The 50,654-nt window shown below is 72.3% G+C and carries 40 protein-coding genes, 1 pseudogene and 1 riboswitch; of the genes and pseudogenes, 24 read left to right on the plus strand and 17 right to left on the minus strand.

Translation table 11 applies throughout. The features are described 5' to 3' along the window. Nucleotides 1–127 precede the first annotated feature (127 nt). A complete protein-coding gene (locus ABT004_RS20215) occupies nt 128–268 on the minus strand; it encodes a hypothetical protein (RefSeq protein WP_351338597.1) in 141 nt (46 codons plus the stop codon). A gap of 182 nt (nt 269–450) precedes the next feature. Here ABT004_RS20215 and ABT004_RS20220 point away from each other — a divergent pair, with 182 nt between their 5' ends. Beyond that, complete coding sequence (locus ABT004_RS20220) at nt 451–2,928, plus strand: polysaccharide lyase family 8 super-sandwich domain-containing protein (RefSeq protein ID WP_351338599.1); 2,478 nt, start codon at nt 451–453, stop codon at nt 2,926–2,928. A gap of 9 nt (nt 2,929–2,937) precedes the next feature. On the opposite strand, the gene cobN is transcribed toward ABT004_RS20220, so the two are convergent. Further along, nucleotides 2,938–6,768, minus strand: coding sequence for a cobaltochelatase subunit CobN (cobN, locus tag ABT004_RS20225; protein ID WP_351338601.1), 3,831 nt, complete (start codon nt 6,766–6,768; stop codon nt 2,938–2,940). Nucleotides 6,769–6,860: 92 nt separating this feature from the next. Continuing rightward, a riboswitch (cobalamin riboswitch) is annotated at nt 6,861–6,957 on the minus strand. Between the two features lie 242 nt (nt 6,958–7,199). Here cobN and ABT004_RS20230 point away from each other — a divergent pair. From ABT004_RS20230 to ABT004_RS20240, 3 genes are read left to right on the plus strand one after another with little or no spacing between them, the layout of a single operon-like run. After that, entirely contained in the window at nt 7,200–8,414 is a 1,215-nt protein-coding gene (locus ABT004_RS20230) for a ferredoxin-like domain-containing protein (RefSeq protein WP_351338603.1), read from the plus strand. Between the two features lie 8 nt (nt 8,415–8,422). Then, on the plus strand, nt 8,423–9,073 hold the full coding sequence (locus ABT004_RS20235; RefSeq protein ID WP_351338606.1) for a precorrin-8X methylmutase: 651 nt from the start codon (nt 8,423–8,425) through the stop codon (nt 9,071–9,073). After that, entirely contained in the window at nt 9,070–10,587 is a 1,518-nt protein-coding gene (locus ABT004_RS20240; protein ID WP_351338609.1) for a precorrin-2 C(20)-methyltransferase, read from the plus strand. The genes ABT004_RS20235 and ABT004_RS20240 overlap by 4 nt, the downstream gene beginning before the upstream one ends. Before the next feature lie 109 nt (nt 10,588–10,696). On the opposite strand, the gene ABT004_RS20245 is transcribed toward ABT004_RS20240, so the two are convergent. Then, the gene (locus ABT004_RS20245) at nt 10,697–11,431 is read right to left on the minus strand and encodes a cobalt-precorrin-6A reductase (protein ID WP_351338611.1); all 735 of its coding nucleotides are present in this window, start codon (nt 11,429–11,431) and stop codon (nt 10,697–10,699) included. Between the two features lie 11 nt (nt 11,432–11,442). Here ABT004_RS20245 and ABT004_RS20250 point away from each other — a divergent pair, with 11 nt between their 5' ends. Continuing rightward, on the plus strand, nt 11,443–12,579 hold the full coding sequence (locus ABT004_RS20250; RefSeq protein WP_351338613.1) for a cobalt-precorrin-5B (C(1))-methyltransferase: 1,137 nt from the start codon (nt 11,443–11,445) through the stop codon (nt 12,577–12,579). A gap of 30 nt (nt 12,580–12,609) precedes the next feature. On the opposite strand, the gene cobM is transcribed toward ABT004_RS20250, so the two are convergent. Both cobM and cbiE read right to left on the minus strand, forming a co-directional pair. Continuing rightward, entirely contained in the window at nt 12,610–13,353 is a 744-nt protein-coding gene (cobM, locus tag ABT004_RS20255) for a precorrin-4 C(11)-methyltransferase (RefSeq protein WP_351338616.1), read from the minus strand. A 13-nt stretch (nt 13,354–13,366) separates the two neighbouring features. Beyond that, nucleotides 13,367–14,605, minus strand: a complete 1,239-nt coding sequence (cbiE, locus tag ABT004_RS20260) for a precorrin-6y C5,15-methyltransferase (decarboxylating) subunit CbiE (protein WP_351338619.1) — start codon at nt 14,603–14,605, stop codon at nt 13,367–13,369. 384 nt (nt 14,606–14,989) lie between these two features. Between cbiE and ABT004_RS20265 the strand changes: the two genes are divergently transcribed. Continuing rightward, entirely contained in the window at nt 14,990–16,789 is a 1,800-nt protein-coding gene (locus ABT004_RS20265; protein ID WP_351338622.1) for a DUF6049 family protein, read from the plus strand. Nucleotides 16,790–16,829: 40 nt separating this feature from the next. On the opposite strand, the gene ABT004_RS20270 is transcribed toward ABT004_RS20265, so the two are convergent. Further along, entirely contained in the window at nt 16,830–17,780 is a 951-nt protein-coding gene (locus ABT004_RS20270) for a LysR family transcriptional regulator (RefSeq protein ID WP_351338625.1), read from the minus strand. 118 nt (nt 17,781–17,898) lie between these two features. Between ABT004_RS20270 and ABT004_RS20275 the strand changes: the two genes are divergently transcribed. The 5 genes from ABT004_RS20275 to ABT004_RS20295 all read left to right on the plus strand — a co-directional run bounded on the left by ABT004_RS20275 (nt 17,899) and on the right by ABT004_RS20295 (nt 23,686). Continuing rightward, a complete protein-coding gene (locus ABT004_RS20275; RefSeq protein ID WP_351338628.1) occupies nt 17,899–19,137 on the plus strand; it encodes an MFS transporter in 1,239 nt (412 codons plus the stop codon). A 60-nt stretch (nt 19,138–19,197) separates the two neighbouring features. Then, a complete protein-coding gene (locus tag ABT004_RS20280) occupies nt 19,198–20,004 on the plus strand; it encodes a nucleotide-binding protein (protein ID WP_351338631.1) in 807 nt (268 codons plus the stop codon). Further along, a complete protein-coding gene (locus ABT004_RS20285) occupies nt 20,004–20,828 on the plus strand; it encodes a ParB/RepB/Spo0J family partition protein (RefSeq protein ID WP_351338633.1) in 825 nt (274 codons plus the stop codon). Before ABT004_RS20280 ends, ABT004_RS20285 begins: the two co-directional genes overlap by 1 nt. 119 nt (nt 20,829–20,947) lie before the next feature. Beyond that, a complete protein-coding gene (locus ABT004_RS20290; RefSeq protein WP_451188162.1) occupies nt 20,948–22,276 on the plus strand; it encodes an IclR family transcriptional regulator domain-containing protein in 1,329 nt (442 codons plus the stop codon). A gap of 72 nt (nt 22,277–22,348) precedes the next feature. Continuing rightward, nucleotides 22,349–23,686 carry a PP2C family protein-serine/threonine phosphatase gene (locus ABT004_RS20295; RefSeq protein WP_351338638.1) on the plus strand — a complete coding sequence of 446 codons (1,338 nt, stop codon included), beginning with the start codon at nt 22,349–22,351 and terminating at the stop codon, nt 23,684–23,686. On the opposite strand, the gene ABT004_RS20300 is transcribed toward ABT004_RS20295, so the two are convergent. Continuing rightward, on the minus strand, nt 23,614–24,249 hold the full coding sequence (locus ABT004_RS20300; protein ID WP_351338641.1) for an NAD(P)-dependent oxidoreductase: 636 nt from the start codon (nt 24,247–24,249) through the stop codon (nt 23,614–23,616). The two genes, ABT004_RS20295 and ABT004_RS20300, sit on opposite strands and share 73 nt — an antisense overlap. Nucleotides 24,250–24,386: 137 nt before the next feature. Between ABT004_RS20300 and ABT004_RS20305 the strand changes: the two genes are divergently transcribed. Next, nucleotides 24,387–24,809 (plus strand): hypothetical protein, encoded by a 423-nt coding sequence (locus tag ABT004_RS20305; RefSeq protein ID WP_351338643.1) that lies wholly within the window; start codon nt 24,387–24,389, stop codon nt 24,807–24,809. A gap of 33 nt (nt 24,810–24,842) precedes the next feature. Here the strand turns inward: ABT004_RS20305 and ABT004_RS20310 are convergent, their stop codons facing one another. Next, nucleotides 24,843–25,286: an SH3 domain-containing protein gene (locus ABT004_RS20310; RefSeq protein ID WP_351338646.1), complete on the minus strand. Its 444-nt coding sequence runs from the start codon at nt 25,284–25,286 to the stop codon at nt 24,843–24,845. 129 nt (nt 25,287–25,415) lie between these two features. Here ABT004_RS20310 and ABT004_RS20315 point away from each other — a divergent pair, with 129 nt between their 5' ends. Continuing rightward, entirely contained in the window at nt 25,416–26,348 is a 933-nt protein-coding gene (locus ABT004_RS20315) for a hypothetical protein (protein ID WP_351338649.1), read from the plus strand. Between the two features lie 39 nt (nt 26,349–26,387). Beyond that, on the plus strand, nt 26,388–27,407 hold the full coding sequence (locus tag ABT004_RS20320) for an endonuclease/exonuclease/phosphatase family protein (RefSeq protein WP_351338651.1): 1,020 nt from the start codon (nt 26,388–26,390) through the stop codon (nt 27,405–27,407). Between the two features lie 136 nt (nt 27,408–27,543). Here the strand turns inward: ABT004_RS20320 and snpA are convergent, their stop codons facing one another. Beyond that, on the minus strand, nt 27,544–28,212 hold the full coding sequence (gene snpA / locus ABT004_RS20325) for a snapalysin (RefSeq protein WP_451187821.1): 669 nt from the start codon (nt 28,210–28,212) through the stop codon (nt 27,544–27,546). 128 nt (nt 28,213–28,340) lie between these two features. On the opposite strand from snpA, the gene ABT004_RS20330 reads away from it, so the two are divergent. The 3 genes from ABT004_RS20330 to metG all read left to right on the plus strand — a co-directional run bounded on the left by ABT004_RS20330 (nt 28,341) and on the right by metG (nt 32,991). Further along, the gene (locus tag ABT004_RS20330; RefSeq protein WP_351338653.1) at nt 28,341–29,273 is read left to right on the plus strand and encodes a LysR family transcriptional regulator; all 933 of its coding nucleotides are present in this window, start codon (nt 28,341–28,343) and stop codon (nt 29,271–29,273) included. A 147-nt stretch (nt 29,274–29,420) separates the two neighbouring features. Beyond that, a complete protein-coding gene (locus tag ABT004_RS20335) occupies nt 29,421–31,109 on the plus strand; it encodes a VWA domain-containing protein (protein WP_351338656.1) in 1,689 nt (562 codons plus the stop codon). Between the two features lie 151 nt (nt 31,110–31,260). Beyond that, entirely contained in the window at nt 31,261–32,991 is a 1,731-nt protein-coding gene (metG, locus tag ABT004_RS20340; protein WP_351338658.1) for a methionine--tRNA ligase, read from the plus strand. Between the two features lie 12 nt (nt 32,992–33,003). Here metG and ABT004_RS20345 read toward each other — a convergent pair whose 3' ends face one another. Genes ABT004_RS20345 through ABT004_RS20355 form a run of 3 tightly spaced genes read right to left on the minus strand, consistent with a single transcriptional unit; the run spans nt 33,004 to nt 36,130 of the window. Beyond that, nucleotides 33,004–33,777, minus strand: coding sequence for a hypothetical protein (locus ABT004_RS20345; protein ID WP_351338660.1), 774 nt, complete (start codon nt 33,775–33,777; stop codon nt 33,004–33,006). Further along, nucleotides 33,774–35,210 carry an ABC-2 membrane transporter-related protein gene (locus tag ABT004_RS20350; protein WP_351338663.1) on the minus strand — a complete coding sequence of 479 codons (1,437 nt, stop codon included), beginning with the start codon at nt 35,208–35,210 and terminating at the stop codon, nt 33,774–33,776. The genes ABT004_RS20345 and ABT004_RS20350 overlap by 4 nt, the downstream gene beginning before the upstream one ends. Beyond that, nucleotides 35,207–36,130 (minus strand): ABC transporter ATP-binding protein, encoded by a 924-nt coding sequence (locus tag ABT004_RS20355; protein WP_351338665.1) that lies wholly within the window; start codon nt 36,128–36,130, stop codon nt 35,207–35,209. The genes ABT004_RS20350 and ABT004_RS20355 overlap by 4 nt, the downstream gene beginning before the upstream one ends. A 121-nt stretch (nt 36,131–36,251) precedes the next feature. On the opposite strand from ABT004_RS20355, the gene ABT004_RS20360 reads away from it, so the two are divergent. Next, a complete protein-coding gene (locus ABT004_RS20360; RefSeq protein WP_351338667.1) occupies nt 36,252–37,412 on the plus strand; it encodes a sensor histidine kinase in 1,161 nt (386 codons plus the stop codon). Next, a complete protein-coding gene (locus tag ABT004_RS20365) occupies nt 37,409–38,077 on the plus strand; it encodes a response regulator (RefSeq protein WP_351338669.1) in 669 nt (222 codons plus the stop codon). Before ABT004_RS20360 ends, ABT004_RS20365 begins: the two co-directional genes overlap by 4 nt. 74 nt (nt 38,078–38,151) lie before the next feature. Here ABT004_RS20365 and aspS read toward each other — a convergent pair whose 3' ends face one another. Next, entirely contained in the window at nt 38,152–39,918 is a 1,767-nt protein-coding gene (aspS, locus tag ABT004_RS20370) for an aspartate--tRNA ligase (protein WP_351338672.1), read from the minus strand. 245 nt (nt 39,919–40,163) lie between these two features. Between aspS and ABT004_RS20375 the strand changes: the two genes are divergently transcribed. Next, nucleotides 40,164–42,338 (plus strand): ATP-binding SpoIIE family protein phosphatase, encoded by a 2,175-nt coding sequence (locus ABT004_RS20375; RefSeq protein ID WP_351338673.1) that lies wholly within the window; start codon nt 40,164–40,166, stop codon nt 42,336–42,338. Here the strand turns inward: ABT004_RS20375 and ABT004_RS20380 are convergent. From ABT004_RS20380 to ABT004_RS20390, 3 genes are all read right to left on the minus strand, one after another. Further along, the gene (locus ABT004_RS20380; protein ID WP_351338676.1) at nt 42,266–43,366 is read right to left on the minus strand and encodes an AI-2E family transporter; all 1,101 of its coding nucleotides are present in this window, start codon (nt 43,364–43,366) and stop codon (nt 42,266–42,268) included. The genes ABT004_RS20375 and ABT004_RS20380 overlap by 73 nt on opposite strands. A gap of 82 nt (nt 43,367–43,448) precedes the next feature. Further along, on the minus strand, nt 43,449–44,414 hold the full coding sequence (locus tag ABT004_RS20385; protein WP_351338678.1) for a pirin family protein: 966 nt from the start codon (nt 44,412–44,414) through the stop codon (nt 43,449–43,451). Between the two features lie 157 nt (nt 44,415–44,571). After that, complete coding sequence (locus ABT004_RS20390) at nt 44,572–45,030, minus strand: SseB family protein (protein ID WP_351338681.1); 459 nt, start codon at nt 45,028–45,030, stop codon at nt 44,572–44,574. Nucleotides 45,031–45,229: 199 nt separating this feature from the next. On the opposite strand from ABT004_RS20390, the gene ABT004_RS20395 reads away from it, so the two are divergent. The 3 genes from ABT004_RS20395 (at nt 45,230) to ABT004_RS20405 (ending at nt 49,011) form a co-directional block, all read left to right on the plus strand. Then, a complete protein-coding gene (locus ABT004_RS20395) occupies nt 45,230–47,068 on the plus strand; it encodes an acyl-CoA dehydrogenase (protein ID WP_351338683.1) in 1,839 nt (612 codons plus the stop codon). A 325-nt stretch (nt 47,069–47,393) separates the two neighbouring features. Further along, nucleotides 47,394–48,692 carry a M18 family aminopeptidase gene (locus ABT004_RS20400; RefSeq protein WP_351338685.1) on the plus strand — a complete coding sequence of 433 codons (1,299 nt, stop codon included), beginning with the start codon at nt 47,394–47,396 and terminating at the stop codon, nt 48,690–48,692. A gap of 94 nt (nt 48,693–48,786) precedes the next feature. After that, the gene (locus ABT004_RS20405; RefSeq protein ID WP_351338687.1) at nt 48,787–49,011 is read left to right on the plus strand and encodes a DUF6458 family protein; all 225 of its coding nucleotides are present in this window, start codon (nt 48,787–48,789) and stop codon (nt 49,009–49,011) included. Between the two features lie 12 nt (nt 49,012–49,023). Here ABT004_RS20405 and ABT004_RS20410 read toward each other — a convergent pair whose 3' ends face one another. After that, the gene (locus ABT004_RS20410) at nt 49,024–49,422 is read right to left on the minus strand and encodes a cupin domain-containing protein (RefSeq protein ID WP_351338690.1); all 399 of its coding nucleotides are present in this window, start codon (nt 49,420–49,422) and stop codon (nt 49,024–49,026) included. A gap of 52 nt (nt 49,423–49,474) precedes the next feature. Between ABT004_RS20410 and ABT004_RS20415 the strand changes: the two are divergent. After that, a pseudogene (locus ABT004_RS20415) lies at nt 49,475–50,576 on the plus strand (DJ-1/PfpI family protein). Nucleotides 50,577–50,654 lie beyond the last annotated feature (78 nt).

Genomic DNA, 50,654 nt, shown 5'->3' on the forward strand with positions numbered 1-50,654 from the left:
TAACGCCTCCGTTATGTCTGGTGTGCCGCGCATGCACTGGTACAACACCCGAGCCGTAACCGCACTGGCAACAGCCGCGGGGGGGCCGCGGGAGGGGCCGCCCCCGCCTCTCGGTGAGGGGAACGGGTCAGCGCTTGCCGCCGACCGGACGACGCTTCGCGTGCGCCTTCGGGGCGCCCTTCTTCGGCTGCGCGTGCCGCTTGGCCGGGGCGGCCGGGGTGGCGCCCTTGCGGTTCTTGGCGACGGGGGCAATCTTGTGGAAGCTCATGGCGTTCTCCTAGAATTTCTGGGTCAATTCACTGTTTTTCTTTTCCGCCGGCGTTGTTCGTCGGCGACATGGAAAACACTACCGGGCCGAAAAGAGTGACCGGAACCAATTTCGTTTAGAGGTTGGTTAATTGCGAATGAGTCGGTTTCTCATAAGGAAAAACCGGCCGGAGGGACGGATCAATGGAGATCACCCGTAGACGTCTGCTGAGCGTGCTGGCCGCGAGTGGGGTGCTGGCCGCCGTGCCCGTACGGTGGGCGAGTGCCGATGAACTCGCCGTGGGCGCAGAGCAGTTGCTCGCCAATACGGTGGCCATGTTCGCGGGCACCGCCGAGTCCAACTCCCGTAAGGAGACCGCAGCCAAGCTCGCCGCGATCGAGAAGACGGCGCGCGCGAATCTCGCGGCGATGGACGCGGCGAGCGGTGACGGTGAGCTGTTCAAGGGGCTGCCGCTCGGAAGCAGCGATCCGAACCTCAACACCACGTATCAGAAGGTCTACGAGATCGCGCTGGCCACGCGGACGTCGGACGCCTCGGACATCCCCCGTGCCCGCGTCGTCGACGCGTTGACGTGGCTGCACGAGAAGTACTACGGCGACCAGTCCACCGGCTATTACGGCAACTGGTTCACCTGGGAGATAGGCGTCTCGCAGCACGTCAGCCGGACGCTGGTGCTGCTCGGGGACGCCGCCCCCGCCGAGCTGACCAGCACCTACATCGCCTCCATGGACGCGTATCTGCGCAGCGGCAAGGACGGCGACGTCGACCTCGACTCGCGGTTCCACACCGGTGCCAACCTCGCCGACATCACCACCAACCGCATCCTCCAGGGCGCGCTGACGGGCGACGAGGCCCGTATCCGCAAGGCGCTCACCGATCAGCTGACCGTCTTCGCGACGGTCGATCCGTACCGGCTCCAGCACGGCGTCACCGACGGGCACTACGCCGACGGCTCCTTCATTCAGCACTCCTCCGTCGCGTACACGGGCTCGTACGGGAAGGGGCTGCTCACGCGCGTGATCCAGACGCTGAAGCTGCTGGACGGGACGGGCTTCGCGTACGGCGAGGAACTCGTGCCCACCGTGCACAAGTGGGTGCGCGACGGGTTCGCTCCGCTGATCTTCGAGGGCTGGATGATGGAGGCGGTGAAGGGGCGGGCCGTGTCGCGCACGGGCAGCGGCTACGCCGATTCCGCCACGATCGTCGAGGGCGTCGTCGACCTCGCGTCGCTGTCGACGGGGGAGGAGGCAGGGGCCCTCAAGGCGTACGTGAAGCACATCCGGGCCACGTCGAAGGCGAGCCTGGACCCGGCGACGTTCGTCTCGCCGCTCAGCATCGTCCGGTACGCCGACATCCTCGCGGACCCCGACGTCCGCCCGGCCGACCTCAACCCGCCTGCCCGCTCCGTGGCCTTCAACGCGATGGACCGGACCGTTCACCGCCGTCCCGGTTACGCGTTCACGCTCTCCCGCAGTTCGCGGCGCATCAGCAAGTACGAGTACATGAGCGGCGAGAACCTGATGCCGTGGTTCCAGGGGGACGGGGCTCATTATCTGTACCTGGCGGGGCAGGATCAGGCGACGTCCTTCGGCGTCGACTACTTCACCGCCGTCTCCCCGTACGGGCTCGCGGGCGTGACCGCTCCCGTCGAACACCGGGGAACGGTACCGGAGTTGTACGAAGGCAAGCTGTTCTACGACAACCCGGACCACCCCCTGAACTTCACTGCGTCCAGCGAATCGCAGAACAAGTACGTGTACTTCCCGACGGCCACGCAGGCGTACTCGGGCGGCGCGGTGCTGGACGGTGTGTACGGCGCGGTCGGGTGGGTCGCCTCCGACGATGTGCCGTGGCGGGACAAGCGGGCGGGGGTGCTGCCGGACGACTTCGTGGCGTATCGCGGGGCGCGGGCCACGAAGTCGTGGTTCCTGCTGGATGACGAGATCGTGGTGCTCGCGGCGGGGGTCGGGGACGCTCCCGGTGGCGGGCGGGCCGTGACGACGACCGTCGACGCGCGCGTGGCGCCCGCGGGCGACGCGGTGACCGTGGCCGAGGGCGACGGATGGGTGCGCTGGGCGGACGGTTCGCGGGACGCGGCGGTCGGCTACGTCCGGCTCGCCGGGCCCGTCGCGAAGGCGCGGCTCGACACGGTGACGCGCAGCCGTCGCGTCGTACGCACCTCGAACCCGGACACGGCGGTGACGAAGCGGGTGTTCTCGCTGACGGTCGAGCAGGCGGCCGGGGCCAAGCCCGCCTCCTTCGCCTACGCGTTGCTGCCGAACGCCTCGGAGGCGGCGGTGCGCGCGTACAAGGGTGCGCGCGTGCTCGCGAACACCTCGCGGATGCAGGCCGTGGGCCACGACGGGCTCGGGCTCACGGGGGTGAACACCTTCGCCGGCGGCGCGCACCGGGTCGCGGGGCTCGACGTCGAGGGTCCGGCGTCCGTGCTCGTGCGCCGGCGGGACGGCGGGGTCACCGTCGCGGTGTCCGACCCCACCACCGAACGGGACACCGTCACGCTCGTGTTGCGCGGCCGCCGCCTGCGCAAGGCCGACGGCGACGACGTGGTGCGCGTCAGCACCGTGCCGGGCGGCACCCGGCTCGACGTCGACACGCACCACGCGTACGGACGGAGCTTCGCCGTGACGCTGCGGCGGTGAGGGTGGGGCCTACTCGTCCGCCTCCAGGTCGCCCTCCGACTCCAGGTACACCTGGCGGAGGGCCTCCAGCGTCTGCGGGTCCGGCTTCTCCCACATGCCGCGCGACTCGGCTTCGAGCAGGCGCTCCGCGATGCCGTGCAGGGCCCACGGGTTGTTCTCCGTGAGGAACTGGCGGTTCGTCTCGTCGAGGACGTACGTCTCGGTCAACTTGTCGTACATCCAGTCGGCGATGACGCCGGTCGTGGCGTCGTAGCCGAACAAGTAGTCCACCGTCGCGGCGAGTTCGAAGGCGCCCTTGTAGCCGTGGCGGCGCATCGCCTCGATCCACTTGGGGTTCACGACGCGGGCCCGGAAGACGCGGGAGGTCTCCTCGACGAGCGTGCGGGTCTTGACCGTCTCCGGGCGGGTGGAGTCGCCGATGTACGCCTCGGGGGCGGTTCCGCGCAGCGCGCGCACGGTGGCGACCATGCCGCCGTGGTACTGGAAGTAGTCGTCCGAGTCGGCGATGTCGTGCTCGCGGGTGTCGGTGTTCTTGGCGGCGACCGCGATGCGCTTGTAGGCGGTCTCCATCTCCGTACGGGCGGACCTTCCGTCGAGTCCGCGGCCGTACGCGTATCCGCCCCACACCGTGTAGACCTCGGCGAGGTCGGCGTCCGTGCGCCAGTCCTTGGAGTCGATCAGCTGGAGGAGACCGGCGCCGTACGTACCCGGGCGCGAGCCGAAGATACGGGTCGTGGCGCGGCGTTCGTCGCCGTGCTCGGCGAGGTCGGCCTGGGCGTGGGCCCGTACGTAGTTGTGCTCGGCGGGCTCGTCGAGGGACGCGGCGAGGCGGACCGCGTCGTCGAGGAGGCCGATGGTGTGCGGGAACGCGTCGCGGAAGAAGCCGGAGATCCGGAGGGTGACGTCGATGCGGGGTCGGTTCAGCTCCTCGTACGGGATCGGCTCCAGGCCGGTGACGCGGCGCGAGGCGTCGTCCCAGACGGGGCGGATGCCGAGGAGGGCGAGGGCCTCCGCGATGTCGTCGCCGGCGGTGCGCATGGCGCTTGTGCCCCACAGGGACAGGCCCACGGAGGTGGGGTATTCGCCGTTGTCGTCCTTGTACCGGGTGAGGAGGCTCTCGGCGAGGGCCTGCCCCGTCTCCCAGGCGAGCCGACTCGGCACGGCCTTCGGGTCGACGGAGTAGAAGTTCCGCCCGGTCGGCAGCACGTTCACGAGCCCTCGGAGCGGCGACCCACTCGGCCCTGCGGGTACGAAGCGGCCGTTCAGCGCGCGGACGGCGTGATCCAACTCGTCCGTCGTGGCACCCAGCCGGGGCACAACCTCGCGGGCGGCGAAGTCCAGGATCGCGGAAACGGGGTCGGGCCCGTCGTTATCGGTGCGCGGCACCGTGGTCCGCCTTGCCCACCCTGCCGCCCCAGGCGGCAGATTGCCCAAGGCGGGGGCGGCGGCATCGCCCCCTTCGGCGTCGGCGGGGTCGGGCAAATCAAGCCCCTGCGGCGATTGAGCAGGCTCTTCAAGCCCCGCCGGCGTTTGAGGCGCGGGGTCCGGGGCGGAGCCCCGAGACGTGGGGGCAGCTGTGGCGATTGCTTGCGGTACCGCGTCCGGGGACCAGTCGGCCGCCTCCATGGCTTCCACCAAGGACCGGGCCATGGCCTCCACCTCGTCCGCCGCGACGCGGGTCGCAGCCGACTCGTCCAGGCCGAGCGCCTCCCGCAACCCCGGCAGGGCCTGGTTGCCGCCCCAGATCTGGCGGGCCCGCAGAATCGCGAGGACCAGGTTGACGCGGTCGGCGCCGGCCGGCGCCTGGCCCAGGACGTGCAGACCGTCGCGGATCTGGACGTCCTTGATCTCACAGAGCCAGCCGTCGAGATGCATGATGAACTCGTCGAAGCCCTCGTCCTCGGGCCGGTCCGCGACCCCCAGGTCGTGGTCGAGCTTCGCGGCCTGGATGAGGGTCCAGATCTGGGCGCGGATCGCGGGCAGCTTCGCCGGGTCCATGGCGGCGATCTGGGCGTGCTCGTCGAGGAGTTGCTCGAGCCGGGCGATGTCGCCGTAGGAGTCCGCGCGGGCCATCGGCGGCACCAGGTGGTCGATGAGCGTGGCGTGCACACGGCGCTTGGCCTGCGTGCCCTCGCCGGGGTCGTTGACCAGGAACGGGTAGATGAGGGGCAGATCGCCGAGCGCCGCGTCCGGCCCGCACGCCGCCGAAAGCCCCGCGTTCTTGCCAGGCAGCCACTCCAGGTTGCCGTGCTTGCCGAGGTGGATCATCGCGTCCGCACCGAAACCACCGTCACCGGCCGACGCCGCGATCCAGCGGTACGCCGCCAAGTAGTGGTGGGACGGCGGGAGATCGGGGTCGTGGTAGATCGCGATCGGGTTCTCGCCGAAGCCGCGCGGCGGCTGGATGAGGATGAGCAGATTGCCGCGGCGCAGGGCGGCGAGCACGATGTCGCCCTCGGGGTTGCGGGACCGGTCCACGAACATCTCGCCGGGCGGCGGCCCCCAGTGCCGCTCGACGCCGTCCCGCAGCTCCTGCGGCAGCGTCGCGTACCAGCGCTTGTAGTCGGCGGCCGGGATGCGGACCGGGTTCTTCGCGAGCTGCTCCTCGGTCAGCCACTCCTGGTCGTGGCCGCCCGCGTCGATGAGCGCGCGGATCAGCTCGTCGCCGTCGCCGGAGGCGAGGCCGGGGATCTCGGCCGTGTCCCCGAAGTCGTAGCCCTCTTCGAGGAGTCGGCGCAGGATCGCCACCGCGGAGGCCGGGGTGTCCAGGCCCACCGCGTTGCCGATGCGCGAGTGCTTCGTCGGGTACGCGGACAGGACGAGCGCGAGCTTCTTGTCCGCCGCCGGGATGTGCCTGAGGCGCGCGTGGCGCACCGCGATCCCGGCCACCCGGGCCGCCCGCTCGGGGTCGGCGACGTAGGCCGGGAGCCCGTCCTCGTCGATCTCCTTGAAGGAGAACGGGACGGTGATGAGGCGGCCGTCGAACTCCGGCACCGCGATCTGGCTCGCGGCGTCCAGCGGCGAGACGCCCTCGTCGTTCGCCTCCCAGTCGGCGCGGGAGGAGGTCAGGCACAGGGCCTGGAGGATCGGGACGTCGAGCTGCGTGAGCGCGCCCGCGTCCCAGGACTCGTCGTCGCCTCCGGCGCTCGCCTGAGCGGGCTTCGTGCCGCCGGCCGCGAGGACCGTCGTGACGATCGCGCCGACCGGGCGCAGGGCGTCGATCAACTCCGGTTCGGGGGCGCGGAGGGACGCGACGTACAGCGGCAGGGGGCGGGCGCCCGCGCGCTCGATCTCGTCGCAGAGGCCGTGCACGAACGCCGTGTTGCCGCTCATGTGGTGGGCGCGGTAGTAGAGCACCGCGACCGTCGGGCCTTCGGCGGTCGAGGGCTCGCGCTCCAACTCGCCCCAGGTCGGCGCGGCGACCGGCGGCTCGAAGCCGTGGCCGGTCAGCAGCACCGTGTCCGAGAGGAAGCGGGCCAGCTGGCCCAGGTTCTCGGGACCGCCGTGCGCCAGGTACTTGTGGGCCTCGGCCGCGATGCCGACCGGCACCGTGGACGTCGCCATCAGCTGGGCGTCGGGGGCCTGTTCACCGGTGAGGACGACCAGCGGGATCCCGGCGGCGGTCAGCCGGTCGATGCCGTCCTGCCAGGCGCGGACGCCGCCGAGGAGGCGTACGACCACCAGGTCCACGCCGTCGAGGAGACCCGGCAGGTCCGTCTCGACGTCGATACGGGAAGGGTTGTCGAAGCGGAAACCGACCGGGGCGTCGGCGGCGTTGGCCGCACGGGCGCTGAGCAGGTCGGTGTCCGACGTCGACAGGAGCAGGAGCTGCTGAGGCATGCGTCGTCTGGCCTTCCTCGGGGTGTCCGCGCCCCGGGTGGTCTTGGGATGGGGTCTCCCCTGCTCGAGGTTGTTCGAGAGCTTGGGGAAAGGAGTTCCTGGCTCACTCCGGCCTGGGGCCGGGGCTCACAGTGGCGGGACCGCGCCGGGTTCGCACCGGGCTTCCTCCTGTGTCGCCGTCGCTGGCGATGTGCGGCGGGCCGGACGGGCCCACCGCGCCTCATCGTACGGGGGCGGGTGCCGGACTCGGTACGGGACGCCGTCGGCGCCCGCTCCGGGGCGGGGGCGTCTCGGAAAGGTGTGACGGTTTCCCGAGATGTGTCACGCTTTTCCGTCGCGGGTCCCCGCGCCTTCCGTCGCGGGTCCCCGGCACCTGTGCCGTGGTCGGCGTCACGGAGGCGACGCGGGGACCGGTGGGTATGCTCCCCGGCATGCCCGCCTCCCCCATACCCGTCGGCCGCGGTACGTCCGGTGCGCCCGGTTCGTCCGGCGACGACGCCTGTCCGGGGGCGTTGCGCCTGCACGCGGCCGATGACGGTGGGCTCGCCCGGATCCGGATACCCGGCGGGCTGCTTCCGCGGCACCGGGCGCGGGCGCTCGGCGACGCGGCGCGCGAGTTCGGGGACGGTGTCGTACGAATCACGTCGCGCGGCAACGCGGAGGTGCGCGGTGTCGACGCCAAGCGCGGCGCCGAGTTCGGGGCGGCCCTGCGAGCCGCAGGCCTGCTCCCCTCGGCCGCGCACGAACGCGTCCGCAACATCCTCGCCTCGCCGCTCTCGGGCCTCGACGACCGGAGCCCCGCCGACGTACGCGAGTGGCTCCTCGACCTCGACCAGCTGCTGTGCGCGAGCACGGTGACGCCCACGCTGAGCGGCAAGTTCCTGTTCGCCCTGGACGACGGCCGCGGCGACGTCGCCGCACTCGCACCCGACATCCTGCTGCGGGCGACGCCCGGGGGCCGCGCCGTGCTCCGCCTCGCCGCCGAACCGTACGAACTGCGCCTGGCGTACGAGGATGCGGCGCGGGCCGCGGTGGCGGCGGCGGAGGAGTTCGTCGCGGCGGCCCGGGACGATCCGGGGCGGGGCTGGCGGGTCGCCGAACTCACCCTCGTACCAGGGGAGTTGACGGAGCGTGTAGCGCGGAGGACCGGGGCCGAGGTCGCCGCGGCGCCGGAGCGGCCGGTCGCACGGCCGCCGAAACCCGGGCCGGTCCTCGACGCCGCCGGCGCCGTACGGGCGTGGTCCGTGCAGGCCCCCTTCGGTGCCGTCACACCCGACGCCTGGTCGGCGCTGCTCGACTCGGCCGACGGCGAGGTGCGGCTCACCCCGTGGCGCGGGATCGTCGTGCCCGGCGCAGACTCCGAACCGCTCGCCCGCGCGGGCTTCGTCACCGCACCGGACTCACCGTGGACGCGGGTGAGCGCCTGCGTCGGCCGACCCGGCTGCGCCAAGTCCCACGCGGACGTGCGCGCGGAGGCCGCCGCGCACCTCGCCGACATGGACTCGTACGGCGGCCTGCCCGTGTACTGGTCCGGCTGCGAGCGGCGCTGCGGGCACCCCACCGGCCCGTACGTGGACGTCGTGGCGCAGCCCGGCGGCGGCCACACCCTCACCGTTCCCTCCGTCCCCCATCACACCGAGAGCTGAGAGCAACCGTGTTCGACTACGAGAAGGACGGCGCGGCGATCTACCGCGAGTCCTTTGCCACGATCCGCGCGGAAGCCGCGGACGGACTCGCGGCGCTGCCCGCCGACCTCGCCCAGGTGGCGGTCCGCATGATCCACGCCTGCGGCCAGGTGGATCTCGTACAGGACATCGGCCACTCGACCGGCGTCGTGGCGAACGCGCGGGCCGCGCTGCGCGCCGGGGCGCCCATCCTGTGCGACGCCCACATGGTCGCCAGCGGCGTCACCCGCAAGCGGCTGCCCGCCGAGAACGAGGTGATCTGCACGCTGAGGGACCCTCAAGTACCGGACCTCGCTGCCAAGTTGGGGACCACGCGCAGTGCCGCCGCGCTCGAACTGTGGCGTGACCGGCTCGACGGCGCCGTCGTCGCGATCGGCAACGCGCCCACCGCGCTCTTCCACCTCATGGAGATGATCGCGAAGGGCGCGCCGAAGCCCGCCGCGATCATCGGCATACCCGTCGGCTTCGTCGGCGCCGCCGAGTCGAAGGACGCGCTCGCCGCGAACGAACTGGGCCTCGAACACCTCGTCGTACGAGGACGCAGGGGCGGCAGCGCCATCACCGCCGCCGCGCTGAACGCGATCGCGACCGAGGCGGAGATCATGGAGGACCGGGCATGAGCGGGAAGCTGTATGGCGTCGGGCTCGGGCCCGGTGACCCGGAGTTGATGACCGTCGCGGCCGTGAAGGTGATCGCCTCCGCCGACGTCATCGCGTACCACTGCGCGCGCCACGGGCGTTCCATCGCCCGCTCGATCGCCGCGGAGCACATCCGCGAGACCCAGATCGAGGAGCGGCTGATGTATCCGCTCACGGTCGAGACGACGGATCATCCCCGCGGATACCGGGGCGCGCTCGACGACTTCTACGAGGAGGCGGCCGCCACCCTTGCCGCGCACCTCGACGCCGGGCGCACGGTCGCCGTGCTCGCCGAGGGCGACCCGATGTTCTACGGCTCGTACCAGCACATGCACAAGCGGCTCGCCGACCGGTACGAGGCGACCGTGATCCCGGGTGTCACGTCCATCAGCGCCGCCGCCGCACGGCTCGGGCAGCCGCTGTGCGAGGACAAGGAGACGCTGACCGTCATCCCCGGCACGCTGCCGGAGGACGAGCTGTCCGCGCGGATCGCCGCCGCGGACTCCGCTGTCGTCATGAAGCTGGGGCGTACGTTCACCAAGGTGCGGGCGGCGATCGAGAGTTCGGGGCGGCTCGACGACGCGCGTTATGTCGAGCGGGCGTTCATGGACGGCGAGCGGACGGGGGCGCTGGCCGACATCGACCCGGAGTCCGTGCCGTACTTCTCCGTCGCCGTGCTGCCCTCCCGGGTCGACGCGGTGCCGGTGGCGGACCTGGACGCGGAGCTGGATCCGGCTCGGGGCGAGGTCGTGGTCGTGGGTACCGGGCCCGCGGGTGCGCCCTGGCTGACGCCGGAGTCGCGCGGCGCGCTGGCCAACGCCGACGACCTGGTCGGGTACACCACGTACCTCGCGCGTGTGCCCGGACGGCCGGGGCAGGTGCGGCACGGGTCGGACAACAAAGTCGAGTCCGAGCGTGCCGAGTTCGCCCTCGATCTGGCGCGGCGCGGGCATCGTGTCGCGGTCGTCTCCGGGGGTGACCCCGGTGTCTTCGCGATGGCGACGGCGGTGCTCGAAGTCGCCTCGGAGGAGCGGTACTCGGGGATTCCGGTGCGGGTCCTGCCGGGGGTTACGGCGGCGAACGCGGCGGCGGCGAAGGCGGGGGCGCCGCTCGGGCACGACTACGCGACGATCTCCCTTTCCGACCGGCTGAAGCCGTGGGAGGTCATCGCGGAGCGGTTGCGGACGGCTGCGGCGGCGGATCTGGTGCTGGCCCTTTACAACCCGGGGTCGCGGAGCCGGACGTGGCAGGTGGGCAAGGCGCGGGAGTTGTTGCTTGAGCTGCGGCTGCCGGATACGCCGGTGGTTCTTGCGCGGGATGTCGGCGGGGCCGAGGAGAGCGTACGGGTCGTCCGGCTCGCCGATCTTGACCCCGAGGTCGTCGACATGCGTACGTTGCTGATCGTCGGGTCGTCGCAGACCCAGGCGGTGGTCCGTGCGGACGGCCGAACGGTGACATGGACCCCGCGCCGCTATCCAGAACCCGGCACCGCGTAACGGCCACGGGGCTCCGCCCCGGACCCCGCGCCTCAATCGCCGGCGGGGCTTGAGCTATCAAGCCCCTGCGGCGATTGAGCAGCGGGGTATGGGGCAGAGCCCCAGTCTTTCAGGGCCGGGGGGCGTTGAGCCAGTGTGTGGCTTCCTCCACGGTGGTGGCGACGGGGACACCGGTCGGCACCGGGGGGCGGCGGACCACCACCACCGGGATGCCCGCCTCCCGCGCAGCGGTCAACTTCGGGGAGGTCGCGGCGCCGCCGCTGTCCTTGGTCACGAGGACGTCGATGGCGTGGTCGGAGAGGACCGCGCGTTCGCCGGACAACGTGAACGGGCCCCGGTCCAGCAGCACCTCCATCCGCGGCGGCACCGGCGCCTCAGGCGCATCCACGGACCGCACGAGGAACTCCGCGTCATCGACGTGGGCGAACGCGGCAAGCCCCATCCGCCCCGTGGTGAGGAAGACCCGCCCCGCCCCCCGCACCGCCTCGGCCGCCTCCGCCAGGGAGCCGACCTCCCGCCAGTCGTCCCCCGGACCCGGCACCCAGCCGGGCCGCCGCAGCGCGAGCAGGGGAACATGGGCGGTGGCGGCGGCCCGCGCCGCGTTGAAACTGATCGTCTCGGCGAAGGGATGGGTGGCATCGATGACCGCGGACACGGCCTGCTCGAGGATCCACTCCGCCATGCCGTCCGCCCCGCCGAACCCGCCGATCCGCACCTCACCGGCCGGCAGCCGGGGCGCCGCGACGCGGCCCGCGAGCGAGCTGGTCACGCGGACCCGCGGGTGCAGGGCCTCGGCCAGGTGCCGGGCCTCGGTCGTCCCGCCGAGAATCAACACGTGCGGCATCGGGGAACTCCATGAACGAATCGACTGAGCCGAAAGGCGGGCGCAGCGCCCAACTCAAGCACACCGGTCTGCGGCCCGGCTGGACGACCGGCGCCTGCGCGACCGCCGCGACCACGGCCGCGTACACGGCGCTGCTGACCGGCGAGTTCCCCGACCCGGTGACGATCACGCTGCCGAAGGGCCAGACACCGGCCTTCGCGCTCGCGGTGGAGTCCCGCGACGCGGAATCGGCGACGGCCGGTGTCGTCAAGGACGCCGGCGACGACCCGGACGTCACGCACGGCGCCCTCGTACGGTCCACGGTGCGGCGCCTCCCGCCCGGCTCGGGAGTGGTGTTCAAGGCGGGGCCGGGCGTCGGCACGGTCACCCGGCCCGGACTTCCGCTGCCGGTCGGCGAACCCGCCATCAACCCGGTGCCGCGCGAGATGATCCGCACGCACCTCGACCGGGTGGCAGCGGAACAGGGCGACCCCGGCAACGTAGACGTAGAGGTCACGATCTCCATCGACCACGGCGAGGAGATCGCCCGCTCGACCTGGAACCCGCGGCTCGGGATCCTCGGCGGTCTGTCGGTGCTCGGCACGACGGGGATCGTCGTGCCCTACTCGTGCTCGGCGTGGATCGACTCGATCCGGCGGGGCGTCGACGTGGCGCGCGCCGCGGGCCGTACGCATGTCGCGGGCTGCACCGGCTCGACGTCCGAGAAGACGGTCGTCCGTGAACACGCCCTGCCCGACGACGCGTTGCTCGACATGGGCGACTTCGCGGGCGCGGTCCTGAAGTACATCCGCCGCCACCCGGTCGACCGTCTGACCATCTGCGGCGGCTTCGCCAAGCTGTCGAAACTGGCGGCGGGCCATCTGGATCTGCACTCGGGCCGTTCCCAGGTCGACAAGGGTTTCCTGGCCGAACTGGCGCGCGGCGGCGGGGCGTCGGAGTCCCTCGCCCAGGAGGTCGCCGAGGCCAACACAGGACTCGCCGCCCTCCAACTGTGCACGGCGGCGGGTGTCCCGCTCGGTGACCTGGTGGCGAGGGCGGCCCGCGACGAGGCTCTCGCGGTCCTCCGCGGCGCCCCGGTGGCCGTGGACGTCATCTGCATCGACCGAGCAGGGAACGTAGTAGGCAAATCAAGCCCCTGCGGCGATTGAGCAGCGGGGCCCGGGGCAGAGCCCGGCAACCTAGGCCCGTTCCCGCCCCACGGAGTACAGGTGGCTGTCCCGGAACTGGGAGGCGCCCAACGTGCGGCCCACGATGATCACGGCGGTCCGCAGCACACCCGACGCCTTCACCTGGTCCGCGATGTCGGCGAGGGTGCCGCGCAGGACCAGTTCGTTCTCGCGGCTGGCGTAGGCGACGACCGCGGTGGGGCAGTCCGCGCCGTAGTGCGGAAGCAGTTCGGAGACGATCCGGTCCACGTAGCGCGCGCCGAGGTGCAGGACGAGGAGCGCGCCGCTCGCGCCGAGTGTCGCGAGGTCCTCGCCGGGCGGCATCGGTGTGGCCTGCTGGGCGATACGGGTCAGGATCACCGTCTGGCCGACCGTCGGCACCGTCAGTTCGCGCTTCAGCGCCGCTGCCGCCGCCGCGAACGCCGGGACTCCGGGGACCATCTCGTACGGGATGCCGAGCGCGTCCAGGCGGCGCATCTGCTCGGCCACCGCGGAGAACACGGACGGGTCGCCGGAGTGCAGGCGGGCCACGTCGTGTCCTGCCTCGTGCGCCGCCGCGAACTCCCGCTCGATGGCGTCGAGATCGAGGTTCGCCGTGTCGATCAGCTTCGCGTCCTGCGGGCATTCGGCGAGGAGTTCGGCCGGGACCAGCGAACCCGCGTACAGGCACACCTGGCAGTTCGCGAGCGTGCGCGCGCCGCGGACCGTGATCAGGTCGGCGGCGCCGGGGCCCGCCCCGATGAAGTAGACGGTCATGGCTGTCCCACCTTTAGAGTTCCGCTGTTTTCGTTACCGACCATTGCGTGACCGGCATCGCCTGCCGCCACCCCGTGAAGCCGCCGACCGGCACCGCGTGCGCGACGGACAGCTTCACCAGGTCGCCACCGTGGCGCCGGTACCAGGTGGCGAGCAGCGCCTCGGATTCGAGGGTGACGGTGTTGGCCACCAGGCGGCCGCCCGGTGCGAGCGCTGCCCAGCAGGCGTCGAGGAGGTCGGGGGCGGTGAGGCCGCCGCCGATGAACACGGCGTCGGGGGGCGGGAGTTCGGCCAGCGCCTTCGGTGCGGGGCCGGTGACGGCGGTCAGGCCCGGCACGCCGAGCCGCGCCGCGTTCCGCTCGATGCGGGCCGCGCGCTCCGGGTCCCGCTCCACGGCGTACGCGCGGCAGGACGGGTGCGTGCGCATCCACTCGATGCCGATGGAGCCCGAGCCGCCGCCGATGTCCCACAGCAGTTCGCCGGGGGCGGGGGCGAGCGCGGCGAGGGTCGCGGCGCGGACGTGGCGCTTGGTGAGCTGGCCGTCGTTCTCGTACGCGGTGTCGGGCAGGCCGGGGGCGGCGCCGAGGCGCAGGGTGTCGGGGGCGCGGCGGCAGTCGACGGCGATCACGTTCAGCGGGTCGCCGGGCGCGTGCGTCCAGGCCTCGGCCACGCCCTCGTACGACGTCTCCTCCTCGGCGCCGAGGCGTTCCAGGACGGTGAGGCGGCTCGGTCCGAAGCCGCGCTCCGTGAGCAGCTTCGCGACCTCGGCGGGGGTGGCCGCGCCGGCGGAGAGGACGAGTACGTGGCGGCCGTGGTGCAGTGCGGCGGCGAGCCGGTCGGCCGGGCGGCCCACCAGCGTGACCACCTCGGTCTCCTCCACGGGCCAGCCGAGGCGGGCGCAGGCGTAGGAGGTGGAGGACGGGTGCGGCAGCACGTGCAGTGCGTCGGGGCCGACGATTTCGGTCAGCGCCCGGCCGATGCCGTAGAACATCGGGTCGCCGCTGGCCAGGACGGCGAGGCGGTGGCCCGCGTAGCGGGCGAGGAGGGTCGGGACGGCGGGGCGCAGGGGGGTGGGCCAGGGGACGCGGTCGCCCTCGCACTCCGGGGGGAGCAGGGCGAGTTGGCGGGGCCCGCCGATGACTGCGGTCGCGGTGCGGAGGGCCTCGCGGGAGGTCTCCGGGAGGCCCGGCCAGCCGTCCGCGCCGATTCCGACGACGGTGGCCATCGGTGGGGCCGGGTTCGCGGGGGTCACTGCCAGGTACCTCGGGTCGTCAAGAGCGCCAACGTCGAAGCCGCACTCTATCGGGCGACACCAGCCCCGCCCCGACCCCGGCCCCCCGCGCCTCAATCGCCGGCGGGGCTGAAAAGACCCGGGGCTCCGCCCCGGAACCCGCGCCTCAATCGCCGCAGGGGCTTGAAAGAACCAATCGCCGCGGCGACGGGGGCGGAGCCCCAAATCAAGCCCCGCCGGCGATTGAGGCGCGGGTTCCGGGGCGGAGCCCCGAGGCGCGGGGTCCGGGGTCCGGGGCGGAGCCCCGAGGCGTGGGCGACGCGCCGCGCACACCCCCGGTCCCCCGTACCGTCGCGGCCACCGTGTTACCTCAGAGCGAATCGCATCGGCGGGAGGCAGGACGACATGGCGGGTTACGGGATGGCACGGGCGTGGGCCGTGACCGCCATGGTGGTCGGGGCCTCCGCCCTGCCCGCCACCACGCCGGAGGCGAACGCCGCGGAGGAGCCCGCACCCACCACCGTCGTCTGGCCGGTGACCGCCACCCCGCACATGACGGCGGCAGCCCTCGGCTCGGGTTCGGACGCGAAGCCCGTCTTCGACGACGACTCGCTCGCCGGCCTGTTCGCCCCCGGCGGCCGCCTGCGCGAGGTCGTCGACGCGGGCAAGGGCCGCGACGTCAGCTGGGTGCTCGACCCGGACGTGGTGATCGCCGCGCAGGAGATGTCCACCGGCTACCGCGTCGCGAAGAACGCCGCCTCCGTCTCTCCGCAGGACACCACCGAGGGCACGGGCCAGGGCGCGGCCCGCAGCTGGCTCACCGCGCTGCGGGAGGCCGTGAAGGGCCGCGAGGTCTGGCTCCTCCCGTACGCCGACACGGACCTCGCCTCGCTGGCCCACCACCCCGGCACCGACACCGAGGACCTCACGGAGGTCGTGTCCGGGCTCGCGGCCGACGCGAAGAAGCGCGTCGACCGGGCCCTCGACACCTCCGCCCGCCCGGGGCTCGGCTGGCCCGCCGACGGCGCGCTCGACTCCGACGTGACCGCGCTCGGCGCCAAGCTCGGCGTGACCCGCGTCCTCGCCTCGGGCCAGGGGCTCACGCCCGCGGACACCGCCCCCGTGACCGTGGGCAGCGGCGACGACGCGATGACGGCGCTGCCCTACGAGGCCGACGTGACGGCCGCGCTCGGCCGCGTCAAGGACCAGGCGCCCTCCCCCACTCCGACCGCGTCGGCGTCGGCGTCGGCGTCACCCAGTGACTCCGGCTCCTCCCCCGGCCCGGAGGCCTCCGCGAGCCCCGACACCGCAGGCAAGGCCACCGTCGGCCGCATCACCGCGCTCCTCAAGGCGAACACCCGCCCGGTCCTCGTACCGCCCCGCAACCTGTCGGGCACGGCGGCGGACGCGCTCGGCTCCGCCATCGACGCCGGCACCGAGGACGGCTGGCTGGACCTCCAGGACCTCCGCGCGGCCGACGACGACCCGGTGAAAGGGGCGGCCGGGTCCCCGTCCGCGTACCCCTCACGACTGCGCGCGGGCGAGCTCGGCAAGGAGCAACTGACCGACGCAGCAGGCGACTTGGACCGGCTCGCGACCCTCGGCAAGGTGCTCGCCGACCCGAAGGACACCACGGAGTCCGTGCACGCGGCGATGGCCCGCGCCCTGGGCACCGCCTGGCGGGGCGAGGAGGACACGGCGCAGCGGACGTTCCAGGACCGCACGACGGCCTTCCTGTCGACGTCGGTGACGTCACTGCGCCTGGTGCCGAAGACCACCGTCACCGTCACGTCGGGCGACGCCTCGATCCCGGTCACGGTCGACAACGCGCTGCAACAAGAGGTCTCCGGGCTCGAACTGCGCCTCACGTCCAGCGACTCCGAGCGTCTCAAGGTCAACGACGACGAGATCTCCGTGTCGGCCGAGGGCTCGGCGAGCCACACCTCCCAGATCGACGTCACCGCGAAGGCCAACGGCAAGGCGCGTCTGACGGCGCAGCTCTACACGACGAGCGACGGCAAGCCGTGGGGCGACGAGATGACCTTCGAGGTCGATGTGACGTCGGTGTCCTCCGGGTCGATCGCCGTGGTGGCGGCGGGCGTCGGGCTCATCGTCCTGGCCGCCGTGTTCCGCATGCGCCGCGTCCGCAGACGCAATGGAAACGGGAGCGGGAGCGGCCAGGGCGGGGCCACCCCAACCGGCTGATGACGAGTCCTCGTCCGCCTTTCTCACCGCCGCCCGCGCGTCAGCGCGCCCAGTCCGGCGTCCAGAACTCGTCGGCGTCGCCGCCCTTCTGACGCTCGTACCGGTCCGTCAGATACGTCAGGAGCGCCGCGAGGCCCGGGTGCCGGTTGTCGGCCCGCCACAGCAGCGACAGCGGGTAGAGCGGGGTCGGACGGCGTACGGGGATGAAGCGGAGCTCGATGTCGGCCGGGCGGGTGAGCGGCGTGCGGGTGCCCATGATGGTCGCCACGTCGTCCGCCGCCGCGACCGTCCGCAGCAGGTGGCCGCCGCCGAAGGTGCTGCCGCCGACGTCGATGGTGAGGCCGAAGGCGCGCTCCAACTCCTCGTAATACGTGGCCCATTCGCTGCCCTTGACCATGCCGGGCATCCAGATCCGGTGCCCGGCCAGCTCGGCGGGCGTGACCTCGGTCCGGTCCGCCAGGGGGTGCGCCGCGCCGGTGACGAGGATGGCCGGCTCGTCGATGACGCGGGCGCTGCGCACCTCGCGCGGCAGCCGGTCCGCGGGCACGGCGCACGTCCAGAACGCGGCGTCGACGCCCCCTTCCCGTACGGAGGCGAGCGCGGCACGCCCGCCGTGGCCGAGGGCGACGACGTCGAGCGGGAGGTGCTGGTGGGCCTGGTGGAAGTCCTGCACGACCCCGTTGGTGATCACGTTGGCGGCGAGCACGTCCACGCGCAGCGGGCGCCGGCCGCCGCGCACGGAGTCGGCGGCCCGCTCGGCGACGGCGAGCAGCTCGCGCGCGTGCGGCAGGAAGGTCTCGCCGTCGAGGGTGAGCCGCACGCCGCGCGGGGTCCGGGTGAACAGGCGCGCGCCGAGCCCCCGCTCCAGGGCGGCGACGCGCTTGGAGGCGGCCTGCTGGGTGATGCCGAGTTCGGCGGCGGCGATCTGGATCTGCCCCTCGCCGGCGACGGCGACGAAGGTGCGTACGTTCTGGAAGTCGATGGCGTCCATGGGGTGCACGCCCCTTATACAACCATTGGTTGTACAGATGTGGGTGCCAGTTGTTTGCCGCGGCGCGCCCCCGGCCGCTTGGATCGCCGGGTCACAACAGGAGACGGGAGGCGGTTCGGTGCGGCTCGGGCGGGATTTCGGGTGGCTGTGGGCCGCCTTCGCGGTGAGCACCGCCGGTTCCTGGCTCGCGCTCGACGCGTTCCAGCTGATCGCGGTCCTCGTGCTGCACAGCGGCGCCGCTCAGGTGTCGTTCCTGGCGGCGGCCGGGCTCGCGGTCGGCGCGCTGCTCGCGGTGCCGCTCGGGCCGTGGGTGGAGTTCCGGCGCAAGCGGCCGGTGCTGGTCCTCGCGGACCTGGTGCGCTGCGGCGCCCTGCTGACACTCCCCCTCGCGTATGCCCTCGACGCGCTCACCTTCGCCCAGCTCGTCCTGGTCTCGGTGGTCGTGGCCGCCGCCGACATCGTGTTCCGCGCGGCGAGCGGCGCCCACCTCAAGGCGCTCGTGCCGGACGCGGGACTCCTGACCGCCAACGCCCGCTTCGAGTCGACGCAGTGGACCGCCACGGCCGTCGGACCGCCACTCGGCGGCGCGCTCATCGGCGCCTTCGGTCCGCTGACGACGGTCCTCCTGGACGCGGTGAGCTACGTCCTGTCGGCGGTGGGCGTGCGCGCCATCCGGGCACCCGAGCCGGAGCCCGCGCGCAGCAAGAGCGGCGGCCGGTTCAGCGCCGCCGACATCGCCGAGGGCTGGCGCCACTTGTGGCGGCAACCCCGGCTGCGCGCCCTGTTCCTCAACAACAGCCTGGTGAACGCCCTGATCATGGTGGGCTCCCCGCTGATGGCGGTGCTGCTCCTCGACGATCTGGGGCTCGCCCCCTGGCAGTACGGCCTGGTCTTCGGGATCCCGTGCCTGGGCGGACTCGCCGGCTCCCGCCTCACCGGGCCGCTGGTGCGGCGGTACGGGGAGCGGCGGGTGCTCCTGGTGAGCGGTACCGCGCGGGCGTGCTGGCCGGTCGGGCTTGCGTTCGTGGGGCCGGGTGTCGCGGGGATGCTCGTGGTGGTCCTCGTGGAGTGCGGCCTCATCACGTGCAGCGCCGTCTTCGCCCCGGTCATGGCGGTCGAGCGGCTGCGGCTCACGGACGACGACCGGGTGGCGCGGGTGCTGTCCGCCTGGACCGTCACCCAGCGGGCCGTCACCGCCGCGCTGACGCTGGTATGGGGCGCCTTCGCCGCGCTGATCGGTGCGCGCGGGGCGCTCGCGCTCGCCGGAGTGCTGCTGCTGGCGACGCCCCTGCTGCTGCGCGGCCTGCGCTCCCCGGCGTGTACACCCCGCCCCGCGGCGCCCACGCTGCCAGAGTGACCACGAACAACCACCCCATATGTGCCGGATGTCCAGGACAGCCCGGTTAAGGGAGTTTTCGTGGCACACGTACACGTGATCCTCAATCAGAAGGGCGGCGTGGGAAAGTCCACGCTCGCCGTGAACCTCGCGGCCGTCACCGCCGACGTGCTCGGCGCGGGCGCCGCCGACGCCGAACGCCCGCCCGTCGTCGCCGTCTCCATCGACCCGCAGGGCTCGGCCGTGTGGTGGTCGGAGCGGGTCGGTGAGGGCCTCCCCTTCGACTTCGTACAGGCCCACGACGACCTCTCGGGGCTCGCCGCGCTGTCCCGCATCCCGTCCGCGCAGCACGTCTTCGTCGACACCCCCGGCTGGCTCGACCTCGCGGACGACGACGGCGCGGACCCCCTCGGCAAGGGCGCTGCCGCCGACGCGCTGCGCGCGGTGCTCTCCAACGCCACCGACGTCATCGTCCCCATCGAGCCCGAGCCGCTCGGCTTCCAGCCCACGCAGCGCACGGTGGAGCGGGTCGTGAAGCCGCGCGGGCTGCCCTTCCGCGTGGTCATCAACAACTGGGACCCGCGCGACGGCAAGGCCGACCTGGAGCAGACCCGCGCGTTCGTCGAGGCGCAGGACTGGCCGCTCGCGCGCACCGTCGTACGCCACTACAAGCTGCACACGCGGGCCAGCGCGGACGGCCTCGTCGTCACGCAGTACGGCGCGAACCGGGTCGCGCTCCAGGCCCGCGAGGACTTCTTCCGGCTCGCCCTGGAGGTCGGCCTCGCGGCGATCCCGGCCCCGGCGCGCAGCAAGAAGCCCCGCCAGTCCTCCAGCACCACGAAGGCCACGAAGGCCGCGAAGGCCACGAAGAAGAAGGTGAACAGCTGATGGGGCGCCGTACCGACCTGTCCTCGCTCCTGTCCTCCGAGAAGGCGGCCGCCGAGGAGCAGGACGCGGCGCCCGCCCAGCGCAGACGCCCCGAGACCAAGCCGCTCACCGTCCCGATCGGCGACCTCACCGAGAACCCGGACAACCCGCGCCACGAACTGCGCGACCTCGACGGGCTCGCCGAGACGGTGCGCGAACGCGGCGTCCTCCAGGCCCTCGGCGTCGTCTCCGCCGCCGTCTTCCTCGCCGCGCGGCCGCACCACAAGGAGGCCGTGGGCGACGCCCCGTACGTCGTCCTGCACGGCCATCGGCGGCTCGCGGCGGCCAGGATGGCGGGCCTGGACGAGGTTCCGGTCCTGGTCAGGGACGATGCGACGCGTTCCGACGAGGACGCGCTCATCGAGAACGTGCAGCGCGACGACCTCACGGAACTGGAGCAGGCCCAGGCCATCCAGGGCCTGATCACCTCCTACGGCTACTCGCAGCGTCAGGTCGCCGCCCGGATCGGCAAGACGCAGGGCTTCATCTCGCAGCGCCTGTCGCTGATGAAGCTGCGCGAGGACATCCAGGAGGCGCTCGCCGACGGCCGCGTCTCCATCGAGGACGCCCGCCGCATCGCCCGTCTCCCGAAGGACGATCAGGTGCTCCCCGGCGAGCCGGATGCCGCCGCGACCGTCCCGGCCGCCCGCAAGGAGAAGCGGGGCCGTGATTACGGCGTAATCAAGATCGACAGCCGGGGCACCCCGGACGACCTGGTCGAGGCGCTGCGTCGGCATCTGGCCCCCGCCACCCTCGACCGGATCGTCGAACTGCTGGGGCGATAGCCGCCCGTGCCGTCGATGCGGCCGCCGTGGTCGCTTACCGTGGCCCCGTGCTCGAAGTGCCGACCGTGCCGTCCACGTCCCTGACCCCGCAACCGCCCGCCGAGGCCGTCGCCCCGCTGATGCGCGGCCTGGACGTGCTGCGGCGCCTCACGGACGCGGACGGCACGCTCGCCCTCGCCGACCTCGCCCGGGCCACGGGCCTGGCCCGCTCCACGGTCGACCGGATCTGCGCGACCCTCGCCCACCTGGGCTTCGTACGCCTCGACGGGCGTGACGCCGCGCTCGCCCCGCCCCTGATGACCGTCGCCAACGCCTGCCTGGACGCGCTGCGGGTGCCGGGGCTCCTGGGCCCGCTCGCCGACCGGCTCGCGGACGAGCTCGACGAATCCGTCTCCCTCGCGGTCCCCGACGGCGACGACATCCGCTTCGTCCACCAAGTGCTGCGCAGGCGGGCCCTGTCCATCAGCTTCCGCGTGGGCGATTCCCTGCCGGGGGGCGGGTGTGCGCCGGGGTTGGTGTTCCGGGAGTCCCTCCCCCTCGCGGTCGACGACCAACTCGTGGAACCGGGCCTGGTGGCGGTGGCGGTCCCCGTGCGGGGGCCGGACGGTTCGGTGGTCTGCGCGCTGAGCGTGGTCAGCCACACGAGCCGGCACGCCGCCGGGGAGCTGGCGGGAGCGGTGCGGGGGCCGTTGGAGGCGTGCGTACGGAAGATGGAAGCGGAACTGAATTATCAAGCCCCTGCGGCGATTGAGCAGCGGGGTCCGGGGCAGAGCCCCGCGACCGGGGACCCAACCCCCGCAACGATCCAGTCCCTGGCCAGAGGCCTCCGCGTGCTCACCGCCTTCGACGCCGCCCACCCCACCCTGACGCTCACCGAAATCGCCGAAGGCACCGGCCTCGCCCGTGCAACGGCCCGCCGCGCCCTCATCACCTACGAACACCTCGGCCACGTCACCCACCAGGACCGCACCTACCGCCCCACCCCCCGCATCCTCGCCCTCGGCTGCGCCCCCCTGTCGCGCACCACGCTCCCCCGCATCGCCGCGCCGCACCTCGCGGCCCTGTCGAAGCGGCTCGGCGAATCCGTCGGCCTGTCCGTAGCGGACGGTGACACGTCCGTACGCTGCACCGCGCGGGTGACGCCGCGCCGGGTCATGAGCGTCGACATCGGCGTCGGCTCCCGGCTGCCCGTACGGGACACGGCCGCCGGGCGGCTGCTGCGCGACGGCGGCGAGCGGGCGGTGGCCGACGGGCCCGAGGCCGGACTGCGGTCGGTGGCCGTGCCGGTACGGGACCGTGCGGGCCACGTGGTGTCCGCGCTCGACGTCACCGCCCACCAGGGCCGCGGGGACGACGACACGTGGGCCGAGGCGCTGCGGGACACCGCGGCGCTGATCGCGGCGGACCTGCACGTGACATCGCGCTTCGTGAGCGTCCCCGTGCACTGAGACCCGGATCTCACCGGCGTACGGACCTTCGTCCCTACTCTTCGCGACGAATGCCCCGCATTCTCATATGTGATGAAACCCGGCAGCTCGAGCAGCTACTACCAGTCCTCGATCCGTGGCGCGGCCCCCTCGGCCTCCCGCCCCACGGGCGGCTGGCGTGCCATGGTGCTGCTCGTCTCGGTGATGGCGCTCATCATCGTCACGCTCGACGTGGCGACGCCGGCCGACTTCCGGGCGCGCGCCCTGCTCGGCCTCGTGCCGATCATGGTGGCGCTGCTCGCGCCCGTGTCCGTCACCGCCGTCGTCACCGGGCTGCTGATCTGTGTATACCTCGGACTGCAAACCGTGGCGCCGCTGCCGGCCGGCACCAGCTGGGCCGTGCTCGGGCCGCTGATGATCGGCACCGGCGGCCTGCTCGGCGTGCTGATCGCGCGCCGCAGGGAGGAGCAGCGGGCCCGCGTCCAGGCCCTCACGGACATCGCGGAGGCCACGCAGCGCGCGGTGATGCGCGGCCTGCCCGAGCGCCTCGACGACCTGCACATCGCCGACTTCTACCAGCCCGCCGCCCGCGCGGCCCGCGTCGGCGGCGACTGGTACGACTTCCAGCCCTCGCCGCACGGGGTGCGCGCGGTGCTCGGCGACGTCAGCGGCAAGGGCCTGCCCGCGGTGTCGGCCTCGGCGTGGCTGCTCGGCGCGTTCCGGGAGGCGGCGTACCACGAGGAGCGGATCGAGGAGGCGGCCCGGCGCCTGGAGATCGCCATGCAGCGCTACAGCGCCTGGACCCGGATCACCGACGACGAGGGCCTCACGGACGCGTTCTCCACCGGGCTGCTGCTGCACTTCCCGCCGGCGTCCCCCGAGTGCGTCGACATCGTCAACTTCGGGCACGAGCCGCCGCTGGTCGTCACGGCGGACGGCCGCGTGCACACCCCCGAGCTCCCTGCCGGGCTCCCTCTCGGCATGGGGACGCTGGGCGCCGAGGCGCCGCGCGTGGCACGGCTGCCCTTCGGGACCGGGGACACCCTGATCCTCTTCACCGACGGCGTGACCGAGTGCCGCGACGCGGGCGGCACCTTCTACCCCGTACGCGAGCGGCTGCCGCGCCTGCTGTCGCCGCGCGGCGCGCAGGAGTCGCCCCAGGCGCTGCTGCGCCGCCTGGCGGAGGACCTGCGCGAGCACCGGCACGGCCCGCCCAGCGACGACGCCGCGATCACCGTGATCCGCAGGACCGCACAGCGCGCGCCGTACCAGAACGAGGCGGACGCCGAGCTGTACGCGTACCGGCCGAAGGAGGCCGCGGACGAGACCGCGGGCACGGCCGTTCAGGGCGCCATGACTCAGTACGCCACCGACATGCGCTTCCTGGAGTGCGCGTCGCGCTCGATCTCGTCGACGAAGACCAGCGCATAGTCCTCGGCGCTGATCCGGCTCGCGCCGTCCGCGTCCGTCATCAGCCGGTCGCCGCCGATCCGGAACTCCTCGGTGCGCTCCCCCGGGCCGATCTCCGCGGCCGGCGAGATGTACGTCCAGTCCACGTCGTCGACCGTACGCAGAAGCGCCAGAACGTCCCGGTGCGCGAGCGCCTCGCCGCGGTACGCGTCGGGGAAGTCCGGCTGGTCCATGAGCGCCTCGCCGGGCGCGACCTCCAGGCTGCCCGCCCCGCCGACCACCACGAGCCGCGCGATCCCGGCCCCGCGCACCCCGGCGACCAGCGCCTCATTGAGTGCCAGGAACGGCAGAACCGGGTCCGATCCGTCGCGGGGCGGCGCGAGGGCGGAGGCCACGGCGTCGTGCCCGCCCGCGAGTTCCGTCAGCCGCTGCACGTCGGAGACGTCCGCGGCGACGGCCGTGACACCGGGGACGGGCACGTCGCCCGAGCGGCTGACGGCGGTCACACTGTGGCCGCGGCCCAGGGCCTCGGCGGCGATGCGGCTGCCGACCATGCCGGTGGCGCCCAGGAGCAGGATGTTCATGCGCTCAGCGAAACACGGTGCGCCACCGCGCGCATGTTGCGAAGGGCGTGCCACAAGAGGTCAATGGAGAGCGAAGGACGCGAGACTCGGGACATCCGAGGGCGCGTCCGAGGGGGCCTGGCAGAAAGGAGCCAGTCATGGCTCAGCATGCGGCACCCGCACCGCGACGCAGCACAGGTGGCGCGGCGCTCTCCCCGACGAGCGCGGCCGTCGTCGTCCCCGTCGTGACCGGCATCGTGTACGGCTTCTGGGCGGCGAGCATCGACCGCTTCGGCGGTGAGGTCACCGGAGCCAACATCGCGCTCGGCTTCGTCACGGGCATCATCGTGGCGGCGCTCTGCTTCGGCATCCACCACTGGTCCAAGCAGCTGGCGGGCCGGCACTTCCTGGCGCGGGCCTCGGCCTGGGGCGCGTTCACCGGCATCGCGATCGGTTTCCTGCACAGCCTCTCGGACCCGGCGATCCTGTGGTCGATCATGCTCGGCCTGGTGATCGGGGCGTCCACGTTCGTGGGCACGTACTACCGGTACTACTCGGCGAGCGAGTACGCGCCCGTATAGCCTTATAGAACGTACGTTCTAGTGCCGTCCGTTCTAGTACCAGACGCCGAACTCCCGGGTCTCGGTCTCCCGGTAGTACCACCCGCTCGGGCCGTGGTCACGATCGTGCCGCGGCCCGTCGGACGGCGCCTTGGACGTGCAGCTCGGCACGCCGCGGCCACCGGTGTCGACATACGCGGCGCTGGCCCAGCCGCGGGCGCCCGTGAACCAGTACCAGGTCGAGGTGGAGTGCACGGACGAGCCGTCCGTGGCGCACTCGATGCGGTCCTGGCTGCCCGGCGCGAGCCGGTACACGACGGATGCCGAGGTGCTCGGACCCGAGCGCAGGTTGAGGTCGGACGGGGAGACGACCGTCCCCCAGACGACGTCCCCGCTGTTCGCACCGGCCGGTGCCGCGGCTGTCACGGCGAGCAGTCCGCCCGCCAAGAGCCCGGCGGCAGCAAGGGCCGGGGTGGTTCGGCGCATGGTTCGGCGCATGATCGGCCTCCTAGGGTGAACCCTGGATCCCCACGATCTCCACGCCCCCACGTCCAGGAAACACCCGTTCGGCCCAGTGCTCCACCGGAGCGCTCGCGCCCCGCGCGGCTTGGGCCTTGCCTGGCAGACGTGACCCGAAAAGCGCCCGCGAAGGCAGTCCTCTCCTCGGTGCTGCTCGTCATCGCCTGCCTCCTCGTCCCGCTGGGCACCCTCTCCACCTGGGCGAAGTACGAGATCGGCGACAGCGACCGGTACGTGTCCGCGATGGCGCCGCTGGCCGGCGACACGGACGTGCGGGGCGCCGTCGCCGACGCGGTGACCACCGGGGCCATGAAGAACCTCGACGTGGGCGCGCTCCATTCGGTCGTCGAGGACTACCTCCACGACGCGGTCGTCTCGTTCACGGACACCGACGCCTTCCGCGGCGCCTGGAACACCGCGAACCGGGCCGCCCACGACGCCGTGCAGCAGGCCCTCGACGAGGGCACCACGGGGCCCGTCACGCTCGACCTGGCCCCCGTCACCCGGCAGGTCAAGCAGCAGCTGGAGGCGGACGGGGTGCCGTTCGCCGAGCGGATCCCGGTCGCCCACACCGAGGTCACCCTGCTGCCGGCCGGCGACCTGGCCGGGCTGCGGAAGGGCTTCCACGCGTTCCAACTCGCGGGCCTGTGGCTGCCGTTGGCCGCCGTGGTGTGCGCCGTCGCGGGCCTCGCGCTCGCCGCGCGCCGCCGCCGCGCGCTCGCCTGGACGGCCCTCGGCGTCGCCCTGGGCGCGGCGGCGCTGCTCGCCGCGCTGCCGCTCGCCCGCGCGCTGACGCTCTCCGACATCTCCGGCGCCGCGAACAAGGCGGCGACCGCCTCGGTCTACGACGCCCTGACATCGCCCATGCGGACCGCTTCGTGGGTGCTCGTCGCGGTGGGCGCGGTGGTGGCGCTCGCGGTGTGGCTCGGCGGGCGCCCGTTCAGCCGCGTACGCGATGCCGCCTCGCTACCCCGGCGCGAGCGCTCCGGTGGCAGTCCCCCGGACCATCAAACCGGCCTGACGGTGCACCACCCCGGCTAGCCTGGAGCACTCCGAACGGGTGGACACGGGGGCCGGGCCTTGGACCAGCGGCAGCAGCACATCACGGACGAGGCGCCCGGCGCCCCGCGGTACGAGACGCGGGACGCCGGGCGCCGCCGCGTCAACAGGACGGGAGCGTGGGCGGCGGCGCTGCTGTTCGTGGGGGTCAGCGCGGTGGTCGGCTTCCGGGCCGCCGGCCGTGACGGGCCCACACCCGTACCCCAACTCCTCGCGTTCCTCCCCTGGTTGCTCGCCCCCACGGCCGCCGCCCTGCTCCTCGCACTGCTGTCCCGCTGGCGTACGGGCATGGTCTGGGGCCTCGTCGTACTCGGCGCGCTCGCCTGGTACATGGAGCCGTACGGGACGGACGGCGAGCCGGACGGCGCCCCCGTCTCCGGCGTCCGGGTGCTCGCGTCCAACGTCCAGTTCAGCCACGGCACGAACGCGCTGATCGACACGGTCGCCCGGCACCGCCCCGACATCGTGTTCGTCGAGGAGTGCGGCCGCCCCTGCCGGGACGCGCTGGACCGGGAGTCGCTGCGGGCCCGCTACCCGCACCGGCGGGCCGTGGCGGCGGACGGCTCGGAGGGGTCGATGATCCTGAGTACGTTCCCGCTGAAGGCGGCGCCGACGGTGGCCGGGACGATGGGCATGCCGGCCGCCGTCGCGGACGTACGGGGGCACGCGGTGCGCCTCCAACTCGCCCATCCCATGCCGCCGTTGCCCGACCAGGTCGGCGTGTGGGAGACCGAACTCGGCCGCCTCGCGGACGCGGCACGGGCCGGCGAAGGGCCCGGGATCGTGGCGGGGGACTTCAACGCGACGCAGGACCACGCCGCGTTCCGCCGGCTCCTCGACGCGGGGGCGCTGCGCGACGCGGCCCGCCTCACCGGCCACGCCCGCACCCCGAGCTGGCCGTCGAAGGCGCCGGGACCGCTGGGCACGCAGATCGACCACGTACTGGTCACCGACGACTTCTCGGCGGACACGTCCCGCTTCATCGACCTCGCGGACACGGACCACCGGGCGCTCCTGGTGGACCTGACGCTGCACGGCTGAGCGCGCACCGCGGAACGCACCTGGCCGCCGCCCGTGGGGAGACGGGCGGCGGCCGGGTGTGTGCGGGAGGCGGCGGCCCGCTGCGGTCGGCTCGCAGGTGGGGGGGCCGGGCCGCGCGCCTCGCCCGTGGGACCGCCTAGCGCAGCGCGGCCTCCGCCTTGTGCAGGGCCTTCGCGAACCCGTTGGCCCACAGGGATTCCACCTGGGCCTTCTCGTTCGCGTCCGGGTTCGGGTTGGTGCACGAGGGGCCGGGTCCGCCGCCCGACATCAGCTCGCTGCACGGCCCTTCGTAGTGGTCGGGGAGGCCGAGGACATGGCCCGTCTCGTGCGTGGTCACGCGCGTGGAGTCGTACTCCTGGTTCTGCGCGTAGTCCAGGAAGACGTACCCGCTGCCGTGCCCGTCCGTCGACGCGTACGAGCCGCGCGAGTCGTCCCCCTCGCGGTACGAGAAGTCGCCCCCGCCGGACGAGGCCTGGAGCTTCACGTTCGACACCGACGAGTTCCAGATCGACGCGCTGCTGGCTATCTGCTGCTGGAACGTGGGGGCTTGTGAGGCGTCGTACGAGATGGTGACGGACTCGGCGCCGGGATTGGCGGCCCGCTTCTCGGCGACGGACTTCATGACGGCCTGGAAGAAGGCCTTGTTGGCTGCGGCCTCCTCGGCGGAACCGGCGTAGCGTGCGACCCGCTCGGTGGACCCGGAGGCGGAGGCGGACGCGGGGGCCGCGGCGAGGGCGGCGACGGTGAGCCCGGCGCCGAGGGCGCAGGCGAGCAGACGAACAGATGTGGGGGGTGTCATGTTCATGCATGAGATTCTGGGGCGGACGGGACGCACGAGGTAGATGCCACTGCGCGATAACTCCGCGTTATCCCCACACAGTTGACTCCGGTGAGTCTGGTGCGGCGTACGGTACCGGCCTACGCTCAACGCCCATGGAGCTGGAAGTGCGGCACCTGCGCGTCCTGTGTGCGATCGAGGACACCGGCAGCCTGCACAAGGCGGCCCGCCACCTCGGCATGACCCAGCCCGCCCTCAGCACCCAGCTGCGCCGCATCGAGGACCACCTCGGCGGCCGCCTGTTCACCCGCGAACGCACCGGCTGCCGCGCGACCCCGCTCGGCCGCACCCTGCTCACGCGCGCCCGCCCCCTGGTGGACGACCTGCGCGCGCTGGTCGACGAGACGCGCGCGATGGCCCAGGAGGCGGCCGGCGACCGCCTGCGCATCGGCTCCACGGCCAGCCGCGCGATACCGGGCTGGCTGCGCCGCCTGCGCGCGAGTTCGCCGCACGAACCGTCGCTGCGCATGGACGTCTCGGCGCACGCGCTGCTCCGCCTGGTGGCCGAGGGCGGCCTCGACGTGGCGTTCGTCCACGAGGTGGAAGGCAGTCCGCTGCGCATACCGGAGCCCCTGACCTGCAAGGTTCTGGTAGCCCGCGAACCGCAGTACGTCTCCCTGCCGGCGGACCATCCGGCGGCCGGCAGACCGGTCGTGCGCCTGACGGACCTGGCGGAGGACCGGTGGATGATCGACCCGACGGTGGACGGCGAATGGGACGGCCTGCTCAGGGCGTTCCGCTCGGCGGGCCTCAACCCCCGTGTCCTGCACGGTGATTACCTGACCGCGTCCAACCTCGTCGCGACGGGTGAAGTGGTGACGCTCTGCCAGCCGACGTCCCTGGCCCGCCCCGACATGGCGATCCGCCCCCTGGAGGGCGACCCGGTGGCCGTACGCCTCCTCCTCGCGGCCCGCTCCGCGCCCGTCCTGGACGCGGTGCTGCCGGCCCTGCGGGAGGCCTATTGGGAGTCGGCACACCAGTCACCGGCGTATCGGACACGTCTTACGGAGTCGGGCGTGATCGAGTGAATCCATACAGAAAGGGCGGCAGTTGTCCGCTCGGTCGAACGGCCCGACCCTGCCCAAGATCACGGCCCGCGGCGGCTAACCTTACGTGTCCGTCCTGGCCAGGGGTTCCAGGGACTTCGGGGACAACTCATGCGGAAGGTTGCGCACATGGGCATTCTGGATCGGCTGCGGAACGCGTTCGGGCGTTCGGGCAAAAAAGACCAACCCGCTGCCGCTACCGACCAGGCGCCAACGGTTCCCGCCCCTTCCAAGGGCGAGGCCGACGACCTGGTCTCGGCAGCTTTCGACAACATCTCGGTCCCCAAGCCGTCCGCCCCGGTGGGCGGCGACCGCGTGCCGCCGGAGCCGGCGGAGGAGCGGTCTGCGGCCGCGACGGAGGCCGAGACCGCGGCGCCGACTCCGGCTGAGCCCAAGCCGGAGGCCGAGGCGCCGGCGAAGGCCGAGGCCGAGGCCGATGCTGCGGCGGAAGCTGCGGCAGCGAAGGCCGAGCCGAAGGCGGAAGCTGCGCCGGCGGCGAAGGCCGAGGCTGCGGCGGCGGCCAAGAAGAAGGCAGAGGCGGAAGCTGCGGCACCGGCCGAGCCCAAGGCTGCCGCTCCGTCCTCTGCCCCGGCGGAGCCCACGATCGAGACCGAGGCCGAGCCTGCCGCTCCCGCCGCGGAGACGGCCGAGGCAGAGGCCACGGCTTCAGCGCCGGCCGAGGCGAAGACCGACGCCGAGGCCTCCACTCCGGTCGAGACCGAGACCAAGGACGACGCCGCAGACCCGGCTCCCGACCCCGCCGCGGCCAAGGCCCAGGACGACCCCGAGCTCCCGACTCCCGCCCCCGCTGTGGCCGGGCCCCAGGACGACCCCGAGCTCCCGACTCCCGCCCCCGCTGTGGCCGGGCCCCAGGACGACCCCGAGCTCCCGACTCCCGCCGCGGCCAAGGCCCAGGCGCAGGCCCCGGCCGACCCCGCAGACCCGGCTCCCGCCCCCGCTGTGGGCAGGCGTCCCGCAGGGCGGGACGGGTGGGCACAGCCCCCGGCGCAGGCCGAAGAGGGCAAGGGGGCCGACCCCGCCACGGCGGAGGAGCCCGTCACGGCGGAGGAGCCCGCTCCGGCGCAGGCCGACAAGACCAAGAAGGTCGACCCCGTCGCGGCAAAGACCCCGGCGCAGGCCGACAAGGACGGGAAGCCCGCCCACACCCCCGCCAAGGTAAAGACCCGCGCACCCGGCCTCGCCGCCGCCCACAAGGCCGCCGGCGCCGAACTCCGCAAGCGGAACCTCACCGGCACCCGCGCCACGGTCTACCTCGTCCTGGACCGCTCCGGCTCCATGCGCTCGTACTACAAGAACGGCTCCACCACCGCCCTCGCCGAACAGGCCATCGCCCTCGCCGCTCACCTCGACGACCGCGAGACCCCCACCGTCCACACGGTGATCTTCTCGACGGACATCGACGCCGCCGGCGACCTCACCCTGGACGCGTACGAGGGCAGGATCGACGCGTGGCACGCGGAGGCCGGCCGGATGGGCCGCACCAGCTACCACCGCGCGATCGAGGAGATCGTCGCGCACCACGAGAAGTCGGACGACCCCACCGCCCCGGCCCTGGTGATCTTCCAGACGGACGGCCCCCCGGACGTCCAGCGCCCGGCGAACGAGGCGCTCGCCAAGGCCGCCGCCCACCCCCTCTTCTTCCAGTTCGTCACCTTCGGCGAGCCGGACTCGAAGAACTTCGACTACCTCCGCAAGCTGAAGGCGGAGAACACCGCGGTCTTCCACGCGGGCGAGACCCCGCTGGAACTCACGGACGCGGAGCTCTACAAGGGCCTCCTGGAGGCCTGGCGCCCGTAACCCCGCCCCGTAACCCCGCTCAACAGGGCCCCGATACCCCATGGCCGTCCGCGCAGTAAACACCGCGCGGGCGGCCGCCCCATGTCGGCTACGATTTCTAGATTCCGCTCACACCAATTCCATCCACGTCACAACCCGGGAGCAGCCCCCGATGGCTCGACACCTCATCACCAGCGCCCTTCCGTACATCAACGGGATCAAGCACCTGGGCAACATGGTGGGGTCCATGCTCCCGGCGGATGTGTACTCCCGTTACCTGCGCAAGCGCGGCCACGACGTGCTGTACATCTGCGCGACGGACGAGCACGGCACCCCCGCCGAGCTGGCGGCCAAGGAGCGCGGCATCCCGGTCGCCGAGTTCTGCGCGCAGGCGCACGACGCGCAGAAGGCGGTCTACGACGGGTTCGGCCTCGCGTTCGACCACTTCGGCCGCAGCTCATCGGAGCAGAACGCGGAGATCACCCAGCACTTCGCCCGCAAGCTGAACGAGAACGGGTTCATCGAAGAACGCGAGATCCGCCAGGTCTACAGCCCGGCGGACGGCCGCTTCCTCCCGGACCGCTACGTCGAGGGCACGTGCCCGCACTGCGGCTACGACAAGGCCCGCGGTGACCAGTGCGAGAACTGCACGCGCGTGCTCGACCCCACCGACCTCATCGAGCCGCGCTCCGCGATCTCCGGCTCCACGGAGCTGGAGGTCCGCGAGACCAAGCACCTCTTCCTGCTCCAGTCGAAGCTCCAGGTCGAGGTCGAGGCGTGGATCGACGAGGTCGCGGGCGAGTGGCCGCAGCTCGCCTCCTCCATCGCCCGCAAGTGGCTGACCGAGGGGCTCAACGACCGCTCGATCACCCGCGACCTGGACTGGGGCGTCCCCGTCCCGGCGGACACGTGGCCGGAGCTGGCGGCCGACGGCAAGGTCTTCTACGTATGGTTCGACGCCCCGATCGAGTACATCGGCGCGACGAAGGAGTGGGCGGACCAGGCTCCCGACGGTGAGACGCGCGACTGGAAGTCGTGGTGGTACGAGCCCGCCGGCGCCTCCGACGTCCGGTACACGGAGTTCATGGCGAAGGACAACGTCCCGTTCCACAGCGTCATGTTCCCGGCCACGGAGATGGGCATCCGTGAGCCGTGGAAGAAGGTCGACTACCTGAAGGCCTTCAACTGGCTGACGTACTACGGCGGCAAGTTCTCCACGTCGCAGAAGCGCGGCGTCTTCACCGACCAGGCCCTGGAGATCCTCCCGGCCGACTACTGGCGCTACTTCCTCATCGCGAACGCGCCCGAGTCGGACGACTCCTCGTTCACCTGGGAGCACTTCACGGCGACGGTGAACAAGGACCTGGCCGACACCCTCGGCAACTTCGTCAACCGCGTGCTGTCCTTCTCCCGCAAGCGCTTCGGCGACGACGTCCCCGCGGGCGGCGAGCCGGGCGAGGCGGAGGCCAGGCTCGGCCAGGAGATCTCCACCCTCCTCGCCGAGTACGAGACCCAGATGGAGGCCCTCCAGTTCCGCAAGGCCGCGGCGGCGCTGCGCGCCCTGTGGTCGGCGGGCAACTCCTACCTGGAGGAGAAGGCGCCCTGGCTGGAGATCAAGACCGACAAGGATGCGGCGGCGCTGACCCTCCGTACGGCGATGAACCTCATCCGCCTCTACGCGGTGGTCTCCGAGCCCTTCATCCCGGCGTCGGCCGCCGCCATGCGCGCCGCGTTCGACCTCCCCGGCGACGACGCCGACTGGGTCACCGCCGAGGAGGCCACGGCGCTGACCACGGTCCCGGCCGGCACCCCGTTCACCGTCCCCCCGGTCCTCTTCGCCAAGATCACCGACGAGGACCTGGCCTCCCACAAGGAGCGCTTCGGCGGCGAACCGGCCGCGTGAACGGCTTCGGGATCACGCGTCCCGCCGCCGCAGCGCCACCCACCCGATGACCAGCGCCCCGCCCGCGTAGGCGGCGAGGACGGCGATGCCCGTCCAGGGGGCGAGCGGAGCCGTACCGGTTCCGTTCGTCGTCTGGACGGCGAGGCCCGCCGTCATCGGGGAGTACTTCTGGACCCGGTGCAGCACGTGCTCCGGCATCTGGATGATCAGCGTGGCGAGGTAGGGCCCGTACAGCAGCGCCATCACCGCCCCGACGGCCGCCGCCGCGTGCCGCACCACCAGCGCCGCCCCCACCGCGAGCAGCGCGACCAGCAGCAGGTAGACGACCGTGCCGAGCGCCGCCCGCCACAACGTGGGGGAGGACAGCGGGAGTTGGGGGAAGCCAGATCGTCCCGACAGGACCGTGCGGCCCGCCGCCAGGGAGCCGAGGGCGGCAGGGAGCGCGGCGGCCAGGACCGCCGCCACCGTCACCGCCGCCTTCGCCAGGAACACCGTGGTGCGCCGCGGGTTCGCCGCGAGGGTCGTGCGGATCATGCGCGGGTACTCGCAGGAGACCACGGCGATCGCGACGAGCGCGGCCGCCGTCTGCGCCAGGTAGACCCCGGACAGGGACAGCGCGGTCGGCGCGAGGACGCCCGACTGGCCCTTCCCCGCGCTCGCCGCGATCAGCGCGGTGAAGGCGACCATCGCCCCGGTCAGGGACACCACCGTCCACAACTGCCCTGGAACGGTGCGGAGTTTGGTCCACTCCCCGCGCACCGCACGCCCCGCTCCGACGGCCGTCATACGTCCCGCCCGGTCAGCCGCCACCGCGCCGCCCCCAGCACCACGGCCACGTACAGGCAGAGCACCCCGAAGCCCACCCACGGTGTGACGACGGTGTCGAGGAGCCGGCGGGTCTGCTGGACCGCGAGGCCCGCCGTGGGCGTGGCCCGGCCGACGAAGTCGCTGAACCCGATGGACGTGGACTGCGCGACGATCGGCAGCACCACGAACGTGACGATCATCAGGACCACGGCAGGCACGGCCCGCCGCAGCAGCGCCCCGACCCCCAGGCTCAGCACGGCGGCCAGTGCGAGGAACGCCGCGCTGCCGACGATCGCCCGGATCGTGGCCGGGTCGGTGAGGGAGAGATCCGGGAAGAGCGGCGGGGCGAAGCCGTTGTCGCGCAGGGCGGGGCGGGCGACGAGGAACTCCGCCACGCTCGCGACCAGGCCCACAACGAACACCGTCGCGCCGAGGACGAGCGCCTTCGCGGCGAGCACCCGGCCGCGCCGCGGACTCGCGGTGAACGTGGTGCGCAGGGTCCCGGTCTTGTACTCGGACGTGATGAACAGGACGCCGAGCGCGATCACCGCGATCGTCGCGATCTGGATGCCGTCGTCGAGGGCCATCTTGACCACGTCGGGCTGTCCGCCGAGCTGTCCGACGCCGCCCATGCCGAGTCCGCCCAGGTCACCGCTGCCGGTGACGGTGAAGGTGCCGTCGTGTGCGCGGAACGGCTTCGGGTCGGCGACGGGGTCGGCCATCTCCCCCTCCTTCACGGTCTGCGCGATGTCCGCCTGCCGCCAGCCGCCGGTACCGGTCGGTGCGGGGAAGGCGACGTGATCGAAGACGGCCCTGCCGAGGGTGGCCTCGGGGTGCATGCGCAGCTCGCCGGGGCCGGTGCGCTCCTCCTTGCCGTCCATGGGCGACGTGACGAAGAGGCCCGCCTCGGCCGTCCGGGGCAGCCCGGCGACAGTGAGCGTGCCGACCTTGTGCCAGGCCCGGCCGTCGGCGGACTCGTAGCCGGTGACCTTGTCCCCGGCCCGTACGAGCCGCAGCCAACGCGGGGCGTCCGCGCCGCCGGAGCCGGTCAGTTCGTGCTTCCCGTCGGTCATCATCCGCACGCCGTGCTCCGGCGTCACCATCAGGGCGGCGTACGAGGATCCGCTCGCGGTGCCGTCCTTCAGGAGCAGTCCCGCCTTCGCCCAGCCGGCACTGTTCTCCTGCGCGGCGACGCGCACCGTGAAGGTGCCGTCGCCCGCGGCCGTGCGGTGCACGAAGGACAAGGAGTCGTACTGCTTCGGGCCGCCGTAGCCGAACTGGCTGCCGCTCGCCGACGCGACGGTCAGCAGCAGGCTGAGGGCGAGCATCGCGATCAGCGCGAGGGGGGTGCTGCGGACGCTGCGCAGCTTGGTCCACTCGGCGCGCACGGCACGCACCATCGGCGACTTCACGACGCCTCCTGTGTAGTGAACTCCGTTGCCGTGCCGGTGAGTTCCATGTACGCCTCCTCCAACGTGGCGCGGTGCCGGGACAGTTCGGAGAACGCGATGTTGTGCGCGCCGAGCCGGGCGACGACCTCCTCGGCGGCCAGACCGGTGACGGTGAGCGAGTCGGGCCCGGTCACCGCGACGGTGGCGTCGCCGCCCGCGAGGACCGCCAGGGCCTCGGCGCGCCGCCCGGTCCGCAGGGCGACACGTTCGCCGGACGCCTCGTCGAGCAGCGCGTCGACGTCGGTGTCGGCGAGCAGCCGCCCCCTGCCGATCACGATGACGTGGTCCGCGGTGTCCTGCAGCTCGCTCATCAGGTGCGAGGAGACGAGGACCGTACGCCCTTCCGCTGCAAGGGACTTGAGGAAGCGCCTGATCCACTGGATGCCCTCGGGGTCGAGCCCGTTGACCGGCTCGTCGAGGATCAGCACGGGGGGATCACCGAGCAGCGCGGCCGCGATGCCGAGCCGCTGGCGCATCCCGAGGGAGAAGCCGCCCGCGCGTTTCTTCGCGGCGGAGGCGAGGCCGACCTGGTCGAGGACGAGGTCGACGCGGCGGCTCGGCAGCCCGTTGTAGTGAGCGAGCCACAGCAGATGGTCGCGGGCCCGGCGGCCCGGGTGCAGCGCCTCGCAGTCGAGCAGGGCGCCGACGGTGGACAGCGGGTCGGCGAGCCGCGTGTAGTCCTGCCCGCCGATGAGCGCGGTCCCACTGTCGGGCCGGTCGAGCCCGAGCATCATCCGCAGCGTCGTCGACTTCCCGGCACCGTTGGGCCCGACGAACCCGGTCACCCGCCCTGCCTCGACGGTGAAACCGAGCCCGTCCACGGCCGTGGTGGCCCCGTACCGCTTGCACAGCCCGCGAACCTCGATCGTCATATCGGTCATGCCAGTTGACGTTAGGGACCGGGCGGCGCAACGGCGTCCCGCCCGGCGGTGGTCTCCCGAGGGGCCCGCTCCCCCCGCAGGGGGACGCCCACCGCGCCCCGGCCCGCCGATAATGACCGGCATGACGGGGACCTGGACCACGGCACGGGCCTGGGCCCAGCGCGCGGCGGGCGCACGTGACCTGCCGCTGCTCGCGGCCGTGGTCCTGGCCGTGTCGGCCCTCGCCGAGGTCACCGGGCGGGGCCACGACCCGGAGCCCGAACTGCCCGGCCTGCTCGCCCTGGCGCTGGGCGCGACCGTCCCCCTCGCCTTCGTCCGGCCCCAGCTCCTGCTCACCGCCACGGCGCTCACCGCGGCCACGCTGCTCGCCCCTCTCACGTACGGGCAGACGCTGTACGCGGGCCTCCCGGCGCTCGCCGCCGCCCTGTACCTGGTGGGGCGGCGCGGTTCTGGCCGCACCGCCGTCCTGTTCGCCGTGCCCTTCACCGCGTACGCGCTCACGGACGACAGCGGCCCCTACGGCGTCGTCCTGCTCGCGGGCGCGGCGGCGGCGCTCACCGCGGGCGGTGCCCGGCGTTCGAAGGCCGAGGCGGCCCGCCGTTCCGCCGCCGACTGGGCGTACGCGGACACGGCCCTCGCCCATGCGGCGCTCGGCGAACGGGCCCGGATCGCAAGGGAGTTGCACGACATCGTGGCACACCACATCTCGACGATCTCGGTGCAGGCGGAGACGGCCAGATACACCACTCCCGGCCTGCCGCCGGAGGGCGCCGAGCGGCTCCTGGCGATCGGCGACACGGCCCGCCTCGCCCTCACCGAGATGCGCCGGCTGCTCGGCGTCCTGCGCGAGGACGCCCCCGCCGAACCCGCCGCGGCCGCGCCCCGCTCGCCGCAGCCGGGCCTCGACCAGCTCGTCACCCTCGTCGACGAGGCCCGCGCGGCGACCGGCACCGCCGTCCGCCTCATCGTCCGCGGCCGGGTGACCGCCCTCGACCCCGGCCTGGAACTCACGGCGTACCGCATCGTCCAGGAAGCCCTGACCAATGCCCGCCGGCACGCGCCCGGAGTCGCCGTGGACGTGGAACTGCACTACAGGGAGGACCAGTTGGCGATACGCGTACGGGACTGCGGCCCTGGCACGGGCCCCGGCGAGCCGGGCCACGGGCTGCTCGGCATGCGCGAACGCACCGCGATGGCGGGCGGCACCCTGCACGCGGGACCCGCCCCGGCCGGCGGCTTCCTCGTGGAGGCGTCCCTGCCGGTGGGGGGCCCGGCCCGGTGAGCGCCATCCGCATCGTCGTCGCCGACGACCAGGACGTCGTCCGGGCGGGCTTCGGCGCGCTCCTCGACAGCCAGGGCGACTTCACCGTGGTCGGCAGCGCGCCCGGCGGCGCCGACGCCGTCCGTGTCTGCCGCGAGACCCGCCCCGACCTCGCCCTGATGGACGTCCGCATGCCCGGCATGGACGGCATCGAGGCGACCCGCCGCATCACCCGCGACCTGCCCGCGACCCGCGTCGTGATGCTGACGACCTTCGACCTCGACGAGTACGTGTACGACGCGCTCGCCGCCGGCGCCAGCGGCTTCCTGCTCAAGGACATGCAGGCCGAGCGGCTCTTCGAGGCGGTGCGCGTGGTGGCCGCGGGCGAGGCGCTGCTCGCACCGACGGTCACCCGGCGGCTGATCGCCGAGTTCGCCCGCCTTCGCCCCCGGGCGTCGCCCCAACAGGCCCTCGCCATCGACGCGTTGACCCCGCGCGAGCGCGAGGTGCTGCGGCTGATCGCGGAGGGCCTGTCCAATCAGGAGATCTCGGCCCGCCTCGTCGTCGGCGGCGAGACCGTGAAGACCCACGTCAGCCGGATCCTCGCCAAGCTGGGCGTCCGCGACCGGGCGCAGGCGGTGGTGGCGGCGTACGAGTCGGGGCTCGTGGTGCCGCGCTCGGGCTGAGCCCCTGATCACCCCGTGAACGGGTGAGGGCCCGGGGTCGGTGACCCCGGGCCCTCAACTCAAGCGTGCGTCGGTTACTTCTTCTCGACCGGCTTGCGCAGCTGGATGTTGAGTTCGCGCAGGCGCGACTCGTCCAGCTCGGAGGGCGCGCCCATCATCAGGTCCTGCGCGTTGCCGTTCAGCGGGAACGAGATGGTCTCCCGGATGTTCGGCTCGTCGGCGAGGAGCATGACGATGCGGTCGACGCCCGGGGCGATCCCGCCGTGCGGCGGGGCGCCGAAGCGGAACGCGCGGAGCATGCCCGCGAACTCGGCCTCGACGGTCTCCGCGTCGTAGCCGGCGATCTCGAAGGCCTTGATCATGATGTCGGGCTCGTGGTTCCGGATCGCGCCGGAGGACAGCTCCGTGCCGTTGCAGACGATGTCGTACTGCCAGGCCAGGATGGACAGCGGGTCCTTCTCCTCCAGGTCCTGCATGCCGCCCTGGGGCATGGAGAACGGGTTGTGGGAGAAGTCGATCTTCCCGGTCTCCTCGTCCTTCTCGTACATCGGGAAGTCGACGATCCAGCAGAACCGGAAGACGCCCTCCTCGAAGTGGCCCGCGCGCTTGGCGGCCTCGACGCGGACCGCGCCCATGATCTTCGAAACCTCGTCGTACTCGCCCGCACCGAAGAACACGGCGTGGCCGGCCTTGAGGCCGAGGCGCTCGGTGAGGACCTTGACGTTCTCCTCGGTGAGGAACTTGGCGATCGGGCCCGCGAACGCGCCGTCCTCGCCGACGCGGATCCAGGCCAGGCCCTTCGCGCCCTGCTCGACCGCGTAGTCACCGAGGCCGTCGAAGAACTTGCGGGACTGCGATGCGGTGTCCGGGACGGGCAGCGCGCGCACGTGCTTGCCGGCGAAGGCCTTGAACTCCGAGCCGTCGAACACGTCGGTGATGTCGACGAGTTCGAGCTTGGCGCGCAGGTCCGGCTTGTCGTTGCCGTACTTCAGCATCGACTCGCGGAACGGGATGCGCGGGAACGGGGAGGTGACCTCGCGGCCGCCGCCGAACTCCGTGAAGATCTCCGTCATGAGCTTCTCGATCGGGCGGAAGACGTCTTCCTGCTCGACGAAGCTCATCTCGATGTCGAGCTGGTAGAACTCGCCCGGCGAGCGGTCCGCGCGCGCGTCCTCGTCGCGGAAGCAGGGCGCGATCTGGAAGTAGCGGTCGAAGCCCGAGATCATCAGCAGCTGCTTGAACTGCTGCGGGGCCTGCGGCAGCGCGTAGAACTTGCCGGGGTTCAGGCGGGACGGGACGACGAAGTCGCGGGCGCCCTCGGGAGACGTCGCGGCGAGGATCGGCGTCGCCATCTCGTTGAAGCCGAGGTTGACCATCTTCGAGCGGATCGAGGCGATGACCTCGCTGCGCAGCATGATGTTGCGGTGCATGCGCTCGCGGCGCAGGTCCAGGAAGCGGTACTCCAGGCGGCGCTCCTCGCCCACGCCGTCGTCCTGGTTGATCTGGAACGGCAACTGCTGCGCCGCGCCGAGCACCTCGACCGCGGAGGCCTCGATCTCGACCTCGCCGGTGGGCAGCTCCGGGTTCACGTTGTCGGCGCCGCGGGAGACGACCTTGCCGTCGATGCGGACGACGGTCTCCTTGGTGAGCTTGTCGAGAACCTCGGCAGCTTCCGTACCCGGGCGGGCGACGAGCTGCGTGATGCCGTAGTGGTCGCGCAGATCGATGAAGAGGATGCCGCCCAGGTCTCGGCGATTGTGCAGCCAGCCGCTCAGCCGGACGTCGGACCCGACGTCAGAGGAGCGGAGCTCGCCGCAGGTGTGGGACCTGTACCGATGCATCGTCGTTCATCCAGCCTTTGCGCTTGGGTTTCCCCGGGAGACAACCGGGATCCCCCCAAGCGTACCGGCAGATCTTTTCAGCCCCGCCGGCGATTGAGGCGCTGTGCATTTCAAGCCCCTGCGGCGCTTGAGCAGCGGGGTCCGGGGCGGAGCCCCGTGACGTCGGCCCGGCTCCCGGAGCCACTCCCACCCCCGTCGGCAGCCTCTGGTGGCCGGGAGCGATCAACTCTTCCTAGAGTGGGGCAATGCGCACTGGTGAGCCCCTCCCGCCCGTGGGAGACGTCCTCGCCGCTCTCGCGACCGGCCTGTGGCGATGGGACAACCGGGCGGGGCTCGTCACCTTCGACGCCGAGGCCGCCCGGCTGCTCGGCCTGCCCCCCGCCCCCGACGGCGGACAGGTCACCTTGACGGAGTCGGCCGTCCGCTCCCGTTTCCACCCGGTCGACTGGAACGAGATCGACGGGATCGTGCAGCTCGCCGTCGCCGAGGGCACCCTCGCCGAGGCCCGGCTGCGCATCATGGACGGCCAGGGCCATGTGCTGCGCACCGTACGCAGCCGCTCCAGGCCGATCGTGCACGGTGACTCCGCGGACTTCACAGGCTCGTACGAGCTGATCGGCACGCTCCAGGAGGTCACGGAGCCGGGGCCGGAGGCCGCTTCCCGCACCCCGGTGACCGGCGACTGGCGGCGCTCGCGCGAGGCCTTCCTGCTGGACGCGGGGCGCGCGCTCGCGGAGGCCGGTTCCACGGAAGAGGTGCTGCGGGTCGCCGCCGGGCTCTCGATGCCGGGGTTCTCGCCGGACGGCCTCGCCGTGTTCGGCGTCGCGGGCGACCGGCTCAACGTCATCGGGCACCACGGCCAGGCGGACGGCGAGGAGGACCCCTTCACCGATATGGACCTGGCGACGGACTACCCGGCCGCCGAGGTCGTCCGTACCGGCCGCGCGGTCTATCTGTCCTCGCCGGAGGCGTACCGCGGCCGCTACCCGGCGGCCTGGCCGCTGGCCGCCCGCTTCGAGCGCAAGTCGTGGGCGTTCCTGCCGCTGATCGTCGCGGGCCGCACCATCGGGGCGTGGATGGCGGGGTTCATGTACCCGGTGTCGTTCACGCCCGACGAGCGCTCGGTCCTCACCACGGTCGCGCGGATGCTGGCGCAGGCCCTGTCCAGGGCCGGGGTCGCCGAGTCGGAGCGCGAGCTCACCGACGGCCTGCAGAAGACGATGCTGCCCTCGCTCGGCCCGGAGATCCCCGGCATGAGCATCGCCGCCCGCTACGTGCCGACCGGCGGCGGACTCCAGGTCGGCGGCGACTGGTACGACATGATCCCGCTGCCCGGCGGTGGCATAGCCCTGGTCATCGGCGACGTACAGGGCCATGACGTGCGCGCGGCGGGCCTGATGGGCCAGCTCCGCGTCGCCCTGCGCGCGTACGCCTCCGAGGGGCACGGGCCCGATGCCGTGCTCTCCCGCGCCTCCCGCTTCCTGCACGGCATCGGCGACACCGACGAACCGGGCGCGGACCCGCGCTTCGCGACCTGTCTGTACGTGCAGGCCGACCCGGCCACCGGCATCCTCGAGATCGCCCGCGCCGGGCACCCGGACCCTGCGATCCGGATGACCGACGGCACGGTCCTCGTCCGCCCCACGGCCGGTGGCCTGCCGCTCGGGATCGACCCGGACGCGGACTATCCGACGACCCGGCTCGTCCTCGAGGCCGGGGAGACGCTCCTCCTCTGCACGGACGGCCTGATCGAGACGGGCGGGCACGACCTGGACACCGGCTGGTCGCGGATCCGCGCGGCCCTGGAGTCCGGCCCCGACGACCGTCTGGAGGAGCTGGCCGACACCCTGGTGCGGGCGGTGCACGGCCCGTCCTCGCACCACACCACGGGGCCGCTCGCGGACCGCCGTGAGGACGACATCGCGCTGTTGCTGCTGCGCCGCACCACCCAGTCGGCCGTCGGCACCGTGGCCCGGCGCACGGCGATGACCATCGCGCAGGCCGAGCCCGAGCGGATCGCGGCCGCCCGCCAGCAACTGCGGGAGCTGCTGCACGACTGGGCCGACACGGACCAGATGGACTCGGCGGTGCTGCTCGTCTCCGAGATGGTCACCAACGTCCTGGTGCACACCGACGGTGACGCACTCCTGGTCGCCGAGATGACCCGGCACGGCGTCGAACCGCGCCGGCTGCGCGTGGAGGTCGCGGACGCCTCCGACGACCTGCCGCACAGGCGCCGCCCCGGTGAACTGGCCTCATCGGGGCGCGGGTTGGTGCTCATGGAGCTGCTCGCCGACCGCTGGGGCGTGGACCCGCGGGGCGAGGGCAAGAGCATCTGGTTCGAGCTCTACGAGCCTTCGGACACGGGTGGGGACGCGGCCGGCCCAGTTTCACGTGAAACCGAGTCAGAGGCTTCGTAGCGTCCGCGCAGTTCGCTGAGGATGCCGAACGCGGCGGCCGTCAGCGGCACCGCGAGCAGCATCCCGAGGATCCCGGCGACAGAGGCCCCCGCCGTGATCGCGAGCAGCACCGCCGCCGGGTGCATCTGCACCGTGCGGGACTGGATCATCGGCTGCAGTACATGCCCTTCGAGCACCTGCACCGCGAGCACCACGCCCAGCGCCCACAGGGCGATGACGAACCCCCGGTCGGCGAGCGCGACAAGGACGGCCACCGCCCCGGAGATGAAGGCGCCGAGGTACGGGATGTAGGCGCCGACGAACACCAGCGCCGCGAGGCCGACCGCGCCGGGCACCTGAAGGATGAGCAGCCCGACGCCGATGCAGGTCGCGTCGATGAGGGCGATGAGGGTGGTGCCGCGCATGAAACCGGAGATCGCGGCGAAGGCCCGGCGGGCGATGGCCTCCAGGGTCTCCCCGGCCGAGCCGGGCGCGGCCTGCCGCAGCGCTTCCCGGAAGCGCGGGACGTCACGCAGGAAGAAGAAGCAGAGCAGCAGCGCGAGCACCGCCATGGCGCCGACCTCCGCGGCCGCGCTGAGCCCGCTGATCACGCCGGACGCGGCGTTGCTGCCGTACTTCTTGATCAGGTCCTGGGCGCTGTCGGCGAGGTGGTCTAGGTCGAGCGCGCCGGTGCCGAACCGGTCGGAGAGGTCCTGCGCGGCCTGCTTGAGCGAGGTCACGATCTGGTCGCCGGTGTCGATGAGGGCCGCGACCACGATGTATCCGGCGCCGCCCACGACCACCAGGATCAGCGCGCAGGTGAGCCCGGAGGCGAGGGAGCGCTGCACCTTGGCGCGGCGCAGGGCGAGGTAGACGGGCCGCAGCAGCGCGGTGCCGAGCAGGGCGAGCAGCACCGGCACGACGGCCGTCCTGAGCTGGACGCACAGCACGATCCCGAGCCAGCCGACCCCGGCGGCGAGCAGGACGACGGCGCACCAGGCGGCGAGGCGGCGGGCGGGTTCGGGGAGGAGTGGCTTACCGGTCTGCACCCCGCCAGTTGATCATGCACGCGAACGCCCCGCCTTCCCGGCCGGTCTGGCCGGGTGACGGGGCGTCACGGCTGCTTGCGCATCACGTGTGCGGCAGGCGCTCCTTACTGGGGATGACGCCCAGGCGCCCGGCCTGGAAGTCGTCGAAGGCCTGCTGCAGTTCGGCCTTGTTGTTCATCACGAACGGGCCGTAGTGCGCCATGGGCTCACGGATCGGCTGCCCGCCCAGGATGACCACTTCGAGGTCGGGGGTGTTCGCGTCCTGCGACTCGTCGGCGCGCACGGTCAGGGACGAGCCCGCGCCGAACACGGCGGTCTGTCCCGTGTGCACGGGACGCCGGTCGGGGCCGACGGTGCCCTTGCCCGCGAGTACGTACACGAGCCCGTTGTAGTCCTCACGCCAGGGCAGCGTCGCCTCGGCGCCCGGGCGGACGGTGGCGTGCACCATCGTGATCGGGGTGTGCGTGATGCCGGGGCCGTCGTTGCCGTCCAGTTCACCGGCGATGACGCGGAGCAGCGCGCCGCCGTCGTCGGTGGTGAGCAGCTTGACCTGGCCGCCGCGGATGTCCTGGTAGCGGGGGCTCTTCATCTTGTCCTTGGCAGGCAGGTTGACCCACAGCTGGAGGCCGTGGAACAGACCGCCGCTCATGACGAGCGACTCCGGCGGCGTCTCGATGTGCAGCAGACCCGAGCCGGCCGTCATCCACTGGGTGTCGCCGTTGGTGATGGTGCCGCCACCGCCGTGCGAGTCCTGGTGGATGAAGGTGCCGTCGATGATGTACGTGACGGTCTCGAAGCCGCGGTGCGGGTGCCAGGGCGTGCCCTTGGGCTCCCCGGCCTCGTACTCCACCTCACCCATCTGGTCCATCATGATGAACGGGTCGAGGTGCTTGTAGTTGATCCCGGCGAACGCGCGGCGCACCGGGAATCCCTCCCCTTCGAAGCCGCTGGGCGCGGTCGTCACAGCGAGCACGGGGCGCGCCACGGCGTCCACCGGCGCGGCCACACGGGGCAGGGTCAGCGGGTTCTCGACGGTCACAGCGGGCATGGCGGCCTCCTCGGGGTGTGCGTCCAATTTAGTTGAACGATGAACATCCAGCAAGTCGCACCGTATTCCCGACCGCAGCGGGGCCGGGTACGGACACACAAAAGACCCGGACGCCGTGGGGCATCCGGGCCTGTACGGAACAAGGGGGGGCGAGCGGTTAGCCGTACATGCGGCGCATCGCGAAGCCGACCATCTCCTCGACCGCCTTCGCGTCGAAGACCATCCGGTGCTCGCCCTCCATGTCGAGGACGAAGCCGTACCCGGTGGGCAGCAGGTCGATCACCTCGGCGCCGGTGATGACGAAGTACTTGGACTCCTTGCCCGCGTACCTGCGCAGCTCCTTGAGCGTGCTGAACATCGGGATCACCGGCTGCTGCGTGTTGTGCAGCGCGAGGAAGCCCGGGTTGTCACCGCGCGGGCAGTAGACCTTCGACGAGGCGAAGATCTGCTGGAAGTCCTCGGCGGACATCGAGCCCGTGGTGAACGCGCGGACCGCGTCCGTGAGCGAGGGCGGCGACGGCTCCGGGTACAGCGGCGGAGCCTGCTGCCCGTACCCGCCCTGCGGCGGCGCGTACTGCTGCTGCCCGGCGCCCGGGCTCTGGTCGTAGCCGTACATGGAGGCAAGACTACCGACGCCCGAGGGGGCGGCGGGACGAGAGCGCCAGAGCGCCTAGTTCGTCACAGATGGACCACTGGGGGTTGATTCTTATTACCCGCGGGTAGCATTGTGTTGGTTACTAGTTGGTATGCGTACGAGGACGGTCCGGGCCAACCCGGGACGACCCGCCTCCCCGATCTTTTACGGAGCCGTCGCCATGGGGCATTACAAGTCGAATCTCCGCGACATCGAGTTCAACCTCTTCGAGGTACTCGATCGCGACAAGCTGTACGGCACCGGACCGTTCGCGGAGATGGACGTCGACACCGCCAAGAGCATCCTCGAAGAGGTCACCCGCCTCTCCGAGAACGACCTTGCGGAGTCCTTCGCGGACGCCGACCGGAACCCGCCGGTCTTCGACCCGGAGACCAACACGGCGCCGGTCCCGGCCTCCTTCAAGAAGTCCTACAAGGCGTTCATGGACGCCGAGTACTGGCGTCTCGGCCTGCCCGAGGAGATCGGCGGCACCACCGCCCCCCGCTCGCTCATCTGGGCCCACGCGGAGCTGATCCTGGGCGCCAACCCGGCGGTCTGGATGTACTCCTCCGGTCCCGCGTTCGCCGGCATCCTCTTCGAGGAGGGCAACGAGCAGCAGAAGAAGGCCGCCGAGATCGCCGTCGACAAGCAGTGGGGCTCGACGATGGTGCTGACCGAGCCGGACGCCGGTTCGGACGTCGGCGCCGGCCGCACCAAGGCCGTCGAGCAGGCGGACGGCTCCTGGCACATCGAGGGCGTGAAGCGGTTCATCACGTCCGGTGAGCACGACATGTCGGAGAACATCCTCCACTACGTCCTCGCCCGCCCCGAGGGCCACGGCCCCGGCACCAAGGGCCTCTCCCTCTTCCTCGTCCCGAAGTTCGAGTTCGACTGGGAGACCGGCGAGCTGGGCGAGCGCAACGGCGTCTACGCCACGAACGTCGAGCACAAGATGGGCCTCAAGGCCTCCAACACGTGCGAGATGACCTTCGGTGACCAGCACCCCGCCAAGGGCTGGCTGATCGGTGACAAGCACGACGGCATCCGCCAGATGTTCCGCATCATCGAGTTCGCCCGCATGATGGTCGGCACGAAGGCGATCTCCACGCTGTCGACGGGCTACCTCAACGCCCTCGAGTACGCCAAGGAGCGCGTCCAGGGCTCCGACCTGGCCCGCAGCACGGACAAGACCGCGCCGAAGGTCACCATCACGCACCACCCGGACGTGCGCCGCTCCCTGATGACGCAGAAGGCGTACGCGGAGGGCATGCGCACGCTCGTCCTCTACACGGCCTCCGTGCAGGACGCGATCCAGGTCAAGGAGGCCGCGGGCGAGGACGCCACGGCCGAGCACGCGTTCAACGACCTGCTGCTGCCGATCGTCAAGGGCTACGGCTCCGAGAAGGGCTACGAGCAGCTGGCCCAGTCGCTGCAGACCTTCGGCGGCTCCGGGTTCCTCCAGGAGTACCCGATCGAGCAGTACATCCGGGACTCGAAGATCGACACCCTCTACGAGGGCACGACCGCGATCCAGGGTCAGGACTTCTTCTTCCGGAAGATCGTCCGCAACCAGGGTGCCGCGCTGAACGCGCTCTCCGAGGAGATCAAGAAGTTCCTCGCCGTGGAGACCGGCGGCGAGGAACTGGCCGCGGCCCGCGAGACGCTCGCCAAGGCCGCCGGCGAGCTGGAGGCCATCGTCGGCCTCATGATCAACGACCTGGTCGCCACGGAGCAGGACGTGAAGTCCATCTACAAGGTGGGCCTCAACACGACCGGCCTGCTGATGGCTTCGGGCGACGTGGTCGTCGGCTACATGCTCCTCAAGGGCGCGGCCGTCGCGGCGGAGAAGCTGGCGGCGGGTGCCGCGGGCAAGGATGTGGCGTTCTACCAGGGCAAGATCGCTGCTGCGAAGTTCTTCGCGGCGAATGTCCTGCCGGGTGTCACCGGTGCGCGGAAGCTGGCGCAGACGACGAGCGAGTCGGGCGCGGACATCATGGACCTGGACGAGGCGTCCTTCTAGACCGTGTCGTGGTGAGGCCCGTCGTCCCTGTTGCGGGGCGGCGGGCCTTGCCGCATCTGCGCGTGCGGGGCGCGGCTTCGTCGACGGGCTGCGGTCCCGCTGTGGGTTTGCGCACCGCGCCCCTGAAAGGGGCGCGGGGAACTGCGCGAACCGGACCACGACGGGACCGCCGCCCGCCGGCGAACCCGCCCCCGCGAAGGACAGACGCGGATCTCAGGGGCGCGGGGAACTGCGCGAACCACAACGGGACCGCAGGCCGCCGGCGCTCACTGAAGGCAGGGCGACGGGGCGCGCCCCCCGGAGGAGCCTGGCCTACCCTTGCCGCATGCGCACCCCCTCCGCCCCCTTCGATCGTGGGCACACCGACGACCTGATGGCCTTCCTCGCGGCGAGCCCCACGCCGTACCACGCCGTGGCCAACGTGGCCGCACGCCTGGAGAAGGCGGGCTTCCAGCAGGTCGCGGAGACCGACGCCTGGGACGGGACGTCCGGAGGCCGGTTCGTCACGCGCGGCGGCGCCGTCATCGCCTGGTACGTGCCGGAGGGCGCGGCCGCCCACACGCCGTTCCGGATCGTCGGCGCACACACCGACTCCCCGAACCTGCGCGTGAAGCCGCAGCCCGACCTGGCGAGCAACGGCTGGCGGCAGGTCGCCGTGGAGATCTACGGCGGTCCGCTGCTCAACTCCTGGCTCGACCGCGACCTGGGCCTCGCGGGCCGCGTCTCGCTGCGCGACGGCACCGAGCGCCTGGTGAACGTCGACCGGGCCCTGCTGCGCGTCCCGCAGCTCGCCATCCACCTGGACCGATCGGTCACGTCGGACGGCCTGAAGCTGGACAAGCAGCGCCACATGCAGCCCATCTGGGGCCTGAGCGGCGACGTTCACGAGGGCGACCTGATGGCGTTCCTTGAGGACGAGAACGGGCTCGAGCGCGGCGCCATCACCGGCTGGGACCTCATGACGTACGCCATCGAGGCGCCCTCCTACCTGGGCCGCGACAAGGAACTGGTCGCCGGTCCCCGGATGGACAACCTGCTGTCCGTGCACGCCTGCACGGCCGCGCTCGCCGAGGCCGCCAAGCAGGAGGACCTCGCGTACATCCCCGTGCTCGCCGCGTTCGACCACGAGGAGAACGGTTCGCAGTCCGACACCGGGGCCGACGGCCCGCTGCTCGGGAACGTCCTGGAGCGTTCGGTGTTCGCGCGCGGAGGCAGCTACGAGGACCGGGCGCGTGCCTTCGCGGGAACGATCTGCCTCTCCTCCGACACCGGTCACGCCGTGCACCCCAACTACGGCGAGCGCCACGACCCGACGCACCACCCGCGGGCCAACGGCGGCCCGATCCTCAAGGTGAACGTCAACAACCGTTACGCGACGGACGGTTCGGGCCGGTCCGTGTTCGCGGCGGCGTGCGAACGGGCGGGCGTTCCGTTCCAGTCGTTCGTGTCGAACAACGCGATGCCCTGCGGCACGACGATCGGCCCGATCACCGCGGCCCGGCACGGCATCAAGACCGTCGACATCGGCACGGCGATCCTGTCGATGCACAGCGTCCGCGAACTGTGCGGCGCCGACGACCCGTACCTGCTGGCGAACGCGCTGACGGCGTTCCTGGAAGGCTGATCGGTTCGACCGCCAACAGCGGTGTGAGGACGAGGGGTTCGAGGGTACTCGGGCCCCTCACGCATTTCCGCACACACCGCAGGAGGCGAAGCTGATGAGCCTTGGAGGTTCCATCATCCTGGTCGCCGTCGGGGCGATCCTCGCGTTCGCGACCGACTGGCACATGCAGAGCGTCAACCTCGACCTGGTCGGCTGGATCCTCATGATCGTCGGCCTGATCGGGGTCTTCGTGTTCCGCAGCGTCGGACGGCGCAGGGGCCTGGTCCCACCGGCCGGTCGCACGACCGTCGTCGAGGACGAGCGGGACCGGCACATCTGAACCGTTGGACCGTCAGGCCGGGCCCAGACGATGCCCCGTCGTCGAGTCGACGTGGGCCGGCACCCGGTCGTGGGCGTCGCCCGTCGAGGAGGTGCCGGTCGGTTCCAGGAGGAGGATCGCGGTGCCGGGCGCCGCGCTGGGCTTGTGCCAGGTGCCGCGGGGAACGGTGAGGACGGAGCCGCGGGGGAGGACCACTTCGCGTTCGCCCTGCGTCTCGCGCAGGCCGATCGTGAGTTCGCCCTCGACGACGAGGAAGAACTCGTCGGTGTCCTCGTGGACGTGCCAGACGTGCTCGCCCTCGGCCTTCGCGAGGCGGACGTCGTAGTCGTTGAGCGTCGTGACGATCCGGGGGCTCCACAGGTCGTCGAAGGTGGTCAGGGCCTGGGTGAGGGACACCGGTGCGAGTTCCATGCCGTTCATCCTGGGGCCGCCGCCGCGCTCGTACAAGTGCTAGAAATCGCTCATGGCGCAAGGATCCTCGCACCTCGTTCAGCACGTCGTCGTCCTCGTCGACGAGGGCATCAACCGTTCGAAGTCGGCGTCGCCACCGAGGTGTTCGGGCTGCCACGGCCCGAACTCGGCGACCGGGCCCCGCTGTACACGCTGACGCTGTGCGCCCCCGGGCCCGGCATCCGGATGAACCACGGGTTCTTCACGATGGCGGGGGCGGCGGGCCTGGAGGCGGTCGACTCCGCCGACACCCTGATCGTGCCGGGCCGCCCCGACAACGTCGTGCCGCGCACCGAGGCCGTCCTTGAGGCCGTCCGGCGGGCCCATGCGCGCGGGGCGCGGATCGTCAGTTTCTGTACGGGGACGTTCGCGCTCGCCGAGGCGGGGCTGCTCGACGGGCGGCGGGCCACGACGCACTGGAAGTGGGCCGGGAAGTTCCGGGAGCTGCATCCGAAGGTGCTGCTCGAACCGGATGTGCTGTTCGTCGACGAGGGCGATGTACTGACCGCGGCGGGGAGTGCGGCCGCGCTCGACCTGGGCCTGCATCTCGTGCGGCTCGACCACGGTGCCGAGGTCGCCGCCTCCGTGTCCCGGCGGCTCGTCTTCGCCGCCCACCGGGACATGGGGTCTCCCCTGCTCGAACGAAGTTGAGAGCTTGGGGAAGGGCAGCGGCGTTCATCGAGCGGCCGGCGCCCGAGGTGCCGGACGCCTCGCTCGCGCCGGTGCTCGCCTGGGCCCGGGAGCGGCTCGACGAACCGCTCACCGTCCTCGCCCTGGCCGCCCGCGCCGCCGTCAGCCCGGCCACCCTGCACCGCCGCTTCCGCGCCGAGCTTGGCACGACGCCGCTGGCCTGGCTGCTCGGTGAGCGTGTGGCTCTCGCCTGCCGGATCATCGAGCGCGGCGAGGACCGGATCGACGTCGTCGCGGCGAGGAGCCGGCTCGGCAGCGCCGCCAATCTGCCGACGCACCTGAAGCGGGCGACGGGTCTGAGCCTGTCGGCGTACCGGAAGAGGTTAGGTCCAGTGGGCCACCGAGCAGGTCGAGACCGTACGGGAACGGGTTCCCTCCGTCACCCGCACGGTGCGTACGCGGGACCCCTCGGCGCAGACCCTTGACGTGCTGAAGGGTGGCGACGCCGACGGCCGTGGCAGCGGCCGTGGCGAGCACGAGGACACTTATGGCGGCAGGCATGG

This window comes from Streptomyces sp. NPDC002790 (assembly GCF_040295505.1).
Classification (GTDB): domain Bacteria; phylum Actinomycetota; class Actinomycetes; order Streptomycetales; family Streptomycetaceae; genus Streptomyces.

Coding starts and splice junctions, on each gene's coding strand:
- ABT004_RS20385 (WP_351338678.1), bottom strand. CDS start 44,414: ATGCCCGCTGTGACCGTCGAGAACCCGCTGACCCTGCCCCGTGTGGCC.
- ABT004_RS20335 (WP_351338656.1), top strand. CDS start 29,421: ATGGGCATTCTGGATCGGCTGCGGAACGCGTTCGGGCGTTCGGGCAAA.
- ABT004_RS20405 (WP_351338687.1), top strand. CDS start 48,787: ATGAGCCTTGGAGGTTCCATCATCCTGGTCGCCGTCGGGGCGATCCTC.
- cobM (WP_351338616.1), bottom strand. CDS start 13,353: ATGACCGTCTACTTCATCGGGGCGGGCCCCGGCGCCGCCGACCTGATC.
- aspS (WP_351338672.1), bottom strand. CDS start 39,918: ATGCATCGGTACAGGTCCCACACCTGCGGCGAGCTCCGCTCCTCTGAC.
- ABT004_RS20265 (WP_351338622.1), top strand. CDS start 14,990: ATGGCGGGTTACGGGATGGCACGGGCGTGGGCCGTGACCGCCATGGTG.
- ABT004_RS20250 (WP_351338613.1), top strand. CDS start 11,443: ATGAACGAATCGACTGAGCCGAAAGGCGGGCGCAGCGCCCAACTCAAG.
- ABT004_RS20270 (WP_351338625.1), bottom strand. CDS start 17,780: ATGGACGCCATCGACTTCCAGAACGTACGCACCTTCGTCGCCGTCGCC.
- ABT004_RS20305 (WP_351338643.1), top strand. CDS start 24,387: ATGGCTCAGCATGCGGCACCCGCACCGCGACGCAGCACAGGTGGCGCG.
- ABT004_RS20330 (WP_351338653.1), top strand. CDS start 28,341: ATGGAGCTGGAAGTGCGGCACCTGCGCGTCCTGTGTGCGATCGAGGAC.
- ABT004_RS20245 (WP_351338611.1), bottom strand. CDS start 11,431: ATGCCGCACGTGTTGATTCTCGGCGGGACGACCGAGGCCCGGCACCTG.
- ABT004_RS20410 (WP_351338690.1), bottom strand. CDS start 49,422: ATGGAACTCGCACCGGTGTCCCTCACCCAGGCCCTGACCACCTTCGAC.
- ABT004_RS20355 (WP_351338665.1), bottom strand. CDS start 36,130: ATGACCGATATGACGATCGAGGTTCGCGGGCTGTGCAAGCGGTACGGG.
- ABT004_RS20295 (WP_351338638.1), top strand. CDS start 22,349: ATGAAACCCGGCAGCTCGAGCAGCTACTACCAGTCCTCGATCCGTGGC.
- cobN (WP_351338601.1), bottom strand. CDS start 6,768: ATGCCTCAGCAGCTCCTGCTCCTGTCGACGTCGGACACCGACCTGCTC.
- ABT004_RS20220 (WP_351338599.1), top strand. CDS start 451: ATGGAGATCACCCGTAGACGTCTGCTGAGCGTGCTGGCCGCGAGTGGG.
- ABT004_RS20345 (WP_351338660.1), bottom strand. CDS start 33,777: ATGACGGCCGTCGGAGCGGGGCGTGCGGTGCGCGGGGAGTGGACCAAA.
- ABT004_RS20215 (WP_351338597.1), bottom strand. CDS start 268: ATGAGCTTCCACAAGATTGCCCCCGTCGCCAAGAACCGCAAGGGCGCC.
- ABT004_RS20360 (WP_351338667.1), top strand. CDS start 36,252: ATGACGGGGACCTGGACCACGGCACGGGCCTGGGCCCAGCGCGCGGCG.
- ABT004_RS20230 (WP_351338603.1), top strand. CDS start 7,200: ATGCCCGCCTCCCCCATACCCGTCGGCCGCGGTACGTCCGGTGCGCCC.
- ABT004_RS20400 (WP_351338685.1), top strand. CDS start 47,394: ATGCGCACCCCCTCCGCCCCCTTCGATCGTGGGCACACCGACGACCTG.
- ABT004_RS20240 (WP_351338609.1), top strand. CDS start 9,070: ATGAGCGGGAAGCTGTATGGCGTCGGGCTCGGGCCCGGTGACCCGGAG.
- ABT004_RS20375 (WP_351338673.1), top strand. CDS start 40,164: ATGCGCACTGGTGAGCCCCTCCCGCCCGTGGGAGACGTCCTCGCCGCT.
- ABT004_RS20290 (WP_451188162.1), top strand. CDS start 20,948: ATGCGCGGCCTGGACGTGCTGCGGCGCCTCACGGACGCGGACGGCACG.
- ABT004_RS20285 (WP_351338633.1), top strand. CDS start 20,004: ATGGGGCGCCGTACCGACCTGTCCTCGCTCCTGTCCTCCGAGAAGGCG.
- ABT004_RS20310 (WP_351338646.1), bottom strand. CDS start 25,286: ATGCGCCGAACCATGCGCCGAACCACCCCGGCCCTTGCTGCCGCCGGG.
- ABT004_RS20395 (WP_351338683.1), top strand. CDS start 45,230: ATGGGGCATTACAAGTCGAATCTCCGCGACATCGAGTTCAACCTCTTC.
- ABT004_RS20300 (WP_351338641.1), bottom strand. CDS start 24,249: ATGAACATCCTGCTCCTGGGCGCCACCGGCATGGTCGGCAGCCGCATC.
- ABT004_RS20390 (WP_351338681.1), bottom strand. CDS start 45,030: ATGTACGGCTACGACCAGAGCCCGGGCGCCGGGCAGCAGCAGTACGCG.
- snpA (WP_451187821.1), bottom strand. CDS start 28,212: ATGAACATGACACCCCCCACATCTGTTCGTCTGCTCGCCTGCGCCCTC.
- metG (WP_351338658.1), top strand. CDS start 31,261: ATGGCTCGACACCTCATCACCAGCGCCCTTCCGTACATCAACGGGATC.